This is a genomic window from Flintibacter sp. (assembly GCF_046973065.1).
In genome coordinates this window covers 54862-108624 of record NZ_JBKVXZ010000005.1, presented here as the reverse complement: position 1 = coordinate 108624, position 53763 = coordinate 54862, and the positions used below count along the sequence as shown (strand labels likewise).

Sequence of the window (53763 nt, the reverse complement as noted above, 5' to 3'; positions counted from 1 at the left end):
GCAGCAGGATCAGTGCCGCAGTCACCGCCAGCACCAGCTTGCTCTGAAGGCAGTAGGCCCGCAGGTGCCACTTGTGCTCCCGCACGTCTCCCCAGGTGAGGAATCCGATGCCGCCCAGGACAATCAGCCCCATCACGGTGAAATTCACCAGTGGGTCCCCCGCATAGCCGGTCAGGGAGACGAAGGGCGTGCCCGCCGCCCCCATCAGGTCGAACCCGGCGTTGCAGAAGGAGGACACCGCATGAAACACCGCGTACCAGAGTCCCCGGAACAGCCCCATCTCCGGGCAGAACCGCAGAGCCAGCAGCAACGTCCCCGTCCCCTCCAGGACCAGCGTCACCGCCAGAATGAAGCGGGTCCGGCGAACGATGCCCCCCACCTGGGGTGCGGAGATGGACTCCTGCATCACCCACCGCTCCTTCAGCCCGATCCGCCGCCCGGCCAGCATGGAGATGGCCGCCGCCGCAGTCACCACACCCATGCCGCCAATCTGAATCAGCATGAGGATCACCGCCTGGCCGAAGCCGGACCAGTACAGCGCCGTGTCCTGGACCACCAGTCCTGTCACGCAGGTGGCGGAGGTGGCGGTGAACAGCGCGTCGAAAAAGGCGGCGCCCTGCCCGTCCCGGGTGGAGATGGGCAGGGTCAGCAGTAGTGCTCCCGCCAAAATCAGCAGCGCAAAGCCGATCAGGATGATCCGCGCCGGCGCCATGTGGTTTTTTCTGCGCATGAACACAGCGATCCCTCTTTCCGTTTTATCAGAAGCCGCCCGTGGACAGCAGGACCATGATAACACGGATGGGCCCGCCGGTCTGTAAAAAGGCGGCCCCTGCCGTTTGGTTCCCGTTAAAGTTTTCCCAAAAAGGGACTTTGCAGCATGCCCATTGTAGCACAGTGCCTCCCGCCCGTCCACCGCTTTTTTCCCGGCTGCCGTTGCATTTTCTGCAGTCCGTGATATAATGGTTAGATAGAACAAACAAGGACGTTTCGTCCGCTGCAGAAAGGAAGCGCATACAATGCTGAACGAAAAAGTATCCCAGCTGTTGAACGATCAGGTGAACAAGGAATTCTACTCTGCGTATCTGTATCTCCAGTTCTCCAATTTCTATGTGGAGCAGGGCCTTGCCGGTTTTGCCAACTGGTACAAGGTCCAGGCCCAGGAGGAGCGGGACCACGCCATGCTGATGCTCCAGTATCTCCAGAACAACGACGTGCCCGTAACGCTGGAGGCCGTCGCCAAACCGGATGCGGAGCTGAAAGCCAACATGGACCCCCTGAAGGCCGGTCTCGCCCACGAGCAGTATGTCACCTCCCTGATCCACGCCATCTATGAAGCCGCGTACGAGGCCAGGGATTTCCGCACCATGCAGTTTTTGGACTGGTTCGTGAAGGAGCAGGGTGAGGAGGAGACCAACGCCACCGATCTCATCAAGAAGATGGAGCTGTTCGGCTCGGACCCCAAGGGGCTCTATATGCTGGACCAGGAACTGGCGGCCCGGACCTATGCCGCCCCCTCCCTGACCCTGTGACCCGCGATCCCGCGACCCACGCACGGCGGTCTGTCCGCCGTGCGTTTCTTCTGCCCGCTCTGGACGGCGGCGGCCGCCCGTGGTATACTGGGCGCAGTTTGATCCCAAGGAGGTTCCCCGATGAAAGACCTGCTGATCGTGGAGGATGACCCGACTCTGGGCGAGGGTATCCGCCTGGCCCTCCAGGCGCCGGAGCTCCGCCCCCAGCTCTGCCGGTCCCTGGCGGATGCCGGGGAGCTGCTCTCCCGCCGGAGCTTCGACCTGCTGATCCTGGACATCAACCTGCCTGACGGCAATGGACTGGACCTCCTCCGTGCCCTCCGGCGGGAGAGTGAGGTTCCCGTAATCCTGTTGACTGCCAATGACCTGGAGACAGACATCGTGGCAGGTCTGGAGCTGGGGGCGGATGACTATATCACCAAGCCCTTCTCTCTGGCGGTGCTGCGGGCCAGGGTGAATACTCAGCTGCGCCGGACCGCCGCCCCCCAGGCGGAACGGGTGCAGCTGGACGGCTTCACCTTCGATTTCGGCCGGATGGAGTTCTCCCGGAACGGCGTTCCGGTGGAGCTCAGCAAGACGGAACAGAAGCTGCTGCGGCTGCTGGTGGAGCACCGGGGCCAAACCCTTACCCGGGCCGCCCTGGTGGACCGGATCTGGACGGACGGGGCGGAGTATGTGGACGAAAACGCCCTCTCCGTCACAGTGAAGCGGCTGCGGGACAAGCTGGAAGACATGCCGTCCAAGCCCCGCTATATCAAGACCGTGTACGGCCTGGGCTACACATGGGCGGTGAACTGACATGACAGTGGAATACACCCTGCTGGCCCTGGCGGTTCCGGCCCTGCTGGCAGCGGCAGGATTCGCCGTCTGGACCCGCCTGCGGACCCGCCGGATGCTGGACACTCTGGGCAAGATGCTGGATGACGCCATCCGGGGCGAGTTCCGGGAGTCCCTCTATGACGAGAGCCGCCTCTCCGCCCTGGAGACCCGGATGGCCCACTATCTCTCCGCATCCGCCGTATCGGCCAAAAATCTGGCGGAGGAGAAGGACTCCATCAAGACCCTGATCGGGGACATCTCCCACCAGACCAAGACTCCCATCGCCAACCTCCTGCTGTATGCCCAGCTGCTGGGGGAGCAGGACCTGCCGCCGGAGAGCCGGGAGTATGCCTCCGCTCTGGAGCATCAGGCGGAGAAGCTGCGGTTCCTCATCGACGCGCTGGTCAAAACCTCCCGGCTGGAGAGCGGCGTCCTTGCCATGACGCCCAAGCGTCATGGCATCCAACAGCTGTTGGATGCCGCCTCGGCCCAGGCCGCTCCCGGAGCGGAGGCCAAAGCGATCACCCTGACGGTAGAGCCCACGGACCTGACCGCCCGGTTCGACCCCAAGTGGACGGCGGAGGCCCTGTATAATCTGGTGGACAACGCGGTGAAATACACCCCGGCAGGCGGCGCCGTCACTCTCCGGGCCGTGGGGTATGAGCTGTTCTGCCGCGTAGACGTGGCGGACACCGGCCCCGGCATCCCGGAGTCCGAGCAGGCCAGGATCTTCCAGCGGTTCTACCGCTCCCCCTCCGCCAGCGAGGCGGAGGGCGTGGGAATCGGCTTGTATCTGGCCCGCCAGATCGCCGCCGGTCAGGGCGGATACCTGAAGGTCAGCAGCCGCCCCGGGGAGGGGAGCACCTTCTCCCTGTTCCTGCCGAGGGCGGAGGAGAGGACGTAGAAGGCGGCGCGTTCCGGCCTGAATATCCCAAATCTTTCAGAACTGTTAGATTTCAGAAAGAATGTGGAAAGATTTCTTTGGTACAGTCTGTATTGTCGAAAGGCAATACAGACTTTTCCTTGGAGGAATGAACAATGACGATCTTGGAAACAAAGGATCTGCGGAAGGTATATGGCTCCGGCGATACGGAGGTCCGGGCCCTGGACGGGGTCGATCTGACCGTGGAAAAGGGCGAATTCGTGGCGGTGGTGGGCACCTCCGGCTCCGGCAAGTCCACCCTGCTCCACATGCTGGGCGGGCTGGACCGCCCCACCGGCGGCACCGTCACGGTGGACGGCAAAGAACTCTCTGCCATGCGCGATGAGGAACTGACCATCTTCCGGCGGCGGAAGATCGGCTTTGTGTTCCAGAACTACAACCTGGTGCCGGTGCTGAACGTGTATGAGAACATCGTCCTGCCCATCCAGCTGGACGGCAACGCGCCGGACAAAGCCTATGTGGAACGGATCATTGAGACGCTGGGGCTGGAGGCAAAGCTCCAAAACCTGCCCAACAACCTCTCCGGCGGCCAGCAGCAGCGGGTGGCCATCGCCCGGGCTCTGGCGGCCAAGCCCGCCATCATCCTGGCGGATGAGCCCACCGGCAACCTGGACTCCGCCACCAGCCTGGACGTGATGGGACTTCTGAAGGTCACTGCCCAGAAGTTCAGCCAGACCATCGTCATGATCACCCACAACGAGGAGCTGGCCCAGATGGCGGACCGGATCATCCGCATCGAGGACGGGCGGATCGTGGTGCGGGGGTGAGCGCCATGATGAAGGTATCCAACGGCAAGACCATCCGCCGTCTGGGCTGGCGGTCCATGAAGGCGGCCAGGACCCGCAACCTCATCGCCGTTCTCGCCATCGCCCTGACCACGGTGCTGTTCACGTCCCTCTTCACCATCGCCATGTCCATCAACGACGGGTTCCAGCAGTCCAACTTCCGTCAGGTGGGCGGCTTCTCCCACGGCGGCTTCAAGTACCTGACGGAGGAACAGTTTAACGATCTGAAGGATGACCCCCTCATCGACCAGTGGGGAATGCGGCGGTTTATCGGAATGCCCACGGAGGTGCCGTTCAACAAATCCCACGTGGAGGTCAGCTACGCCGACGCCAATGAAGCCCACTGGATGTACTGCGACCCGGTGGAGGGCCGTCTGCCCCAGGAGGGCACCGACGAGGCCGCTACCGACACCCACGTGCTGGAGCTGTTGGGGGTGGAGCCGGAGATCGGCGCCAGGTTCACCATCTCCTTTGACGTGGACGGCCATACCACCACCCAGACCTTTACCCTCTGCGGCTGGTGGGAGTATGACGAGGCAATTGTGGCCAACCACATCCTGATTCCGGAGAGCCGGGCGGACGCCATTCTGGACGAGGTGGGAACCGTCCCGCCCGGAGAGGATGGCATGACCGGTTCCTTAAACCTGGATGTGATGCTGAAAAGCGGTTCCCGCCACATTGCGAACGATATCGCTCAAATTCTGGAAAGTCACGGCTATCAGGATCAGAGCGCCGGAGCGCCGGATTATATCCACACCGGCGTCAACTGGGGCTATACCGGCGCCCAGCTCAGCGACAATCTGGACCCCTCTGTGGTGATTGCTGTGGCCGCCATGCTGCTGCTCATCATCTTCACCGGCTATCTCATCATCTACAACGTGTTCCAGATCTCCGTCACCAACGATATCCGGTTCTATGGCCTGCTGAAGACCATCGGCACCACGCCCCGGCAGCTGCGGCGGATCATCCGCCAGCAGGCGCTGACGTTGTCCCTGGCGGGCATCCCCCTGGGGCTGGTGCTGGGTTGGTTGATCGGCGGCCAGCTGACGCCGGCCATTGTGTCACAGCTGAACGGCGTGGTGCCCATGACCTCCGCGAGCCCGGTGATCTTCATCGGCGCGGCGCTGTTCTCTCTGGTGACGGTGCTGCTCTCCTGCCGGAAGCCCGGCCGCATCGCCGGCAAGGTCTCTCCCATCGAGGCGGTGCGCTACACCGAAGGCGGCGGCATCAAGCGCAAGACGAAAAAAGGCCGCAGGGGCGTGTCCCTGCTGTCCATGGCCTGGGCCAACCTGGGCCGCAGCCGGGGCAAGACCGCCGTCACCGTCACGTCCCTGTCTCTGGCGGTGGTACTGCTGACAGTGACGGTGAACTTCACCAACGGCTTCGACATGGACAAGTACGTGTCTCATTTCGCATCCAGCGACTTCATCGTGGCGGACGCCGGCCAGTTCCAGACCGGCGGGGACATCTTCAACACGGATATGGGCATCCCTCAGTCCGTCATTGACGAGATCAATGCCCAGGGCGGCATTACCGACGGCGGCGTGATCTACGGCAAGACGTTCGGTGCCCTGGAGTACGTTACCGAGGACTGGTTCCGGCAGAACAAGGAGCACTTCTATACTCAGGAGCAGATGGACAATCTGATCCGCCTGACCGGGCGGAACGAAGAGGGCCTGCTGGCCGACCGGATCCAGCTCTCCGGCATGAGCGATTTTGCATTGGACCACCTGACGGTACTGGAGGGAGACCTGTCCAAGCTCTATGAGGACGGCGGGCGGTATGTGGCCGCTGTGTACAGCGATGATGATTACGGCAATCCGGAGATGGACTCCCACTGGGCCCGGCTGGGGGACATCGTCACCGTCCGGTACGTGGAGGAGACGGAGTATGTAGATCCGGACACCGGCATCGCCTACGCCAGCCCGGAGGACGTGCCCGCCAGTGCCAACTATGTGGCGCAGCCGGTGAAATACCGGGATGTGGAATACGAAGTAGCCGCCCTGGTTGCCGTGCCCATCTCTCTCAGCTACCGCTACTACGGCGCGGACGAGTTCATCCTGAATGACCAGACCTTCATGCAGGACAGCGGCACAGACAGCGTGATGTACTACGCCTTTGATACCACCGACGAGGCCAACGGCGCCATGGAGAAGTTCCTGGCAGACTACACGGAGAACGTGAATCCCCAGTTCGACTATGAGAGCAAGGCGCTCTACGCATCGGAGTTCGAGGGGATGCGCTCCATGTTCCAGCTGTGCGGCGGGGCCCTCAGTTTCATCGTGGGGCTGGTGGGCGTGCTGAACTTCTTCAACGCCATCCTCACCGGCATCATCGCCCGCAAGCGGGAGTTCGCCGTGCTCCAGTCCATCGGCATGACCGGCAAGCAGCTCAAGACCATGCTGGTGTATGAAGGGCTGCTCTATGCCCTGGGGGCGGCGGGGATCTCCCTGGTGCTGACCCTGATTTTCGGCCCGGTGGCCTTCAAGGCGGTGGGGAGCATGTTCTGGTTCTTCACCTACCGCCTGACGCTGACCCCGTTCCTGATCGTGGCCCCGGTGTTCGCCCTGCTGGGCGTCCTGGTTCCCCTGGCGGTGTACCGCTCCGTCTCCAAGGCCACCATCGTGGAACGGCTGCGGGAGGTGGACTGATCCCCAGGGACCACTTTCCCGCAAAACAGCGGCACGGCTCTCAAGAGCCGTGCCGCTGTTCAAGTTCTTTGGCAGTATCCAGCTTTCAAGGCAGGTCCCGCTTGTATTTTTGGGGGGATTAGACTATACTGTAAAATTGAAAACCCCAGAGAGAAGGTGCTATATGGAATCTGTTAAAATCGGCTCTGTCGGCCTGGGCCGTCTGGGCTACGAACATGCAAAAAACTTAGCGGAAATGTCAATAGTAAATGCGAAAAAAATATAAAAATTTATTTTTAGGACATCAGGCGAGGGCGGCGATCTGCTCCCGGAAGCAGATTTCAGCCGTTTTCCATCCCAATATTTCACGCGGATAATTGTTCATCCACGCTTCCGCCGCCTCGATCTCCGCCGTGGACACTTTTCCGAAATCAGTTCCTTTCGGAAACTTCCGGCGAATCATTTTGTTCTGGCACTCATTTGACCCGCGTTCATACGATGAATACGGGTGACAGTAGTAAGCCGCTGTCCTCTGCTTTCCCTTTCGCACCGCGGACCGTTCCAGCCGCTTCACGTCGGAGAACTCGCCCCCGTTGTCGAATGTGATTGTCTTGAATGCCTTTGCGAAAAGGTCCGCGCCGAATTTCCGTTCTATGCGGTCCATTGCCTTTACAACGCTTGCCGCCGTCCGGTCTTTAATTCTTGTAATGATTTCCCATCGGGTCAAACGCTCTGTCAGCACAAACAGGGCTTTTGACCCGTCTTTTTTACTGTAAACCGTGTCGCCCTCCCAATGTCCGAAAGTGCTTCTCTGGTCCACTTCGTCCGGGCGTTTTTCAATATTTTTCCCATACGACGCACGCTTTCCGGTCTTTTCAACTTTCTTGTACTCCCGCTTCCGCTTCGATTTCTCCGGCAAATTGTTATTGGTAAGGGACAGGAAAACGCCCTTTGTAATGTAACTGTAAAGCGTGCTTACGCAAATCGAGGTTTTGAACGTCCGTCCCTCCAACTTGATTTCGGCAAGGGCCGCGGCGGGCGAACGATCTTCCTCGATAATCTTTTGTTCTATGTATTCCGCAAGTTCAAAGTCTTTCCCAATTTTCAGCGGCGCGCCTTTTGCGGCGAGGTTTTCGCGGTATCGCTTTTCCGCCCCGTCCGGGTTATAGCGATCTTCTGTAATCCATGTATCACCGTCCAAATACTGCCAGCGGGCGCGCTTGATCTCCCGGTAAATCGTGCTTACATGCACATGTAATTCGTCCGCGATTTCCTGCTTTGAAATCCCCTTGTTCAGCAACGCTTCGATTTTATATCGGTCCATCTTTGACAGGTGACTGAATACGTGTCCCATGCGATACCCTCCGTAAAGCAAAGGACCCGCCCCAGCCGGGCGGGTCCTTTTGTTCTCCCTTGTTCCTGCGGGGTTTCCTCCGCCGCTGTGGGATATTATAACATGCGCTTCATACTCACGCAAGTAATTATTTTTCGTCCTGCTCTGTAAGCCATTCCAAAGACACGTTCAGGACCCTTGCGAGAACGACAAGTTCATAATCAGTCACGAACCGCGTTCCGATTTCTATTCTGCTCACGCTGTCCCGCTCCATCGTGATTCCCTCCACCTGCAACCGTGCGGCAAGGTCCTCTTGTGTGATTTTCAGCCGGGCGCGTGCCTCTTTTACGCGGTTTCCGCAAAGATTCTTCCGCCCCTTGTAGTCATAAATCTTCATCAGTGTTTCCCTCCGTGTGTTAAAGTTTCGCATTTTTCTTGACTTTAACACGCGCCCCATTGATAATTGTGTTAAAGGTCAGAATCCAAAAAATTCAACGGATTCAGCCGTAAAACACGAACCGCCCGGCACTCCGGGCGGCGGAATGGAGGACCACACATGAAAAGATTGATTTCCCTGCTTCTCGCCGTCTGCCTTGCGCTGTCCCTCTCCGGCTGTCTTGCGGACTACGACACACCCAAGCACGCCGAATTGTCCGAACAGTACGACTTTTACGCCGATTCGCAAGGCGCGCTTTCTTCCGGTATGGCGATCACGCCGGAACAGGCCGATGAAGTATTCATCGTCCTTGTGTCCTGCGGCATGGAAGCAAAAGTAACAAATGTCACCAGAAAGGCGGGCGACGACGGGCATTGTCAGGTTTCCGCCGGGCTTTACGTGTACGATGTCTATTACACCGACGGCGTGGTTGACCGCGTGGAATACAACGGGGAGGAACTTTACCCGAACCCCGCCCCGGCTCCCGTAGAACCCGCGCCCACGGATGACCCCGCCGCGCCGGAAACTCCGGCCACGCTGGAACAGGCAGTTGACGACGCGATCACCGCGGCCAATGCCGAAAAAGAAGATGTCAGTATTTACGACGCGGCCAGCGTCGGGGAAAGTTCGGACGGCTCCTTTGTGGACATCTATCTTTCCGGGAAAGATAATTTAACCTCGAATATGGTTCGGAAAGGAATGCTGTTGCAGGCCGCCGACATTCTGGAATCCCTGCAATCCCGCGACGACATCGGGCGCGTAACGCTTTTCTGGTCTTTCCCGCTCGTGGACGCTTACGGAAACACGTCCACCGAAACCGTGATGAAAGCGACGTTCTACAAAGACACCATCGGCAAGATCAACTTCGACAACTTCGATTACAACAACATTCCCGTGATCTGCGACGACTTTTACCAGCACGCGGCGTTGAACGGGTAAGAAAAAACGGCGGGCATGATTCAACGCCCGCCGTTTTCTATGCTCATTCATCTTTCTTTTTTTGCTTTCTCCGCCGCGGCCTGCACTTCCGCCGCGTATTGCTCTGTGGTCAGCCCCAAAACCTCCGCCGCGATTCTGTCCGTCGCCGTCTCGATCAGGTCGTTCAGGCTTTCAAATCCGCCAGCTTCTACCGCTTTTTGGTAGACCGCCTTTTTCCCGATCTTCACATAGGGGTAAAGGCGGTCGTAATTTTCGGCGTTCCACTTGTTCTTCGCCCGCGTGTTGCACGCATACTTTTTCTTTTCCATGTGTTCCGCCTCCTTTCTGCGTTGATTATATCATTTTTCAAATACTCACGCAAGTATGAAAATCTATACAATCTCACGTGAGTATTTTTGTGCAACTTCCCATCTTGCTTTTTCATACTCACGTGAGTATAATAAGAGACAGAAAGAGGGAAGCGCAAGCCGCCCACCCGCCGGGGCGTAAAGAATACGGCGGGGGCCAACCTTACGGGCCGACACGAAAAGGGGGCCGACACGGTAACGACAACACTTCAACTTCTGGTTTCATATATGGGAGGTAATCACATGAACAAGTTTGAGATTGGCAAGGAATACTTCACGCGTAGCATTTGTGACAGCGAGTGCGTTTTCTCCATCAAGATCACCGGGCGGACCGCAAAAACCGTTTCTTATGAGTATATGGGCGAATCCCGCCGTTCCAAGATTCGCTTCGATGATTCCGGCGAATATATCCAGCCGGACCGCTATTCTATGGCTCCCACGTTCCGCGCTGAACGCGAGGTTCAGGTGGAAGAGGCCCCCGCCGTGGAAAAGCCTGCCGCCCCAGCTCCGGTAGCGGACGCGGCCCCCGCCAACGTGATCACCATTTCCCAGCCCGCCGACAACGGAACTGTGATTGTGATGATCGGCCAGCGCGTCGAATGCGTCTGCGGTTCCTGCTATCCCGTGGAGGGCGGAACGGTGATCGGCTTCGAGGATGTCCCCGACGGTCGTTTCTTCCGCGGCGGCGTGTTTGCCCTGATTCGCTGGGACAGCCGCCCGGACCGTCCCGAACGGGTCCTCCTCTCCGACATTCACCGCCGCGGGTGGCGGTCTGCGGGTGGCTCTCCGCTGGGCGTGTTCGTGGCCGGATAAACCAACAAGGGGCGGCGCAAACCGCCGCCCCTTGTTCCGAAATCAAAATCTAATCTATGGAGGTTTCCCGATGAACGATTCTGTTTGTTATGCCGCTGTTGCTTTCGATTCTGCGGGCCACATTTCCGCGGTGACAAGCGCAGATTATGACCTCGCCGTTAAAACGGCCCGGTATTATCGGAACGTCTGCAAATATCCATCTGCCCGCGTCGTCACCTGTGAACAGCTTGACGCGCTTCTTGATGAAGAGGGGAGGCGGCGTCTCTGTGGCGAATAAGCCCCACCGCATGACCCGGACGGCCCGCACCCGCTCCCGCAAGTTCTCCGGGCATTGTGAATCCTGTGGAAAGCCCCTTTGCAGTTGCCGGGCGTATCAGTACACCGACGAAAGCAACGGGGCGATCACCGCAAACGCGCCTTACCTCTGCCGCGACTGCTACGAAACCCGCTACGGCGTAAAGATACCGACGGAGGTTGACGCGTACAAGGCGCGCTTGCTTGGTGTGCTGGGCCGTTATGCTGATAGCGTGGAGGGCGCGCCCGCCCGTGATCTCGCCTTGCGTGTGATGCGCCTGATTGAAAATACCGATTGACCCCGCGCCGCCGAACCTCCCACGGCGGCGTAATTTTTTTGAATTTTTTTCGTTTTCCTCTTGACATTTCATACTCACGTGAGTATAATAATAAACAGAAAGGGGGTGAAACGGTGAAGAAGAAAAAGAAAAAGCCCACGAAATCGCGGGTCGATGTTCGCACCATCGTAATAACCGCAATCGTGGACTTTCTGGTAGGGCTTGCGTTACTCCTGATTGATAAGCACACGTAAGCCGAAACCCCGTATTCTATGGGCGGGTTCACCGCCCACCCATAGAATACACTTTTTCTTCTGAACTGTCAACCATGCTTGCAAAACTCGGAATCTTCCTGATCGTCGTTGCCATTGTGAAACTGATTATCGCCGCCGCGGTCTATTGCCGCCGCAAGAAAGGGGAATGAACATGAAAAGAACTGCAAACAAGTTCCAGCGGGCCTATATGGTCGCCAAAGCCTGCGTGCAGGAAGTCGAATCCCGACAAGAGGCCATCGAAAAGAAATTCATTGCCGACAACGGCATTGTCAATCCCGACGGCTCCGTTCCCGAATTCCTTTACTGCATGGAGGATGACGCGGCCTTTGAAAAGGCAAACGCCGAATGCGCCGCGCTCATTGCTTCCGCCGGGCTTGAAGAAGAACTGAACGCCGCCCGCGCCGCGCTGAAAGCGGTGGAAGATCGCCTGATTGCCTACGGCCTGTCTCTCGCTCCCGCTGGGGTTCGTGCCACGTTGGAAGATGCCGTTCAGCGCAACGCCGCAACCCGCGCAAAGGTCCTTGACCTCGCGTTCCGGCTTGACGTGTCCACGGTCAGCGCATAAAAAAAGCCCGCCGGGGGTCATTCCCCGGCGGGCTTCGTGTTGTCCGAATCGGACAATTTTAGTTGTTGTTTTCCGGCGCGCCCTGTTCCTCCACCGCGTCCGGGTCAATCCCCAGCGCAAGCAGGTTTTCCACAATGGGCGAGGTTTCCACGTACTCTTTCAAATTCTCGTTGGTCCCCCACGCCTTTTTCGCTTCCTCCAACACGGCTTCGATCATGTCCGCAATATCCTTTTCCGTGAACAGCAGTTTCAGCACCGCCGGGATTCTCTGGTAAATCCAGTCCGCGACGGCGGCGAACTTCATTGACCCCGTTCCGCCGCCGAACTGCTTTTCCGCCTGCGTGACAAGGTTGAAGAGAATCTTTTTCAGAATCTTTGTTTGTCCGCGCTTGATCAGCACGACAACCAGCACAAGGAACGCGAGGACCACAAGAACGCTGTCCCAATTCGCGGCCAGAAATTGAATGATGCTCATTGTTGTTTCTCCTTTCTCACATTACACGGACCCGCCCAGCGCGCAAAGAAGAGTTCCAAGGCTCTGCAACTTTCCGTAATTCTGCAACCAATAGTCCGGTGAGTTGATGACCCCGGCTTTTGCCAGCGCGTCAACGCCCGCTTGCGGCGTTGCGCACCGCGTCCCGGCCTTTTTGATGTACTCCGCCGCGCCGATAAAGAGAAGATCGAGGTATTGCACCGTTCCGGCGGCAACGGCGTTCTTCCAGTAGTCCGGGGAGTTGATGACCCCCAGCCCCGCCAGCTTGTCAATGGCCGCGTCCGCCTCGCTCTGAACGTCCGCCGCGTTGACCCAGCCGTAAACCGTGGACCCGCCGCCGCTCTCTTTGACAAGGTGGTACGGGTGTTTTGCGCCCTTTGAAATCATGGTGACTTTCGCCTTGCCCGGCTTGCACGCTTTCCCGCTGGCCGCGCTTGCGTTGGTGTAATGCACGTTGCCCGTAAAGCGCACCACGTCGCCCACGGCGAACGCCAGCGCGCCGGAGGTATCGGAGGTCCCGCCAGGCTTCTGCGCCGTTCCTGCGCCGCCTGTGGCCGCGCCCGCGGTGTCGTAGGTGATATACGGCAATTTACCGTGTTTGGTCCACCTGCGCCCGTTCATGCCGGAGATTGCGCCGATGTTCAGGCACGCCGTCACCTGTACGCAGTTCTTGAACGCCGGGGAACACTCGATCACCTTTCCGCCGCCGATGTAAACGCCGATATGACCCGAAAGCCAGACAGCCTCCCCCGGAACAATCTTGCTGAAATCGGTGGAAACGCCGGAACACTTCGTAATCATGGTGTCGGCTCCGATGTCCGGCACGCCCCCGGATGCGTAGGACGCGCCGCCGTAGGTTTTGGACGCGTCGCCGTTCCAGCCCCACAAAACGCCCTTGATCATGCACACGCAGTCAAAGCCGAAAACGGGCGGGTTCTGATTCGCCGCGGCCTTGATCATGGCCGTGCGCGCCGCCTGCTTGTTGTAGCTGTGGTTCTGGCAGTACCGGGACACGTTGCCCCCGGTCAGGGGCGCGCCGAAACAGCCCATGACGTACAGTGTCTTGTAATGGTCCACGATGTCTTGCAGTTTCTTGATGAATTCAGACGCTTTCATTTTGCCCTCTCCTTTCGCGTCTGCGGGGCGTTCCGCCCCAGCCGTGATATTTGACCCGCCGCCCGCTCCGGCCTGTCCTGCGCCGTCGTAGGCCGTCAGGCCGTATGATTCGATAATCTGAATCAGCTTGTCCGTGTAGTTCGGGTCCGTGGCGTAGCCCGCCGCCTTGATCGCCCGGCAAGCGGTCTTATAGTCCCGCTCCCCGACAACGGCTTTGTACCGGGCCGCGCCCGTCAGCAACGCCGAATGGTCCTCCACGCTCTCTTCCCAACTGTCGTATGCCCGGAAAAGGGCCGTCACGGTGGTAAAGTTCACGCCGTCGTAACACTCTTGCGTTTTCGTGCTGTAAACCCGGCCTTTCCAGCTTGTCCCCGCCTTGATGCCGAACAGGGCGTTTGCCTTGACGGTCAGGCCGGATTTTCCCCAGCCGCTTTCCAAAATCGCCTGCGCGATTGTCAGCGAGGCAAGCACGCCGCTTTTTTGCATATCCGCCGCGGCCAGCGCGCCCACCCGCTCAATAAATGCTTTCTGTTCCTGTGTCATTTGTGTTCCTCCGCTATGGCTGAATGTTGTTCAGGTCTACGGGCATTCCCTCCGTCGCCGTCGGGTTTGCCTGCTTGATCTTCACCACGTTTTCCGCCTTTGCTTTCCAACTGTAAAAGCCGATTGCCGTTGCCGCCGGGGTTCCCACATAGGCGAGGAAAACGCCAAGTTGCGACGGGTCAAGGGCCACGGCCCGCGCGCCGATGACAAACCCCGCAAAATAGGTTAAAAGGACCGCCGAAAGAACCAGCTTTGAAAACTCGATCTTTCGGCGGTCGCTCTTGCTGTCTGTCCGGCGGCGGCTCCGCCGTCTGCCGAACAGCAGAACGGCGGCAATCCCGCCCGCCAGCCCTGCGGCAATGCTGATCAGGTATTGCATATTCCGCGCCGCCTTTCACAAAAAGTCGTGTTTGACCAACCTGTCATCATACACGCGTTTGATGTTTGCGACGGCGTGCGTCGCCCGGTTGTTCTTGTAGTCCGGGTGTTCCTCGCAGTATCGTTCGTAACTGTCAATCTCGCTCAATGCTTCGATGAACTCTTCCCGCGTGTGCGGAATATCCCGCAACAGTTCGTTGTTGAACCGCAGGATTGCGGCCCGGTGCATATCTGCATTTCGCGCGTCGTCTGTCCTGATATGGTCATCAAGGGTTTTTCTGGTTTCGTCCAGCTTTTCGATCACGTCGCCGTTGACGCACTTCCCGATTGCCTTTCCGATTTTTGACCACGGGTTGATCTTAATGGGGGCAATCTCGATCAGGGTCAAAGCGACAAGCAGAACGCCGACGGCACCACCCCCGGAAAATAAGTCGTTCAATGTCACGTCTGTTTCCCTCCGTGTAGAAGATCGCCCCCGGCGCGGATTGCGCGCCGGGGGCCTTTCCGCCTCCCTTAAAGGGTGATTTCAAGGGCGGTCAGCAGATCTTCCACCTCGGCTTTCAGCCGTGCGGGGACCTGCTCCAAGGTCTTTTTGCCCTTGACGATCAGGGTTGCATAAACAACAGCCATCGTTTCCACCTCCTTTCGGCAAAAGATGTATGCAAAAAGCAGGAACAGCGCGTTACTCATTGCCGCCCCCGCTTTCAGCCGTTTTCAGCAGTTCGCGCACCTTGTCGCGCAACCGCTCCGGGACATCATCAATCGTTTTCAGCCCCTTTTGAATCAGATCGGCATAGACCCGCTCCATGTTCACCCCTCCTTTACTCCGCGCCGTACACGGTCGCTTCGATCATTTCGTAAACGTCGCAAAGGGCAAGTTGCAGGTCTGTGACCTGCCCCGAAAGGCTCTCGTTTTTCTCCCGCAACTGCTCGTTTTCGCGGGTCAGTTCTTCAACCGATTTCGGCTTGTTCTTGATACTGGTCGCCTTGTGCTGTACGCTCATTCAAAATTACCTCCCACGGAAGAAATGAAGCAATCCCCGCTTGCGCTGTTCCGCTTCACCTTGATTCGGAAATTGAATCCCCATTCCGCCGCCGTCTTGCTGTCGTTGGAAAGGAAAAACTTGCTCCCGCTGGTGACGGCCTGCGTAACGTCCTCCCACGTGGGGGAATCGTCGTTGCCGTTGTTGCACGCCTCCACGGTGAATTCTGCGCCCGCCGGAATCTGCCGGGTAATGGACATGATCGCCTTTGTCACCATGTCGTCGGCTTCAAGGGGCGTTGCAAGGGTCAGTTCAATTTCGGTTTCGTTCTTGCTGAATGTGTAAGTCCGCGTCGCGGTTCCGCCGTAATTGTCCGTCGCCGTCACCGTCAGCGTGTGGGACCCGTTCAACAGCTTCCGCCATTCATCCGCGGTCACGCTGAACGTGTATTCCTGCCCGCTGGTCGCGGCGTAGGACCGCTTTTGCGCCCCGTCGATCTTCTCAACGACGGTGATCGTCTGGCCGCTGTCCGGGTCTGTGACGGTGTATTTCTGGTCGAACGCTCCGGTCTTTGCCCCAAGGTCCGTATCTGTCCCGCTGATCGTGGGCGGCGTGTTGTTGATGACCGTCCGCGTCGCGCTGGTCTTGTACGCCGATTCCGCGCCCGCGCTGTCGTATGCTTTGACCCGGTACGCCACATTCTCCCATCCCTTTGTGATCTGGTCGGTGTGCGTCCGGTTGATTCCCTTGTAGACCTGCGCCCATCCGCCGCCGTTGTACTGCCGTTCGAGGACGTACCCCGAAAGGTTGTTGTCCGGGTCGGTGGACGTTCCCCAATTCACAATCAGGCTTTCGCCGCCCCGAACGTCGCTCGGAACGTCGATGGAATCCGGGACCGACGGGGCGCGGTTCCATACGATGCTGTATGCGCCGTCCGAATCCGGGCTGTCAGATACCAAGATTTCAGATTTTAGATTACAAAGCGGGCGAACGCCCCGGTCGCCGTCGCACGCGCCGTTCCAGCTCATCGCGCCGGAGGAATTGACGTAGCGGACGTCGTACGAATCCGACGCGTAAGCGTCCGCAAGCCACCAGTACCAGAACGAATTTGCGTTCAAACTGCTTGTCTGGTACTCGCTCTTGCTTACCGCCTCCGCCGTCGGCTTTGCCTGCCGGGAAGCGTCGTCGCTGAACAGCGCAAGTTTGCTTCCGGCCACCACGTCGCCCGACAAGCCGACTTCCGTTGACGTGGCAAAGAAGATTTTGTCGGTGCATGTCTCCGTCCCGCCGCCGTCCACCTGCGCTTTGCCGACGGTCCGGTTCGTGGTCAGCAGGGCGGCAATAAAGTTCGCGGAGAATCCCGCCAGAAAGCCCGCTTCCGCCTCGTACTCGTTGTAGTTGCTCCACACGTTCGCGTTGTTCGGCGGCGCGTCCTGCCCGTGCTGGGCCGCGTACCACGCGCCCGCCCCCGCTTGACTGTTCAGCCATCGGCGGATATTTGACCAAATCCAGCGGTTGTTTCCGTAGGAACGGCGGTTTCCGTCGCTGTTGCTCTGCTCAATAGCGTCAAAGCATTTCAGCGAGATAATGCGCTCCGTGATCAGCGTGACGGAATTCGCCGGAAACCCGGCGTGGTTCTTGTCCGCGATCTTCCAAATGATCGGTTTCCCGTTGTAAAGCGTTCCGGTGTCTTTCACCAGCGCGCCAACGGCGAGGGTGCTTAATGCTTTCGGCATTTCGCTTCACGCTCCTTTTGTGTACTTACTGTTCGGAAAGCGTTTCCCGCGGGTCAGCGATAAAACCGCAGAAATAGCTTTCCTTTTCCGGCCTTTTGTTCTTTCTGCATAGCAATTTGCTTTCCGGGAACAGGCGGTTGAACTTCCTGTCGGTTTCCCTGATCAGGTGGTGACAGTTGCCCTTTTCGGCGTGGCTCCGCCAGCTTCCGTAAGACTGTTCGATTGCCGCAAGGGTGATTTTCCCCTTGTCCAGCAAGCCCCGCTGTTTCTTCAACTTCCGTTGCTCGTTACATTTGCTGTTCCTCCTTACCTTGCGCACGATCTTCCCCGTGTCGGTCATATAGGTTCGGAATCCAAGAAAATCAATTCCGTTCCGTAGCGGGAAAATATTTGTCTTGTTGTTCAGCTTCAATCCCAGCCCGGCCACGTACTTTTCAATCTCCCGGCGGCAATACTGCAAATACGCCTTGTCCTCGTGAATCAAGTAAAAGTCGTCCATATACCGCCCATAGTAGCGGATTCCCAATTTCTCTTTTATGAAATGGTCAAGCCCCGAAAGGTACATGACCGCGAACCATTGTGAAGTCTGGTTGCCGATCGGAATTCCGGGGTCGTCCGTGCTGTCAATGATCATATCGACAAGCCATAGAACGTCCGGGTCCCGGATGAAGCGGCGCACCATTGCTTTCAATGGTTCATGCGGAATCGAGTAGAAATATTTTGATATGTCGCATTTCAGGACCCAGCCGTCCGCATAGCGGGCGGCGCGCGGGTCGGGCCGCGGCAACCCCTCCTCCCGGCACCGTTGTTCTTCCCGCGCTTTCCGCTCGAAATAGTAGGACCGCATAAACGCTTCCAGCCGATACAGGCCGTCATGCGTCCCGCGCCCCTTTTGCGACGCGTAGTTGTCGCGGATAAAGGCGCGGGAAAATGCAGGCTCCAACACATTGTCACATAAAGAATGCTGAACCACCTTGTCTTTGAACGCGTTGGTCATAACGATGCGTTCTTTTGGCTCGTAGACCCGGAACACGAAATAGTCCGACGGGCGGTAGGTCTTGTTCTTCAGCATTTCCGAAAGCAGGCAAAGGGCTTCCAGCAGGTTTGCTTCAAATTTTGCGACGCTCGCTTTGCCCCGTTTGCCCCGGCGGGCCTTTAAGAACCCCGCGTATAGGTTCCCGAAATCGTGGACCCGCTCGAAATCTGTTTGTTGCATAATAAAAAATGCTCCTTGCCGTGTATAGAATCCGCCTTGCGGGGGCGGCAAGCGGTCCTCCGCCTGCCGTCGCAATGCTTCATCATCGGACCCCGCCGCGCGCCCGTGGCGGGGCGGAAGCTGGTTCCCGTGGGCCTTGCTTCACCAATCTTGTATTTACCGTCGCGCTGTCACCGCGGCGGAGGGATGCGGCTTCCTTTGATGATGGTCCTCTGCTTTCAGCCGTCCGGCTTACTCGTTCCCGGTGTTCCATCAAAGCGGGCGAACGCCCCTGTTGCCGTTGTACGCGTTGTTCCAGTTCATCGCGCCGGAGGAATTGACGTTGCGGACGTTGTACGAATTCGACGCTACAAGCCGCACCCCAAGAAAAACGCCCCGGCGATCACCGCCGCGGCGCGTTTCCCCGTTGTCCGGATTCCGTGAATCGTTCGAGGTCCTTTTTCCTCCAACTGGCCGTCATCCGTTTTACTTCCACGGCGTACTTTGTCCACGCCGCGCATTGCGCCGTTGAAATCAGGTTCTTTCGCTCGGCCAGTTCGATCAAAAACAGCATGTCTTTACAGCGTGAAAGGGCCTGTTTCTGTTCATACCGCCGTTCCCGGAATTCTCCCGCGTCCTGAACGTCAAGTTCGTTCGCGTCCTGAATATGAATCACGATTTCCCGTGCAAATTCCATCAGGTCTACGGCAAGTTTCCCGTGCCGCTTTGGAAAGCGGCGGGCGGTGGTCATGTCGTAGGTGTGAAAGGCTAAATCTTTCGCTTTCGTGATGATGATAAATTCCTTTTCATCCGCCACGCCGTAAGCACCTCTTTCCCCGGATTTCTTCGATCTCCGACGGGTCCCCGTCGAACAGGAATCCCCATTCCGTGACAGTTAGAACCGCCTGCGCCCCGGTATGGGTCCGCCCGCTGATCGTCAGTTCGTCAGCGTCGGAAGCGCACGCGGCGCAAGGCGGGTCCAGCTCCGCAAACAGATTCCCGATGATGCAGGACAGTTCCCGCCGCGTGCAGGCGTATTCCCTCAACATTCGATTCTGTTTCTGGCCGCGTTCCAAATGCCCTTTGTCATAACCACCCCGTCAAGGGAATCAAATTGCACAAGAAACGGGTTTCCGGTGATGTTGTTGAACAGGCCATCTTCCACGCGGGAAACGCGGCTTTCCAGCCCCGCAATCGCGGACAGGGCTTCCGCCGCGTCCGCCTCCGCCTGCCCTGCGGCCTCCGCGCCTGCGTCCCACGCGGCCCGCTCACCCGGCTGAACGTGAACTTCCGTGTCCTCCGTGTGGTCGATCAGTCCGGCAATGGCCGTGTCATAGTTCCCCATCGTCGTGGGGTTCACGTGAATATCGCTGTTGTTCGCGTGGGCGTTCAGGGCGGTAACGTCTGCCTTTTTCTCAAACTCCGCGGCGTGCGCCGTCTGCGACGTGTTGTGGTCTGCAAGGTCCTTTTTTGTGGCCGTGACCACGTTCGGGTCAATGACAAAAGAGATCGCGCCCGTGTTGGAAATTTCGATGTGCATGGTCAGTTCAATTTCCCCGGCGGCTCCGCTGGTGATAATGACCTTTTCCGTGTCCGGCGTATTGCAGACGGCGATCATGTTCGGCTCTTCCGCGTCGTCGAACACGCCCATTTCCCGGATAGTCCAGCCGCCCACGTCGGAGGGGACCACCGCCACCACGTCGATCATGTTCGGTGATTTCTCATTGACCTCCACGCGGTTTACCTTTCCGCGCCATTGCTCCCCCTTTAGGGCCGTCATCGTGGAATTCGGCTTGTAGTAGCTTCCTCCGCCGTCGCCCACGGCGAGGGTCGTAATATTGACTTTCTGGCCCTCCATGACCGCTTGTGTGATAAGCTGAACGCCTACGTCGGTCACAATGCTTCCGTATGTGTTTTCGATTTCTGCCATTGTTACGCCTCCGTTCTGTTCTGCGGGAAGATTTCAAGTTTCCCGGTTTGCTGAATATAAGCGGCGCATACCGCGTTCCAGTCCGTCCCCATCTTCCGGTAAACATGCGGGTAAATGTCCACGCGCACGCCGACGGTGTGGCCCGCTCCGGCCTTGATTCGCGCCGTTTCCTCGATGTCCTCCGCAAGATAGGGGTAAACTTCCAGCCGCACGCCGACGGCATGGACCGCCGCCGTGAATACGGTCGCTTTCTTCTCGATCTGGTAACTGATTGCTTCCAAATGGGACCGGAGGTTTTTATAAAAGCGCACCCGCTCCAAAACCGCCGCTTGCCGGTCCGCCGACACCCCCGATTCCGTCGCGCCGATGATGACTTTGAACATGTACGGTTCCCCGCCGTACTCGAACCACTCTTGCACCCGCGTTCCGGGGAATACCGCCCCCAGCGCGGTTTCGACGGCGTATTTTGTCCCCAACCTCCGGTGAACGCGCACGCTGTCCCGGATGGTCTGCCGCTTGACTTCGATCGGATAGGAATAGTCGTACCAATCCACATGCAGGTCATAGGCCAGCACGTCAAGCGTCTGTTCGTCCAGTTCATCAATCCGGGCGTATATGATGTTCTTCCCGGTCTGTCGGACCGTCCCTTGCAACTGCTCCGCAATGACCCGCGCAAGGGCCGTCATGGTCGGGTCGCTTTTCAGGGGAGGGGGGAGGGACCGCGTATAATCCGCCGTATGCAGTTCGTTGTCATTCACTTTCCGCACCCCCGTTCGTAACGGTGGTCGTTCCGATTTTCGCAACCTGATTGTCTTTCACCGTCGCAAAGGCCGGGGCGCGGACCTCCACCCGCTTTACCCCGGCTTGCATAAGCAGTTGAATCAAATAGGACGGGTTCACGTCCCGCCCCATCTTCTCCGCCTGCCATTTCTTGAACGCGCCCACCGCCGCGTTTACGTTCTCCGAAATCACGTCGTCGCTGATTGCGCCGCCCTCCTGTGTGTAGTAGGTCACGTCGATGTTGTACGCCACGGTTTCCGGGGCCTTGACGGTCACATGGTCGGTCAGCGGGCGCACCGTGTCCGCGTTCAGGATTTCCGAAACCTCTTTCAAGATTTCTTCCTCCGGCAGTTCTCCGCCTGCCAGCAGGACCCGCACGTCCACTTCTCCCGGCTCCGGCGACGTGGCCTTTACGTCCGCGATCAGGGCCGACGCGGATTTTGCGAAATACTCATATCCGCCCATCGGCCCCGCTGTGGAGTATGTTTCCACGCTCTCCCGTAGCCGTTCATAAAACGCCGCGTCGCTCTCTTCATCCGCGCCGCCCGCGCTCTCCGTTGTGTTCGACACGCTTTGAAAGTAGGGGAACACGTCAACCGCCTGTTTGATTTGCCCCGGAACAAAGCCGTTCCCGATTTCTCCCGCCTGCGTGCATTCCGCCGCCACGTCGCCGGACAACTGGCCCGCCGGAATGGTCAGGTCTTGAAGCGTGGCAAACACAACGTCGCCGTCCGGTGTTGCGCGGGTCCCCGCCGGGATGACGGTTGCGGTGTCAAGTTTGATGGACAGCGTATAGCGCAAGGTTGTTTTCGCCTTTTCCGGCTCCAATCGGTACGTGTCCTTGAACAGTTCCGCGAGGGAATCCAGATATTCACCCTCCGCGTATCGCGGCACGTTCTGTTTTGCCGAAAAGTCGATGTTCACCCGCTCTTGAACGATGATGTCCGCCACCCACAAAATGAAAAGCCGCGCCGGGTCCGCCGGGTACAGCGTGCGCCCGGTGAACTTCTCGTATGACTGAATCAGCGCGTTCACGATTGTTTCCGTGTCGGTTTCCACAAAGGAAATGTCCGGGTAACTCCTATTCGTCGCCGCCAATGATCTTCACCTCCACAATGGGAATCAGGGTCCCCGGCCTGTCCCCCAATTCAAAGGTCACGTTTTCCACCTCCGCCCGCGGCTCGAATTCCTCGATCGCTTCGAGTACCTCCGAAATCAAGATTGACTGCGCCGCCGGAATCGGTTTGTCAAGAAACCGTTGCGCCAGCCCCAAGCCCCGCTCCAACGGAACGGAAAATTTCGGTGTGGAAAGGATGACCGCCACGTTCTGCAATACCTCTTCCGTGGTGTCCTCCGGCGCGAGGTTGATTTTTTCAAGGGCGTATGCCTTTACGGTGTAAGCCATCGTCCGCCCTCCTATCTGCTCGAATATGATTGCATGGTGACATTGACCGACGCGGCCAGCAGGTTCCCGCCCCGGTCGTATCGTTGCAGGGAATTTGACAGTTTGGTGATGACCCACTTGTTTGTCCCATACGCTTTCGGGCCGATGATCAGGTAATGGGCCTCGCCCCGCCGCATGGTTTGAAGCAGGTTCGCAACCTCCGCAATGGGGTTCACGCCCAAAAACACGGAAAAGAACATGGTGAAAGACATGCTTTCCACGTCCTGCCCGGTAAACTCCAAAAGCGGCTCTTTCAAATGCCGCTCGTGCGTGGCGTACTTCACCGAACTTTCCCATTTCAGGTCGTCAAACGTCTTGATGGATGACCGGGAAACGTAAAAGGTGAACGTCCCCCAGCTTCCGATTTCCGCCATCGTCAAATCCCCCCAATCACGAACCCGTCCCCGTCCTCTGTCGGGAGGTAGATGCAAAGCACGTAATCCCCCGGCGACGGTAGCCACGGGCTGATCTTGACGGCGTGGCTGTGGCCCGCAAAGGCCGCGTCGCCGCTTCCGCCGCTCTCGGTTTCTGTCCGTTGCGGCGCGTTCTGCGCCGGGATGAACGGCGCGTTTTTCAGAACTTTCAGTTCTCCCGAAACAATCGGGCTTTCTCCCTTGTCCGAAAATGTCACGCGGGCCGTCCGATTCCCTGCGTTGACGGAAGAGACAATGCCCGTTCGGACCATATTTTTCAAAACGGATAATTCGCTCATTTAGTAGCCCTCCAGCACGCGGCGCAAGGTCAGATCAGTTTTATACCCGCTCCGGGATATGGAATGCGCCGCCGTTTCGATGATGTACTTTCCGTCGAACGCCCCGTACCCGGCCACCTGAACCGTCACGCCCGCCACAAGGCGCGCGTCCCCGGCCAGCTTGAACGATGCCTTGAATTCTCCTTTGTTCTTTTCCCGTAACCGCTTCATTGCCAGTTGCCGGGCCTCTTCACGGCTTGATACCTTTTCGTTGATTTCCAGCGTTTGGCCGCTCTTGTCCGCGTCCCGCGGGGTGTAGGTGTATTCGATCGTCGTCCCCGTGGCCGGGTCCGTGTAGGACACGTGGCATTTGCTGTACGCGGTGTCGTGCAGGCTCGTGGAAAAAGAATAGCTTCCCACGTCCGCTTTTCCCCGCTGGATGGTCCGCACCGCGTCTTTCTGCTCATACGCCGCCGCGTCAAACAGGACGATGATCTTTGCCGTGACTTTCAGGGAGATTCCAGCCGCTTTGCAAAGCCGCTGTAAAAAGGTGATGTCGGATTCCTGCATTTGCTCTTTCCGCTGATAAAATGGGTCGGACGCGGATTCAAACATGCAGGTAAACCCGTTCGCCCCCGCAATCTCCTTTGCAATGCCGGAAAGCGTGTATTTCTCCCACGCTTTCGTCTTTTTCTGTGTCCGAATGGTGGAGGCGTAGGGGATAGACCCGGCCTTGATGGTCGCTTTCGCGGGCGGGCCGCTCCCGTCCACCGTGTCCACGGCGAACACGCCGCAGTCAAGAACCCGGTCTTTCCCGTCCGATTCCCAATTCTTTTGCACGATTACGGCGGAGATTTCCGCCCCCTTTGACGCGGAGGGCGTATTCAGCCAGCTTCCCAGCCATACGCCCTCCTTGTCGTCAAGGGATAGTTGCAGGTCGTCCGTCTTGTCCTCTTCGTTGTCCGTGTAGGTCAGCGAAAGAAGATGCTTGTTGATGTCCGCCGAAATATCCACCCCCGAAAAGGTCAGGCGGATAACCGCTCTTCTCGCGTTCATGCCGTCCCCCTTTTCCACGGCGGCAACCCCGCCGCAACCTGCGATTCAGGCTCCGGGATGGTCAGCGCGATTCCCGCGGGGAACACGAAAAGGCGGCGGTATTCCGGGTTCAGCTTCATAATTCTGTCCGTGTACGCTTCGTCGCCCAGCGTTTTATAGGCGATTGCGTCCCACATGTCCCCGGCTATGGTGGTGTATTTAGTCATAGTTCCGCCGCCTTTCGTCGTCCTCCTGTTGCCGCTTCCGCTCTTCGATTTCGTCCAGCAGTTCTTCATCGTGCCTGCGTAGCAGTTCTTCGATGTCCTCCGCCTGCGCCTCGCTCCCAACATGGAAAACGGGCGCGCTGTGAATGACGATCGACGCTTGCCGTGCGCCGGACGCGATAGACGGTGCCGACACGCTGGGGGCCTCCGCGCCTGCATAAGCCAGTTGCAGGGCCGGAACGCCAACCCCCGCCCGAATGGTGTTGACGGTGTTTGCGAGATTGCGGAAGATCGCCCCGGTTTCCGCCGCGTTGAAAACGGTCCGGTTCTTTGCATTCGTGACAAGTTCCGCGCCCGCCTCGCCCGCTATGAACGTGTCAGGCGTGCTTTTCGTGCCTTTTGCAAAAGTCGGAATCAACGGAATGTTGATGCCCTTTCCGCCGATGCCGGGGACCCAATCAGGAATTTTCAGTTTGTTCAGCCCGGAAATTACGCCGTTGATCAGGCCGATAATTCCGTTCAGAACGCCGCTTGCAATGCTTTTCAGGGAATTCCAAACGCCGCTGAATATCCCTTTCACGCCCTCCCACACACGGGACCAATCCCCCGTGAAGATGCCCGCGAACACGTCCACAATGCCTTTAATCGCCGTCAGCGCGCCGGACACAACCCCTTGAATGGTCGTCAGCGCAACGCTGATAATATTTTGAATCGTCGGCATAAGAAACTGAATCACGGACATAATGGCCGTTGCGATCGTCGAAACGACGGTTGCCAGCCCTTGCAGGATGGATGCGATTGTCGGTGCCCAATCCGCGAACGCCTGCGCGATCTGCGGAAGCACCGTTTGAACGATGAATGTAAAAATCTGTTCCACGATCGGGCGGACGTAGGTATTCACGAACTCGATAAAGCCGGAAAGGATATTCCACACAGTTTGCAAAACCGTGATCGCGCCGTCGATAACGCCCGTCGCTTCCTCTCCGAACAGGTTGATCAGGAAGTCCCGCGCTCCGCCCAAGTTCCCGTCTGTGAAGATGCTCTGGATTGTGCTTCCGATATTCGAGATCGCGGACACGATTTTGTCGAACACTTCAACGCCCGCGTCACCGAACACGTTTCGGATGACCTCGCGCACCTTATCCAGATTGTCCCGTAGGATTTGCACCGCCGAAATAATCAGGGTGATTACACCCACGACGGGAAGCACTTTCCCAAGAATGCCGCTGAACGGTCCCAAGATCGCGCCGCCCAGCTTTTGAAGCGGGCCGAACAGGGTTGACAGCTTCCCGAACCCCTTTGCAACCACGCTTCCGATTTTTCCAAGCGGACCCGCCGCAACTGCGGCCCCGGCCCGCCCCAATATTCCGGTAATGGTTCCCGCTACTCCGGTAAACGCCCGCGTAGCAACGCCGCCCACGCTGGAAAACACGCGGGTAAACACGCCGCCCACGGCTCCGCCGATACCGGAAAACAGGTTTCCGATTTTCGTTCCGGCGAACATCTGCCCGAACGCGCGGCCTACGCCGCCCGCCGCGCTTCCGATTCCGCCGAAATACCCTGTGACGCTTTTTGCAACGCCCTTGACTTTAGACGCAAAGCCCACGGCTTCCACGCCCGCAAGGGCGAATTTGCCTTTGAACAGGGCCATGACCTTTTGAATGGTCAGAACCCCGCCTTTCAGGTCAAGGAACGCCAGCTTTGCCACCAACCCCGCCGCCTTGAACGCGAGAAGTCCGGTGACAACCTTTGTAATCGTGCGCACCAATTCCGGGTTTGCGTTGATAAACTCGGTCAGTTTGGAGATCAGTTCCGCGGCTTTTTCCGCACCCTCGGTAAACGTCGGTAACAGCGCGTCGCCCAGCGCAATTTGCAGGCCCTCAACCGCGGATTGCAACAGCGTTACTTTTCCTTGAAAGTTGTCCAGTTTGATTTGTGCCATTCGCTCCGCCGCGCCTGCGGAATTGTTGACCGAATCGGACAATTTTTGAAAATCCGCCTCGCTTGCATTGACGATCGCCAGCATACCCGCAAAGGATTCCTTGCCGAAAATGGCCGTTGCCGCCGCCACCTGCTCCGTTTCAGACAGCCCGCCAAGACTGCTTCGCAGGTTGTCCACCACTTCGCGGAATGACTTCATGCTTCCGTCTGCGTTCGTCAGGCTGATTCCGTACTTGTCCATGTACTCTTTCATCTGCTTTGTCGGCTTCGCCATGTTCGCAAGGGCGGTTTTCAGCGAGGTTCCGGCCACTTCCGATTTTATGGACGCATTCGCCATCAAGCCGATTGCAAGGGAAACGTCCTCGACGGAATATCCCAGCGCACCCGCGACGGGGGCCACTTTTTGGAAAGTCGCGCCCATCATTGCCACGTTGGTATTTGAATTGCTCGACGCTTGCGCCAGCACGTCCGCAAAGCGGCCCGCCTGATCTGCCGTCATGTTAAATGCGGTCAGCGCGTCCGTCACAATGTCGGAAACCTGCCCCAAGTCCTCGCCGGATGCCGCCGCAAGGTTCATAATTCCCGGCAAGCCGCCCAACATCTGGTCTGTTTTCCATCCGGCCATTGCCATGTATTCGAGGGCTTTTCCGGCTTCCACGGCGGTAAACTGCGTCGTCGCGCCCATTCTCTTTGCTTCATCCGACAAACGCTTCATTTCATCCGCGGTCGCGCCGGAAATGGCTTCTACGGTGGACATCTGCGCTTCAAACTCCGCGGCCTTTCTCACTGGCCCGGCGTAAATCGCCGTCCCAAGTGCCGCAAGGGTTCCGACGGTCCCCGCAAGTTGCGTTTTGGTCTTTGAAATCGCCGCGTTGTTCTGTTCCAACGCGGCGTTTACCTTTGCCAATTCCTCTTGACTTTTTTTGACCCGCTCGTAACTTTTGGATAATCGTTCGTTTTCCTCGGTCAGACGGGAGGTGTTCACCCCTGCGTCGGACAGTTCTCCGCCCAATTCGTTCAGCCGCGCTTCCTGTTGCTCGATTCTCGATGTGGTCGCCGCGATCTGTCGTTCGTTCTGCGCCATCTTTGCCCGCAGTTCTTCCGTCGGCTCTCCGGTTTCGCTGATCTCCCGTTGCAGTCGTTCATGCTCCGCGGTCAGTCGTTCCAGCTTTTGACGGTTCGATTCAAGGGCGGCTTCCTGCTTTTTGTAAGCGTCGATCTTTCCGGTGATAGAATTTAGCTTTTGCAGGCTGTTTTGCATTTGCCGCGTGGTATTCAGCGCGCTACTGAATGCCGCATTGAAGTTTCCGCCCAATGCGGCGGTCAGTTTGAAGAGAAGTTCATATTCCTTTCTTCCTGCCAAATTCTTCACCTCGCTTTCTGGTTCTTCTGCTCCGCTGTGGCGGCGTTGATGTCCTCAATCCATGCCGTGATCTCCGTTACGGTCATGTCAAGCCAGAATGGGACGGGCGTAAAGGTCGCCTGTGCCAGTTTGAAGCATTCCCGCCGCCACCAGCGGGCCGGGCTTCTTAAAAGCCCGTGTCGATTAAAAAACTTCTGGCCGCGTTGGTGATCTTGTTGAAGTCTTTCAGGGGCATTGCTTCCAGCACGTCGCTTCCGATGCCCGCGGCCTTTGCCGCCATCTTCCCTTGAAAACTCCGGGAAATTTCCGGCGCAATGGCGTATTCGTTGTTCATCTGCATTTCGGTTTCAATGGAAACCATGTCGCGCCCGGAAAGCCGCTCGAAATTGAACGTCAGTTCGGTGTAGGTCTTTCCCTCATACTCGAAAGGCTTCTTGAACACGTGCGTATAAACGCCCGTGTTGCCCTCTGCGGGCTTCTCTGCGGCTTCCTGTGCTGGTTCATGGGTGACGGCTTCCGCCGCGCCTGCGGGCCGCTCTGCGCCCTCTGCGGCGGTTCTTTTCTCGGTGTCGTTCATGGTCAATTCCTCCATTCAGATTTTCATAGGTTCAAATACAGAAAAAGGGCAAAGGAAAGCCCAGCGGGGAGGACCCCCGCCGGGCTTATGCCTTGCCAAGTGCCTTTCTAACGTCGGCCAGATAGTCGGTTCCGTTGATGTAGTAAATGAAATTGATAATATCAATTTCGAGGACCTTTTTCCCGTCGATGTAGGTTGCGAAATAGGTCGCCGCATACTCCCCGGACGCTTCCGCGGAGGCGGCGGGGGCCAGCTTTCCGGGCGCGAACTTCGTCGGCGTTACCATCAGCACGTGTTTTACCGACTGTTGAATGAACTTGCCCGCGCTGTTGTCCCAATACTGTTGTGCCGCGCGCAAGTCAAGCTGGTGGTTGCGCGGCTCTGCCAGCTTGATTGCGTCGGCGGTCACGGAACGGAAATTCAGGGTCAGCGTCATTGCCTCGATATGCCCGACGAACGCGCCGTTGAACGCGCCCGCGATTCCCGCGCCCTTGACTTCCTCCGTGATCTGCGAGATTTCAGGAAGCGTAGCTTCCGCCATTCCGTAAAACTCCGTCGCGTCCTCATACACGGCAAAGTTGGTTGTGCCGTTGTCAACTTTCATGTTGTCTTTCCCTCCTTATGCCGCCAAAGCCGACGAAACATAGTCCGCGTCGTACTCCAACACGAATTCGCATTCTTTCATCGGGCTGGGCGGGGTCATGTAGATGTGGAAAACCGCTTTGCCAGCCATAAGCGCGGTTTCGCTGTTTTCCTCTTCCAGAAATTCCACGCGCCCGCCCAGCAGCTTTTCCTCGTTGACAAGGCCGTTCAGCCAGATATTAACGGAATTCACGATGCTGTCGATCAGGCGGCGCGTCATCTTCTTGTCCAACTTGCTCCAATAGGACAGGACAAGCGAATTCGCAACCCATCCGAACATGCGCGACACGGGAATGAAGTAATTCTTCACGTCCGTATCGGCGGGGAAACAGGCGGTTTCGTTGCCCCAAAGGACATAACCGCCGATGAAGTTCAGCGCGGTTACAATGCCGTTGCTGTTCAGGTAGTTTGCTTGATTCAGGTCGAGAAGAACGGTGGTTCCGTCGGCAAGGCACGCCCGGTCGATCTGCAAAGACTTGTTGGAGGGGCTTTCCGCCGGGCAACCGCCGTTGTCCGAATCGGTCGCCGTCATCCGCGCCGCGGTGTGGACAGACGCATGAAACACGTAATCGCCCAGCCCGAACAGGGGCCAGCAAAGGATTTCCGCCTTGTCGTTGATGTTCTGCGTTTTCTTCCACGCGGGCGCGTCTGCGTAATGCGTGACTTCCGTTGTGTCAATGTCGATCAGGGCTTTTGCGCCGTGGAAAACGCCGTTGATGGTTTCCGCCTTTGCCCGCATTGCCGCCGCGACGGTGGACTTGTGGGACCACCCCGGCGCAAGAATCATGTCGCACACGATTCCGTATTTCGGGAAAACCTTGTCGATCAGTTCCAGCCCGGAATACTTCTTTGTGCTTACCTCAAAGCCGCCGATAATGTCTTTCTCCGCGATTTTGGAGGGGTCCACCGCGTCAAACGCAATGGTCAGTTCTCCCGTCCGCGCTGGAATGCTCCCGCCCTCGATCACTTCGAGAATCAGGTTTTCGCCCTCGTAGAACAGGTCGAAATCCTCGCCCACGGTATAGTCTGTGACGTTCACCGTGTCTTTCAGGGCTTCCAGCGGCAAAAGAACCTTTCCGTCCGTGACGGGGTAATTCTGCTCCGAAACGCTCTTCTTGTGCTTTGCGGGGTCCAGAATGTTCACGAATACGACGGGCGATACGCCGTACAGCTTGAACTGTGCGTAGATCGCTTCGCAGATCGGATAGTTTTCCCAGTTGTCGCTGTACCCCATAGCGGCCACGGCCTCTGCGTAACTCTGGCACATGATCGGGTCGTTCACGCTTCCGCCGACGGTGTGCGCCGGGGCCGCGCCCACAACGAACGCAATCCCGGAATCTGCCGTAACAGGGGTCGAAACCGACGTGTCAACCTGCCGCGTCGAAACCCCGTGGAAATACTCTGCCATTTGTTATACCTCCTTGTTTCCCCGCATTGTCGAAACAATGTCGTTGTAATACTTGTGCGCAAGGTTTCCGGGCGTTTTCACCTTGACGTGAAACGCGGAAAGCCGCTCAACGGGGACGATCATCCGCGCTACAAGGGGATAGTCCGCGATCACGTCCGCAAGGTACGCTTTCACGTCCTCGAACGTCCCGTTGAACACGGCGTTTTCTTTCAGTCTCCCGCGGGGGAGGGACGGCCCGGCATAGACAAACAGGTTGTACCCCTCCGGGGCTTCCTGCGCGTCCTCTGTGGGCGTTTCCTGCCCGGCGGTGTCCTCGGTTCCCTCTCTGTCCCCGGCCTGTCCTGCGCCGCCCTGTGCGGCCTGTTGGCCGTCTGCGGCGGTTTCCTCCGGGCTGGTGTTCGGTTCCGCCCCGTCGGGCGCGCGGCTGTTTGCGCCGTCCAGCGCGGCAAGAATCGCCGTTTTTGTCATGCCGTCGTCGGCCTGCACGCCGTTTTCGGCGGCGATTTCCAGCAATTCCGCTTTCGTCATGCTGGGTTTATAGTTCATTGCCATACTTTTTGAACCTCACTTTCTACAACGGGCATTTCCCATTCCGTCATCATTTCCCCCAAATAGTAGGGGGCTGTCGTTCCGTCCGGGTACACAATCATTTCAAGGGGCGGTTTCAGCATGTACCGCTCTCCAATCACGCCGTCTTTCAACAGGGCAACCCGGATTCGGGTCAGCAGGTTCAGGACGCATGTTGCGCCCTCGCTTTCGTCCTCCGAATACGTCGCGGCGACGATGCGCACCGTACAGACGCTTTCCGGTTCCTGTCCCGGCTCCTGTGTGTCTGTGCTTTTGATGTACTGCAACAGCAGATAGGGGACGCGCTCGGTCTGCGCCTTTTTGGTCGGCAACCGCATTTTGTAAATTTCTGCGGGCCGCTCTTTCGGCTCTCCGCTCCGGCGGTCTACGCGGACAGGTAAAAGCATGTCCTTTGTTTCGCGCCGCACGAACTCTTCCAGCACGTCCAAAAGGTCTAAAGGTGTCATGGCTTATCCTCCGTAGCCGTTCAGAATCCGGGTGATTTCATGCTCAATCCGCTTGTTTATGACTTCCTGCGCCTTTTCCTCCACCTGCTCCACAACCACGCTGTTCGCCGCCATCTGTGCGGCGGACGGTCCCATGAACTCGGTGATCGGAAGTCTGCCTGTTCCGTCCCGCTCGAACATGCCCGTATGACCGCTTTTCATTTTTGCGATAAATGCGTGTGCAAACGGGGTTCGCCCGCTCTCCGCCAGCACCGCCGCCGAAACGGTCGCGCGCTGGACGGGGAGGGTCGGGGAGACATTGAAGCGGTAAAGGGGGATTTTGTACCCGGCAAACGATACCGTTCCCACAACCCCGCCGTCTGCTTTCTGCGTCCGCACTTTGATTGTGGTGTCTGCCCGGACATTCTGCCGGGTGATTGCGTAAACGCTCGTGATGCCCTTTAGGGCCTCTGATCTCACGGTGTTGTTGGCTCGGCGGATGACGCTTGCCATTGCCTTTTCCGCGCCTTTTGGAACGCCGGAAAGAATCAGGTTCACCCGCTCGATCTGGTCGGCTGTAATCTGAATCATTCGGTCAACGCCTCCATGTAAAGCACGATTTCCCCGGCTTCCGGGTGAACCTTTGTGATTCGGTACAGGCAGTCCCCGATTTCCACGTTCAGGTCCTTTTGCGGGATGGTTTTCAGCAGGGACAGCGGAACATACATGACAAGATCGACAAGAACCAAGCCGTCCACGTGATCCGTGGACGGCTTCTTCCGGTCCTGCGCCCCGCCGTCGTCGATAATGACCGGGCCTTTGTAGCGGATTCCGTCAATCCAGAATTCCATAACGTCGGCGTGTTCCCGGCTGTTGTGGAATACGGCGGTCAAATCCCGCTCCACCTGATCTTTGAAATTCATGGTTAAAGCACCTGCGCCACGTACCAGCTGTTGACCTCATGGGGGACGGTCAGCGGCTTGCTGTTGATTTGCAGGAAGCGGCGGTCCGGGCGGCGTTCAATCCATGTCTGCGGCACCTTGTCGCCCTCCACGGTGACAAATCCCTTGCCCTCTTCGGGAATCATGGTGATTGCGCCGTAGTAGATGGAGTAATCCGCCTCCGTGGACAGCAAGGCAATATGCTTGTCCGGTACAAGGGGCTTGTTTTCCGGTTCGTCCGGCTCCGTCCAGTCGTCCAAGTACCACTCGTTGTACTGGTAGATGTCCAGCCCCAGTTTGTGGACCGTTCCGACATAGGTTGTTCCGTTCGGGAGTTGGCGGGGCTTGATGACCGCGAGGTCATAGGCTTTCACGTCCAGCACTTCTTTGACCTTTGCGTGGTTTACGAAAGCCGTTGCCACGTCCTCCGCCATGATGCAGATATTGCAGTTCACGAACCCCTCTTTCTGTACGGCCTTGTGCCACCGTTCAAGGTCTGCCAGCGGGTCGCTCTGCGCGTTGTCCCACTTCTTTTCCGTGGACACGATGGTTTCTTTGTTGGTGAAGTCAAAGTCGATGACCTCATTCACGCCCTCGCCAACAATCGGAATCTGCCCCGTAAAGATCGCCGTCGCCGCCATCCACTCTTCCCGGCGCACGATCATTTCGTTCAGTTCCTGCAAATCCTCCGCCAGCTTTTCCACGGCGCGTTCCGCGGGCTTTCTGCCGCTGTAAGGGTCCTCGCCCGCGGCCCGCTCCAACAGGTCGTCAACGGTGGTAATCTTGTTCGGGGCCAGCAGAACGGGGGTGTAACTCTTCGTCTGATAGCCCGTGTTCAGGATGGTTTTCCCGCCCACTTTCGGATGAACAAAGGGAGCAAGGGCGCGGGACCCCTTTTTGAAGTCCACGTCAACGCTCTTCGTGTTGAACGTCCGGCGGTTCTTGAAAAAAGTATCGCGGAAGAACGTATGCACCGGAGGCATACGCCGAACCAGCTTCCCCAGCGTACGGGGGGTATAGATGGTAGTTTCGATTCCCATTTTGTTTCCTCTCCTTTACTTCAAAAAGATTCCGATATTTCGGAATGCGGTTGTCAGGGTTTCCGCGGTCACACTGGCCGGGAGATTGATTGCGTCCGCGAAAAATTCGCCCGTCAGGTAAACGACGACATCTTCTCCGGCTCCCGCGTCTCCCGCCGCAATGCCATAGATTCCCGCCGTGGTGTTCTCGTACTCCGTTTTCGCCGGAATTGTGCTTCCGCTGTTCGCCGCGCTCGCCTCCACCTTGACGACGGGTTCCACCTTTCCGTCAACCAGCTTCACGGGGTCGTATTTCTTGACGCTCTTCCCGCTCGAAACCTCGCGGACCGCCGTTGCAACTGGATAATCGCCCGCAAAAAAGTTCACCGGGCTTGTCTGGTCTTTCTGAATCTCGTACATGCTTCTTTCCTCCTTACTTCACGTCGGGGAACAGCTTGTCAATGGCCGCGTCCACTTCGTCGGGGCCGTCGCCGCCTGCTCCCTCTCGCTGTCCGCCGGTTCCAACGTCGCCCGCTCCGCTCGCGTGCGCGTCGTCGTCGCGGTCCTGAATGTACTTGCCGCCCTGCTTCTTCTGCTCCGCAAGAATCGCTTTCGCAACGTCGCCCGCGGCAATGGGGGTCTTGAACTTTGCGTCCGCCACGATGGTTTCATAGCCCGCAATCGCCACGTCCTCGATGTCCTGAATGCGCTTGCGCTCCGCGTCGGTCGCCGCTTCCTCGATCTGCTTTGTCAGGTCGGGGAAAGCCGCTTTCAGGTCGGCCACGGTCTTAATGTCTTTGATTCCGTCCATGTTCTCTTCGCTCCTTTTCGGTTCATTTATGGTTGGTTTATTTGAAAAACCGCCGTGCGCGCGGGCCGTCGTGCGGTTTAACAACGAAATCGGCATATTCGGATAACGGTTCAGGTCCAGCGAAACGCTGTTGACAACGATTTTCGCGGCGTTTTCAATGGTGGTTTCCGCGTCCTCAAACATCAGCTTGTCGCAAAAGCCAGCGTCAACCGCCTGTTTCCCGTCAAACCAGCTTTCCGTCGCCATAATCGCGGCAACCTCCGCCGCGTCTTTTCCGGTTTTCAGGACATAGGCGTTCACAATAGACTGTTTGACCACTTTTAATTCCTCGGTCATCTTTGCAAGGTCCGCTTCGTTGAAGTAGCCCAGCAAGCCCAAGGACGGGTCATGCACCATGAAAACGCCGTTCCCCGGAATCTCGATCACGTCGCCCGCCATTGCAACGATCGTCGCCGCGGACGCGGCCCATCCGTCGATTTTTACGGTGATCTTTGCCGCGTTGTCCTTTAGGCGGGTGTAAATCGCATTCGCGGCGAACACGTCGCCGCCGCCGCTGTTGATGCGCACAACGATTTCAGGGACCGCCCCCAGCGCGTCCAATTCCTCCGTAAACTGCCGGGGGGTCACTTCGTCGCCCCACCACGTTTCGGAAGCAATGTCGCCGTATAAAATCAGTTCCGGGGCGGCGTTATCTCCCGCCGCGGCCCGGAACGTCCAGAAATGCTTATTCTTTACCTGTTTTTGCTGAGCCTGCGCCCGGCTCTGTTCCTGTGCCATCTGCTTTCGCCTCCCTTAACATTTTTTCTTCCCGTTTGATCTGCGCGGCGTTCCGGTAGAAATCGGACCCGTTCATTTCCATTGCTTCCCGGTCGCGGGTGGAAAATCCGTTCTGCACCCGCTTTTCCGCCGCGGTCACTTCCTGCACCGGGTTCAAAAGCCCCTGCGCCGGGCCGTTCCATTCTGCGCCCGTGTACGCCTTGCGAATGATAGGGTCGCCAAAAAATCCGGGCGCAGGGATTCGTCCCTTTGCCACGGCCTCCGCGAACCATTCTTCGTAGATCGGTTGGCAGAAGTCGTTTGCAAGCCATGTCCGGTACATTCGGAACATTTTCCACGCTTCCAGCAACGCCCCGCGGGACGCGCTGTAAGACGCGTTGAAGTTCTTTACCAATAGTTCATAGGGGATTTCGAGGGCCGCGCCGATCTGCCTGCAAATCGCAACCACGAACCCGTCAAACGCCGTGTTTGGCCTGCCGGGGTTCATGTCGTGCGCTTTTTCTCCCTCGTTCAAGTCCACGATTGCGCCTGGCGCAAGTTCAATCGTGCTGTCGTCGCCCGCGTCCACCTGCGCTTCCTCCGGGATGATCTCGCCAAATGTTCCGTCGCTGGACGCGGATTCCTTTTCGATGAACACCGTGAACATGCCGGAAACTACGGCGGCGACAAGTTCCGCGTCGGTATATCGGCCCAACTGCTTCAACGCTTCAATGACAGGGGCCAGAAACGGCACGCCGCGCCGTTGTCCGATGCGCTCCCGGTTCATAATGTGAAGCACGTTCCGCCGTCCGGTCTTTGCGCCCCATGCTTCAACCCGCGTCCACCCGTATTCGCTTGCATCGTAGGACAACGGATGGTGCTTGCTGATATGGTACGCGATCACCTCGCCCGCGTCGTTGGTTTCCACGCCTCCGACGAAATGCGGGTCAACCGTTCCGTTCGGGTTGCTCAATCGGTCCGCTTCAATCAGACATATTCGCAGGTCATACGGGCAGTTCACCCGCTTTGTCACTGGCAACGTGGCGATCACGTCGCCGCTCATAAGCCAGTTCAGAAAAGCCAGTTGTTGCAGTTCATAGAAATTGTCCAGCCGTTCAAGGTCGCAGGCCGGGGAATCAGCCCACAAGGAAAATTCCCGCTCGATCTTGCGTTCAAGGTCGCGGGCGGTTTCTTCATCCATCCCCAACGCCTCATAGTCAATTTGACTTTTCAGCCGCAACCCCGCGCCGACAACATTTGTCCGGCATGTTTTCAGCGCGCCCGTTGCCAGCGGTACGCCCATGTAAAGATCGCGGCACCGTTGCCGGAGGACGGAAAGGTTCTCTTGTATATCCTCTTTTGCGGACCCGCCGCCATACAACCAGCCCAGCATTGATTTTTTTGTCTGTGACGCGCCGTAGTTGCTGTACCCGCTGTCCAGTATTTCCAGCTTCCGGCGGGCGGCGGCGCGCTTCACGGCCCGTTGCGGCGATACTGCGGCAATCATTCGGTCAAGCGTGTTCAACCCGCTTCGCCTCCTTTGTCATGGTCTTAAAGGTCCCGCGGGACCACACGGAAAACGCGGTTTCGCCCGCCGCGCTTTTCGATGTTTTCCAGCCGCGCAACCTCGTTTTTCCAAAATTCGATTTGTTGCCGGATGTCCGCAAGGTCCGCTTTTGTCAGGCTCCGCGAACCGATGGTGTAGCTTTGGTGTGTCGTAACCTCCAATTCCGCTTCCAGCCATGCGGAAAGGTGCTTTCTTGCGATTTCAAGGCTGATTCCCGCCATTTACAAAATACCTCCGTTGGTTCTTGATCGTCTGCCCCGCCGCTTCTGCGCGGGGGCGGCTGTGGCCGCGTCCCGCTCCGTCCGTTTCAAAACCGGGTTTGCAATTTCCAAAGCGACGGTCGCATAGTTCCGAATATCAAGCGGTTCATTCCGCTTGTACCCGCCGTCTTTCAGCGTCCAGACGTATTGCGCTTTTCCGCGCTTATAGGTGATCACCATTTTTTCGGCGGTCAGGCCGCGGAAATACTCTTGCGTGTACCCCCGGTCCTTTTCACGCGGAAAATGGCAATAATTCGGCCCCTCTTCCTGCACCGCCAGTCGTTGATATAAAAGGGCCTTGCCCGTGTCAACTCCGACAGTGAAAAGAGGGGCTTTGATATTGTTCGCCGTTGACGGCCTATTGAAGTACGGCACTTCCGCGCCGCCTTTTCCCTTGATTGCGAACACACGCCGGGCCGTCCGCTCTTTGCAGAATCGGTAAACCTGTGTCGTGAAGTGTCCGCCGGAATCCACGCAGGCGCAAATAATTTTCAGCCGCCGCCCGTCTGCGGTGGTGAACGTCTGCGAAAGAAACTTGTCCAGTTCATCCCACACGGGCTTCAACTTCAAGTCGCCGTAGATCGCCTGATACTTGATTCCCCAGCTTTCCTTGTCCACGCCCCAGCCGACAACCTCCACTTCAAATCGGTCGTCCTGCACGTCCACGCCCGCGGTCAGCACCAGCACTTCTTCCGGGACCTCGCAATTATAGCGTTCGCGGCGTTTGAAGAGGTCGTCCGTTTCGATTTGTTCGCCCTCTTCCTCCCACGTTTCGCCCATTTCGGTATTTGTCCATACTTTTAGAAGTTCGATGTTTCCTTTTTTCTTCTCTTCGTTTGCGGTCAGAAACTTTTCGACGATTTCCCGCCATTCCACAAAGAGGGAGGCAAGGGCGTTCAAATGGAATCCGCGCACCTTTCGTTCCGGGTGTGCCGCGACGAATTTACCCTTTCCGAACTGCTCTTTCCACTCCGTTTCGCTGGAAACCACGCCGCACGCCGGGCAAGCGCACCCGATTTCGTCCAGCTTGTCCCGGTCGAAAATGATGTTCGCCCACAAAAGCGGCGTGTACGCCCCGCACGCCGGGCAAGGTACGTTCCATTCCTCTTGCGTGCTGTGTTCAAATTCAACGGCGATTCTGGACGTTTCCTTGTTGGTCGGCGTACTCACGCACACTTCTTTCTTGTTCCAAAAGGTCGCAAGCCGCTTCCCGGCCAGCAACAGGGGGTCGCCCTCATTGCCAGCCGTGGCCGGGTATCGGTCGATTTCGTCCGCAAGCAGAATCCGAATCGGGCGGGAGGCGAGGGAGGACGGCGAATTTGCGCCAACCATCGTCACATGACCGCCGGGGAAAATTTTCTGCAAGATCGTGTTCCCGCTGTTCCGGCTCTTGTCGTTCACGCGGTCCCGTAAAGCGGGGGTGTCCCGCAACATCGGGGAAAGGCGGTCTTTGGAGAATGTTTCCGCCATTTGAATGGTCGGTTGCATGACCATGATCGGGGACGGGTCGTAGTGCATATAGTAGCCGATCGGGTTCAGAATCAGCGCGTCCGTTTTCCCGATCTGCGCCGCCGACATGATGACCACTTTTTGAATCCGCATGTCGCAAACTGCGTCCATAATCTCCCGCTGGTATGGGGCCTTTGATGTGCGCCATCGGCCCGGCTCCGCCGACGATTCGGAGGACAAGCGGCGGTATTTGTCCGCCCATTGCGATATGGTCATATTCGGGGGAGGGGCCAGCACCGCAAAAATCCGGGTGAACAGGTCAACCGTCGCTTTTTTCATTGCTGTTCCCCCTTTCCCCGAATGTAGTTTTGAAATCGGAAAGTTCCATCAAGGCTTCGTCGATATGATCTTTCAGCAGGGCGAATATCTCTGCCTTGTCCGTTTTCTTGCAAAGGACCGGGGCCAGCTTTGACGGAATCGCCATCAGGCGGGATTTGAAGTTTACCAGCATATCCGTCATAACGGCTTCGATGTCCGCCGCGGCGTGAAGCGTGTTTTCTTTCAACTGCAATTCGTATTCTTCATTCTTCCGCTTTGCCCGAACCAGCTTCGCCCGCTCGGTGTTGTAATCTATCGTCTCTTCGCTCTCCGGGTTCCTCTTTCGGAGATAATTTATATAGCGGTGGTTCGTGTCGATCAGGTCGTACAAACCGGGGCGAACTTCTGCGATCACCTTTTCGTCGCGTAACTGCCGCACCCGCCGTTCCGACACGTCGAGGAATCGGGCAACCGCTTTCGCGTCGTAAAGTTTCACCGTTTTTCCACCCCTCCCGCGCTTTTTTGGCATACCCCCTTAAAAATTTTCCCGGCCCCGGAAGCGTTCAAAAAAATTTCGTATCTAAAAAAACGCCGGGGCTCGCTGGACCCGCAGGCCGCGCGGCCCGCCGAAAGAACCTATTTCATATTTCCAATTCGTCCGGCTCTTCCGCTTCGTCGTTGATCTCTCCCGTTTCAGGGTCGATGTCGTATGCTCCCGAAAGTTTCTGCTTTGCAAGATTATATTTCCGCTCTTCAAGCCGCAGGCGGCGGCTCTCCATCTCATATCCCTTGATGGAATCAAGCAGTTTGATAATGCGCCCGTGTATTCTGTTCAGTTCGGCTTCTAACTTCATAGCCCGGTCGAATGCGCTTGCCTTTATGACAGTCTGCATTGTCACCGTGTAGCCCTCGCGTTCAAGGGCGCGTTCCTTGTCGCCTGTGGTGTCCTGCAATGCGGCAATCTCCCGTTGCAGGGCTTCCAGCTTCTTTTCCTGCTGTCTGGTTGGTTTCTTTCCGTCGCTCCCGTCCATATCCCAAATCAGGGAATCTTCTTCCCGTTGCAGGGCTTCCAACTTCTCCCGCTGTTGTTCTAATCGTTTTGTCCCTTTTGGGGCGCGCATTTCAACAACGCGGTCAATATAAAGCGCGGCTGGGTCGCCATGTTCCAGCGCGGCAATCTTGTTTTGCAGGTCAGCTTCCTTTGCAACCAGTGTTTGCAGTTCTGCAAGCATATTTGTTTCCGTGTCCAGCGTGATTCCCTCGATATACTCCCGCTGTTCCTGCGGTAGATCGCATAGGCGGACCGTGGAATATGCCCCGTGCGTTTCGGCATTTTTATTCCCTACGGGCGCGCCCGCGCCCACGGCATTTTTATTGCCCGGCTGTCCGCCGCGTTTCCGCTTCGGTTTCTGTGCGTCAAGGTCTGCTTGCCAATTATCAAGGCTTTTCCATTTTCGGACCTGTTCAGCCCTTACGCCGAATTGTTCCGCAAGCTGTTTCGCCGTCATGGTTCCGCCGGATTCAAGCCATGCCCGGCGCACTTTGTCCCGCTCCGGGCTTCTCGCTTTTGCCATTGTCTACGCACCCCCTTTCGTTTGTTTCCTATTTTTCGCCCCGCATACTTCCGCGGAAGCGCGTAAAAAACGGGCCATGTTCAAAACATGGTCCGTTTTCTGCACTCGAACGGCGCGGAGGAATACGCCGCCCGAATCGTTGTGTTCATTTTCCACAATACCAATTTTACCACGGAAAACGGGCAATGGGTGGCAATCTTATTTTTCCGGGAAGCGATAGCGCGAAATGATTTTGTTTGCGCTGAAATTCCTTGCCAGACAGTCCAGCGCGGCGGCGCGGATATTCCGACATTGCCGCGGGCTGTAATTTACTCGCGCCGAAAGACGTTCCCATTGTTCGCCCTCTATGTAAAACCCCTGAATCAATGCTTTTTCGGTGTAATTCAGGCATTTCAATTCTTCCGCAATCTCTGCTTTTATTTTCCCGATTTCCTCTATCTCGCGCCGCAATCGGTCAATGGTCTGTGTGACAGATCGGGGGATATTCAGCACCACACGTTCAACGGGATTTGAAGTCGTGCCTTTCCCGTGCGGCATACCGTCGGAATTGACCGCCCCCAACGTCGAATAATACTGATCTTCGAGGTTCTTAATAACCCGCTCGTTCATTTTGATTGCTTTGTCTGCGTCCCTGTAATAACGCAGGATCACAATAACTTTTTCCCTGTTCACGTCCGCTTCCTCCGCTCTGCTTTAGGGCGGCTTATATATCCGCCGATAAATTCGTGTATTTTCCGCCCGCCGGATTTCCGCCCGGTATCGCTTTTCGATCATCTTTGCCCGCTCCCGTTCCTGCTTCCTCCGCCGGGCGCGCGATTCAATGTCTATCGGCTTCAACTCTTCCGCCAGTTCACGAAATACCGCTGTCAGTTTGTCAAATGCTTCCCGAATCGCACCCGAAATGAAATTTAGTGCGTCCAAAATCTTTTCGGTTGCCTCTTCCGTGGTAATCATTGTTCTTTCCGCGTATTTTCTCGCGGCTTCTCTTATGATTTCGGCCTGCTCCGCAGTAAAACCGGCCAATTCGATTTCGTCCATCTGCGCGCCCTCACGATTCCACCGGGGAACAGCAATAGGAAACCGTACACCGGATTTCGATTTTCCCGCCGCACTTCGGGCATGTCACAGGCTCCCGCCCCTCCGTTCCTCGAATGCTGTATTCGATTGACCGCGCCGCGTCAAACGGTTTTCCGCAGTAAGGGCAAATCCCAAGCCCCGCACTCTGCGTCGCTTGCGGCTTTCGCGTCTGCGCTGGTTTTGCGACGGTTTCTCTGTTGGCCGTGTCTTTTCCCGCCCCGCTCGCTTCCGGCGCGTCCTGCGCGTCCTGTGGGCTTTCCTCCGGCATTTCCCGCCCCGTTTCCTCGTTCCAGTCGATTCCCGGTTGTGGTACGGTGGACGGTATGCAATGCGCCGGGGGCGGTGGTGTCTGCTCCCGCTCCCGGACGGGTTCGGCGGGCGGGGTGTTTTTCTCTTCGTCCTGCGGCGTGGGAGGGGACGGAGCCGCTTGCGGCTTCCGCTCCCGTGCGGCCTTGATGGAAATTTCCCCGGTTCTCTGGTATTCCTCGAACGCGGCCCGCTGGTCCTCTTCCGGCAATCCCGCCAGTTCATAGGCGGTCGAAAGGTTTATGCGGTCTGCTTTCAGTTCTTCTTTGAATTCCGGGGACAGGTGGCGAATGATGGTGTCATACCGCCCGATCTGCGCCGGGCTTGTGTGAAGCACTTTTGCGATAAAATCGCGGGTTCCGTCTGCCTGAACCTCGCTGTCCCCGAACACGGTTGCGACAATTCTTTGCAGGACGGCCACGAACCGCGGGCGGGTCTTTGCCTTTTGTCGCACATTTTCGCCGCCTCACTTCCTGCGCCGCTTCCTGCGCTTCTTTTTGGGTGTCCGGGGCTGGGGTGTGTCCGTCTGCGGCTCCGGCATGATCTCTTCGCAAAGAACTTCGATTTCCTCCACGTCCTCCGGCTGAAAACATAGTGTCGCGCCGGGGTCGTAGGTCCCCGCTGTCCAATCCGCCTTGAACTGTTCAAGGGCGTTTTTGTATCGGGGGAACGGATGGACCTGCTCGGAATGATAAATTGCCATCATCATTCGTTCGTCGTCCTCCGGGTTCCAGTTATGCAGGTGATAGGCTTCGTGGTTGTCATAGTCCCAAAGGGACAGCAGGACCACCAGCCCGTCGAACTCTTCATTCGCCCGCTGAATGCTCTCGAAATCCCGGTATGTCATGCCCTGTCCGGCGTACCTCTCCCGGATTTCCTGAACGGTCTTGCCGCCCGTATGGAGGCGGCACCGAATGACTTTCGGTTGATAGGTCATGTATTTTCACCGTCGCTTTCCGTTGTAGATGACCACCATCGACGGGAACGGGGCGGGGGCGTATGCGTTGCCCTCTTCATCGGTGAAGCGTAGCCGCCCGCGCACGAACCGGATTTCCGCTTTCCCGTATATGTAGTCGTGAAAGTATGCTGTGTCTGTTCTGGCCGGAATCAGAAGAACAACCGTTTTCCCGCTCCGGGCTTCTTCATAGGCTTTACGAACCCATTTCCCGGTTTCCCGTCCGTATGGAGGGTTACACCAAACAGCCCCCCCCGCAAGATTCCAAGGACTATTCAAACCATCGGTTTCCGGCGTGTAGTACGCCGGGCATTTTGCGCTTTTGGCCGTCGCCGCCGCGTCCAGCACAAACCCGAATTCATCATTCAGGCGGTCGAAAAAGTCCTGCGGCGTGCAATAGTCCATTTTCTTACTGCTCAATAATGCCGCGTTCATTCCGCGTCCTCCGTGTCCCGCTCCTTTGCGGCTTTAACCGCCGCCGGAATATCCCCTCGGCCTGCGCCCTCAACCTCCACGCGCACAACGTCGCCCGTTCGATATACTGCAATCTTCCGGGCCGGTCGAATGGCCTTGACGATCTCCACAACAGCACCACCCGCCGCGGCAATCAGCACAACGAATCCCAGCCAAACCCAAAAAGACGAAAAGATAAATCGCAAAAACTCCATGTCATTTCCTCCGTTCCAGCCTGTCGGCTATGTTCAAAATGCCCTCCATTGCGTCACGAATGTTCGCGTCGGCTCCCGCCTCGATAGACAAAACCCGCGCAATGTCCCGCAACTCTTCCGCGGCTTCGACGATCTCCGCCGCCGCGCCGGATTCTTTCATGCAGGCCGGACAAAGCGGCAAGCCCTCCGCCGTCGGCGCGCCGCACTTTTCGCACTTTCGGTTTTTCACCGCCTGCACCCCTATTCCGCGTCCTCACGCTCTACGGCCCATGCGCATTCCGCGCAATCTTCCAGTTCTCCCGTTTCCAGCGGGCAAGGCTCCATTTCGGCCCACTCCGGCTTCCCGCAATCATATTTCATCGGTCGTTCTCCTTTCCTCCGGTATGCCCGCGCAAGGCAAGCATTTTTTCACGAACCAGCTTGTCAACCACTCTTCCCGGCGTTTTTAACCCGCTCATGGTAACAAGGCGGTCAAGGTTGTATGCTGTCTGCGGCGTGACGCGGACCGTCACTTTCTGTCGGTGCTGTTTCCCTTTTTTCATTTCCGGTTTCCCTCCATTTCTCCATGTTGCAGTCCGCCCCGCGAATCCACCGCCCTTCGATCTGGTGGGTGTAGTCCAGAAACAGGACCGCACCATTGAACCGGATTCGGAATGATTCAAGGTCCGCCGCGGTTACGTACTTTCTTCCGAAACATTGCTTCATGTCCCGCCAAATGAACCACGGAACGAAAAAGAAGTCGTTTCCGATTCCAGCGCACACAGCGGCAAGCGCGCCCCGCCGGGAATGGTGTTCCAGCGCGTCTTGCTGGGGCTTTGTTAAAACTTCCTGTTTCATGCGGTCCCCGGTGGTGTACTTCGCTTCAAAGACAATGGACCGCCCGCCGTCCAGCGTCCCTTGAAAGTCCGGTTGCGCTCTGGCCGTGAACCGTCCCTTGAAAATCCCGTCCCGGCTCTTTTCGAGGACCCGGAACGGCTCCGGGGTCTTGTCCACGTCCGCCCGGCCCCGCTCCGAATACAGGGCGCACGCGGCTTTTATGGCCCGCTCGAAAAACTGCCCCTGCGCGTTGTTGACCTTGTTTTGGTAGCGCAAGGCCGCGCGCTGGTGATCTATCATCGTTTATCCCTCCGTTTTCTCCCGCTCCCGTTCGTCATGGTCTGGACAGGGGAACGGCTCTGTCCGGTAGCACTCTTCGCAACATTCGTCGCACACAGCTTCCCCGCGGCGGCGGTAGTATTCGCAAGGGCGGACCCGCTCGACGGGTTTTCCGCATATCGCGCAATTCACGGTTCCACCCCGCTTTCCAGCGCGGCCCGCCGGGTGTGGCGGTCCATTCCCATCATCAGGGATTCAAGTTTCATGGCTTCTTCCCGGCTGATTTCCCGCGGCGGCGGCAATTCATCCTGTTCTTTTCCCTCCGGCGGGAAAATCCCGTTTTTATCAGGAACGCAGAAAAGAACCTGTCCATTTCCTCTTCCAATGCTTCGCGGAAAAAATCATAGTCGAATTGAATTTCCAGCCGTTCCGCCGCGGTGCATTCAATCCCGACTCGCTTTCGCTTTCGCCCCGTGTATTTCCCTACGCAACCATAAGCCGCGCGCCCGGTCACGGAATAGATCACCTGCAAAAGCAACTTCCGTTCAATGGGTGTCTTGTACCTGAACCACTCCATTTCCCGGCGTTCTTCTTCCAGTTCCGCTTCCGTGATTCCGTATTGCTTCATCAGGCGGTCAAGGGTTGCCGCGGCGGATTCCTGTTCCCCGGCAACGCCCCGTTCGGCCAACGCCTGAACCCGCTTGATCTTCTGCAAAATCCGTTCCCGCTCCTGTGTCATGGCTCTACGTCCCCCCATGTGTACGGCTCCCCGCCGCAATTATCGCGGAACAGGCACTTTCGGCAAGCGTCGTCCGCCGTCCTGCCGTCGCAATATTCTTTGATAACGGCAACTGCGGCGTTCAATGCCTGCGCCTGTTCTATCAGGTTGTCCCGCTCCATTCGTGCAACCTCCGTTCACAACTCCACAATTCCGCCGATGTTGTCCGCGTCTGCCCGCGTGACGCTCCGGCGTTTCAGAATTCCCGCAATCACGGTCCCGTACTTTTCCCAGCGCGCCGACACAAGGACGAAATACCGCAATTCCGGGTTCATCGTTGCCCGAACTTTCAAGGCTCCCAAAATCCGGTCGTCAATCTCCATTTTCAGGGGATAGACGGCAATTCTTCCCGTGTCCTTGTCAATTTCGCGGCAAATCGCCATAAGGCGCATAGGCTTCCGCGGCTCTTGCTCCGGGCGGCGCGGCTCCCGCTCGGTCCGTCTGCAATCGCAAAGTTCGCCCGCGTCCAAATGCGCCCCACAATTCGGGCATTCCCGGTAAGGCGTTCCCATGTTGACCACTCCTTTCTATGTGAAATCAAAAAAGCTGATCTGATTTTCTTCTAACTCGAAATTTCTTTCAATGTCCTGCAACCCCTCGAAAACTCGAAATTTTCCCGGCCTCACCGTTTCCGGGTCCATCTGAATCTTCATCATTTCGGCCCATAGTTCCGGGTGGTGCTTTCGCAGGTGCCGCAACTCTCCGTCGCTGGCATTCGGGCAAAAGAAGCACCCCCCCCGCTTTGTAAATTTGTAGATCGGGGACAGCAAACCCCGTTCTTTGCATAGGTTCCGCGCCATTTCCTGCGTATAACCGTATTTGACAAGCAGATAGCGGCCTTGCGCCAATTTTTCTTCTTTGATTCTGTTCTGTTCGTCAACGCAAATTCCCTCGTAGTAAATGGCTCCGGGGTGTTCTTTCTGGAATTTGTTCAGCGGCGGCAATTTACAGTCCCGCTTTATACTGCACCAACCTTGACGGCCCGAAAGCGGGAAACCGTGTTTCTTCCCGGTTCGTGGCCCTTTTATTACCCGCGATTCCATCCACTCGCGCGCCGTCTTTTCCGATCGCAACACGATTGTTTTTACTCCGTGTTGCTCAAAATAAGGAATTGCGGTGTTGTATATGAAATCCCGATGTTCTGGAACTTCCGCCGATCTCCCTTTGTCAAACATGATTTCGCAATAAACAAGTGCCGAAAGCGGTTCTCCCTTTTCGATTGCAAGAATCGCCGTCGCCGTGCTGTCTGCCCCGAATGAACAGGACACGAAATATTCGCTTTTCATCGTCCTGCCCCTATTCTTTCTTCCTCAATTTCAGGTATATTGACCAACCCGTGAAGTCGTTGTATTTGTACTCAATCCCGTAATCTTCGTCCGTCAGGGTCCAGCCGGGATATTTCTTTTCCCAAAACTCCCGCCCCGGACGCTCCCGCGCCCACTTCTCGATCTGCCGCCGATTGTACTTCCCGTCATTCGTCCGACTGGTGGGGCGTTCAAGGTTCTGCGAGGAAGTCCACCGCTTCTTCCCGCCGTTCTGCTTCACAAGGTAGACACAAAGGGCCGCTATGCCGTTTTCATCGGCTTGCAGGCGGTCAGCGTTGCAAAAGCCGATTCGATCACCTTTCTTCTGGCCCTTGCGCTTCCGCTTCCTCCACAACTCTTCCACCGTGTCGCGGTCTAACCCGCCGTTCATAACGATATGGTGATGAATGCGAACGGGGGTGTCGCTGTTTCGTTTGGTGGTGTATGACGTGATCAGCAGGTATTTCAGCGGCGGCAATCCCTCTTTCTCCCTGCGGTATGAAATCCGGCGGAGGTAATTTGTCGCCTCCCGCTCCGCGTCCTCCACCGTGGCAGGAAGATATTTCGGGCTGTATGTAGCCGATACATGAAGCGCGTCCGGGTCGTCCCCGAAATTCAGGTTTCCAAGCTGGATAAAATACCGCCGGGCGTTTATGTCGTTCAGGTTCTTTTGCTTTGGCTCCGATTCTCGCACTTTCTTCGAGCGGGTCCGCCTTGTGGCTCTGTACTGTGCGTCTGTGTACTGGAATATGTCAACTTCCCGGTAACTCTTTCCGCAATAGATTTTCTTTTCTCTGATAAATGTTCGCACTTTGCTTCACCCTCTTTCTGTGGATGATGAAGCGGGCGTGTCCTGTCTTTCCGGTCTGCTCCCTGTCAGGGCGCAAAGGGGGAAGAGGGTTCCTATCCTGCGCCCCCTCCCTCTTCCCCCTTTGCAATCCCCCTTTACCCTCGGCGGCGCAAAAAGAGAAAGTGAAGAGGGAAGAGGACGTGGAGCGGGACCGCTGAACCCGTGCTTTCTTCCTGTCTGCGTAACAAGGCTTCGTCGGAATGATAATACCCATTACAAGCCCGCTACGCCGCATAAAAACGGCGTTGTTTGTTGACTTTTCCGCCGTTTTTTGCTATACTTCTAACAGGTTGATAGATGATTTTTCATCGGCGGAATCCGCTTCGCGTTGCTTTGCAGAACAGCGCGGGGCGGTTTTCTTTATTCGGTTTTCGCGGCGGCGGGGAGGGGGTCAACCCTCCACCGCCTTTTTGTCTGCCTCTTCCTGCGCGATCTCTTCCGCGTCCTGCTTTGACCGGAACAGGGCGGCAACCGCCGCGCCCAGCGCGTCGCCCCACAAATAGGGCGGATAATCGTTCAGCGCGGACATGATCGCGTCCACGGCTTCCAGCTTCATTTCTTCGCGGCGTGCGGCCTGCTCCGCTTCGTCGTTCTCTCCGGGGATAGATACCGAAATTTCAGATTTCAGATAGCAAAGCGGGCGAACGCCCCTGTAGCCGTCGTACGCGTCGCTCCAGTCCATCGCGCCGGAGGAAGAGACGCCGCGGACGTCGTACGAATATTCAGGGTCACACGTCCACGGGGTCAGGTTCCAGCACCATTCGTCCACGGGCGGGGTGATCTCCCGATACTTGCGGCAAAGCACGTCGGACCGCAAAGCGATCTTGTCCACGGCGGTTCCGTAATCGGTCATTCCGTCGTCGGCGGTCAAGTCGCTTTCCCAATCGAGGAACGCGGCTCGGTCCGCACCCTCCGCAACCAGCGCGTCAAGGAACGCCCCGTTCAGTTCCCGGCGCAAAGAGGATTTTCGCCAGTCGTTGCAGTTCTCTTCATCGAACGCCCGGTGAAAAACAGGCTCCGCCGCCAGACAAAGCGTTCCCGCGCCGATGTCCTCGAATTTGACCCACTCAATGCCGCCATACAGAAAGCGATCGCCCGGTTTCAGTTCAGCAAGTTTTTTCATGGTCCTTTTCCTCCCGAAAAATAGATTTGATTTCCTTGATATAGTCCCGCACCGTTTCGGAAATTGTGTAGTAGAACACGGGGAGGAAGAGGGCGAAAACCTCGCCGCCGATCGCCTTATATCCCCGTTCTGTCATGGCGTAGGCCGCACCCGCTCGAAACAGCAGGACCCCGGCCACGGTCAGGGCCGCATATTTCGCCACGGTCCAGCCGCTCAGCCGAACGCGCCGCCGGGTGTGCTTCTGGCTCCGCCGCCGCGGGTGGGCTTGTCCCGCTCCAATGGTGATTGTTCTGATTTCCTGCGTCATGGTGTCGCCTCCACAAAATTGATTCGGTCCGCCGCCGCGATTGCAACGGCGCGCCCGTTCCGGTCCAGCAGTTCGCCTTGCACGTGAAGTCCTTTCCCGTCCGTGGTCTTTCGGTAAATCACCGCCGTTATTTTCTGATAGGTGATACCGCCGAACGCAACCGGGCGTTCATCCAGAAAAGCCCGCTTCAATTCATTCACTGTCACGGCGCGCACCGCCTTTCCGGGAAATCTCGTATTCCGCCCCGTAGCGGCGGCGTTTGCACCGCCAGCAGGTAATTTTCATATTGACCCCGCCGCCCACGCGCTTTATATCGTGCTTCCCGGCCTTTTTCAGTTCGAGGAAGCAGGGCAAGCAGAACTGACGCTTCACAGCTTCACCCCCTCTTTGATTTTCAAATAGAATTCCTCCGGGGTCATATCCGCCGGAACGGTCAAACTGATTGTGTGAAACTGCTTACGGCATTTCGTACATTCCCGCCGCTCGATTGCCCCCACGGTCCAGATATTCACGCTTCCGCCGTGGCCGTGGAAAAGTCCGATTTCTCCGCAATGTGGGCAGACAACACGCAACCCGTTCTTCACGATCTCGCCGGATTCTCCGTAGATCACGCCGTTTGTGGCCTCTTGCTCTACGTTCTTCATTTCGGTTCCCTCTCGATCACTTCACAATCCGCGGCGCGGATTCCCAAATAGTTCCCGCCGTGGTGGATGAAATAGACTGTTTCGCCGTCCCCGGTCGTCGATACTCCTTGCACGTAGAAAACCCGGCCTTTCTCAACAAGTGGAATTTTTGTATCGCGGGTGATTCGGATTTTCACGCCGTCACCCTCTTTCCCAAATCCGCTTGACTTCCTCGCAACAGTAGTCCGCCCCGTTGGTTAGCACCCAATCTTTCAGATCGTCCCGCTGGGCGCGCTTGCAATGCCGTTCCAGCGCGTCGAAATCGTCTTGCAGGGTTTCGGGGTTCAGGTATTTCACACTCGTTCCCGTGGCGCAGGCCAGTTCAGCAGAAACCACAATGCACCCCGTCCCGTCGTAGGTGTCCGGGTGAATGCGGACAAGCAGACTTCCCAATCTCATTTTGAAGTAGCCGGGCATTGCGACTTCTTCTTTTTCAAGGCCCTTTGCGGTCCCGAATTCCTGCATTGCCACGGCGCGGGCTTTTGTGGCCGTCAGCTTCACGCCGCCGGGGTAGTCTTTTTTCTTCACTTTGCCGCCCCTCTTTCTACGGTCAGAATTTCCGCGAGTTGTGCGCCTCTGATATGTCGGAAATCGAACAACCCGAACAGCTTTTCCCACGCGGCTTTCGGCCCATCTGCATTGATGACGGCCCCCGTGGTTTCCCCGCTATACCACGTGACGATTACGGAATATTTCATCATTGCGCCTCCCGCTCGAATCGAATCTTCATTTGTGCGGGGTAAAGGTCAACCGTTGGCCGTCGTCTCCCGGTCCACCGCAACCCCCCGGCTTGTCCTACGCATTTCCAGCCTGCGAATCGTCGGGTCCTGAATGAGTTCCGATAGATGTTTGATGAACCAGCGCGCTTCCTCCGGCTCCGAAAATGTGATTACATTTCCGCCGTCCATCGCCCCGATCTCAATTGCTCCCGTTTCATGGTCTTTCCCCATGAAATAGCGGAACATGGGCCGCAAACGTTCTGTTTCCGCTTCCTGCTCCGTGGTTATCAGCTTTTCGGCTTCCGCAGGGTCAATTTCGATCACGTTCGGTTCCGTCTGTTCCGTGGTTTTGTCGCTCGTGTGCGTCCCCTGTTCGCATTGCTCCGCTTCAAGGGTCAGCCACCAACTGGGGTTATTCCTGAACCGCTGGTATCGGCAAATCGGGTCGCACGTCACTTGTCCGCACCCGGCGCAGAAATTACGTTGAAATTCTGTGTCCCACGGTCCCTCCAAGTACGGAAGAGAGGCAAGGAACGCGCCCAGCACTTCCGGGCTTTTGGTGATCTCTTCAAAATTAGTTGCCAACTCGCACGCCTCCTTTAGCGTTCGCCGCGGCGGGCTTCCCGCGCCGCTTGAAATTCTCCTGAACCCTCTGTTGCGCAAGAACGGGGTTGTACTCCCTCCGCTGGTTGCGGTCAAGCCCTCCCGTTTCTCCGCGCTTCAACTCGCGGTAGACCGTCGCCGTTGTCACGCCAAGCCCTGCGGCAATGTCGGCCACGCGGTCCCCGTTCAGGTATCGGACGGCAATCTGCTCCCGGTCCCGAAAGTCTATGTATCTGTACTGCCGCACCACATTTCACCCCCGTTCTGTTTCTGCTTCCCGTGGGCGCGGTTGTGGTACACCGCGCCCACGGCCTTTCATTCGTAAACTTGATAAATCTCGCCGTTTTTCATCAGCCACGCCCGCCCCGAACAGTTAAAGCGGATGAAGTTCCAGTCCGTCGCGTCATAGTACGGGGTCCCGATGATTTTTACCCTGCTTGCCTCGAACCCGAATTCCTCGCAAACTTCAATCCGCGCGGCCTCTTCGGTGATCTCTTCGGAACAGTTATTGACCTCCCATTTCTCGCGGCCCACTTGATACGCAATAACCGCTTCCGGTCTATTCACGCACCATCTGTAATGCGCGTACTGCATAACGTCGCCCGCAGTCAGCCGCCCCGCGTTCACGTGTTCCATGACCGTCTCGTAAAGCCCCGACGCGTCAACCAGTTTCCCGCGGCTCATAACCTCCGCCGCAAACTCTTCTTCTGTCAGGGTGATTCCGTGTTGTGCTTTCCACGCCCGGTCATAGCCATCTTTTAGCGCGTCGCTCGAATCGTACAAATATCCGTTATCCAGCACGAATTTTTCAAACGGTTTCAGATTTGCGAAATCCGCCGTTTCCCTGATTTTCTCGGCCAGCAAGTCACCATATCCTGGAACTGCCCCCACATTCTCCGGGAGGTCCGCCCGCTCGCTTTCATCGTAAATCCGGCTATCCGGGTGCTTGTCGCTCCAAAACTCGATGCGCCCGCCGTCGTTCACCTCGTAGAACGTCCCGTTCTCTTCCGTCGTGTAGGTCTTTCGGATTACGTTCCCCTCCAATGTGGATTTTTCTTTGTAATGAACTCCACCGATGATTTCCGCTTTCGCGGCCTCGTACTCTTCAAAAGAAACGTGCGTCATGTCGGTTCCTCCCTTGTATTTCCGGCTCTGTTATGGTAAAAAAATAAATGCGATAGAACTTGCACCCGTCATTCGACGTGGTGTTTGTTCTTTCGCATTTAATATTACAAGGCGCGATGCAAAAAACTTAGCCGCATCCATTCCCGGCTGCGTCCTCCACGCCATCTGTAACGTGGATACCTCCCGTCTCCGGGCGGTGGCAGAGGAATTGGGCGTTTCTCATACTTACACCGATTTTGCCGCCATGTGCGCCGATCCGGAGTTGGACGGCATCGTCATCGTCTCCCCCTCTTTTCTTCATGTGGAGCAGATCAAAATTGCCATGGAGCACGGCAAGCACGTTTTCTGTGAAAAGCCTCTGGGCACCAATGTGGCTCAGTGCAAGGAAGCTGAAAAGGTTGTTGAGGCCCATCCGGAACTGGTGTTCCAACTGGGCTTCATGCGCCGGTTTGACCCCTCCTATGCTGAGGCCAAGCGCCGTGTGGACGCCGGTGAAATCGGCAAGGTGGTGCTGGTCCGCTCCTGCACCCAGGATCCCCGCAGCACCATTGAATCCACACTGAAATTCCTCCCCCACTCTGGCGGCCAGTTCCTGGACATGTGCGTCCACGATCTGGATCTGATCCGCTGGTTCACCGGCTCTAACATCCGTAACGTCTGGGCCATCGGTGGTGTCTTTGAGTTCGACCTCTGTCGGGAACTGCATGACACAGACAATGCCGCCGCCATGGTCCAGTGCGAAAACGGCGCCATGGGCTTTCTCTTTGCCAACCGCACCCATGCAGCAGGCTGCAATGTAGAGACGGAAATCGTCGGAACCCACGGCACGCTGCGCATCGCCCCCGTGGGCGCCCGGAACCTGCTGCAGGTCGTGGATGAGCATGGTGCGCGGCAGGAGTACTATCCGGACTTCATGTCCCGCTGGCACACCGCTTTTCTGGCTGAGATGCAGGCGTTTACGGACCACATCCGTACCGGCACACACCCTGCGGACCTGACGGTCTACGACGGCACCGCCGTATCCGAGGCGGCCTATCGCTGCAAGGAATCCTTTGAGACCGGCAAAATGCTCCCCATCCGCTGAGCCGCACTGCAAAAGTAATACTTCTTCCAACGCAAAAGCAGGAGGATCTTCCCGGAACTCCGGGGGATCCTCCTGCTTTTCAAATGGCATACAGGCCCCGTTATATCTGTCTCTTACCGGCGCCCGCCGCGGAAAGAGCCTCCGCGTCTCCCCCCGCCGCTGCGGAAGGAGCCTCCGCCAAAGCCGCCGCGACGGCCGCCGCTTCCCCGGAAGGTCCCTCCGCCGAGGCTGCCCCGGGACCCTCTGGCACTCCCGAAGGAGCCTCCGCCGAACATGCCTCCCCGGCTGCCGCCGAAGCCGACCCCGCCGAATGTTCCGCCGGAGGGCGGCCGGCGCGGTGGCTTTGGCGGTCTTGGAGGACGGGGTGGCCTGGGCCGCTGGGGCCGTCCCCAGAAGATGGGGTAGTACAGCACCGTGGGCCGTCCCATACCGGGCCGCAGATACCGCCGGCGGTAGCGGGAGTACCGCATTCCGTCCAGGATCACCCACAGCACCAGCAGCACCACTAGCAGCACCACAACGCCGCTCACCAAGGACCCAAAGGCCGGCGCCACATAGCCGTGGGTCTCCGTATAGTAGTACCCGCTGCCGCTGGAATAGGTCTCCCGGACGGCAGGGATATACCCCTCCCGGATCGTGACGCCGTAGAAGTCGGCAAACCAGGCGATGAAGGCATCAAAAGTCGCCTTCACACCGGCGTCGTACTCCCCGGCAGCGAAATCATTCTCCAGGTAATAGGACTGCAGACTCATGAAATCGTCCGCGTGGCTCTCCAGCCCGGTCCCCACCACCACGCAGTAGTCGCCCATCAGGCCGCTTTGGGAGATGTTGTCCAGCGCCAGCAGCATCACCACGCCGTTGTTCCGCTCTGCGGAGCCTACGCCATAGCTGTTCCCCAGATCCGAGGCATAGT

73 protein-coding genes (2 of these 73 cut by a window edge) are annotated in these 53763 nt (G+C 57.4%); 11 read left to right on the top strand and 62 right to left on the bottom strand.

Annotated elements, in window-relative coordinates:
- Window positions 1-730: the 5' portion of a TrkH family potassium uptake protein gene (locus tag ACLTXB_RS03875; protein WP_021749274.1), read on the bottom strand. Its footprint begins 614 nt before the window's first position; 730 of the gene's 1344 nt are visible here — the first part of the coding sequence; the start codon lies at window positions 728-730; its stop codon lies beyond the left edge, outside the window.
- A gap of 286 nt (window positions 731-1016) precedes the next feature.
- Between ACLTXB_RS03875 and ACLTXB_RS03870 the strand changes: the two genes are divergently transcribed.
- The 5 genes from ACLTXB_RS03870 (at window position 1017) to ACLTXB_RS03850 (ending at window position 6727) form a co-directional block, all read left to right on the top strand.
- Window positions 1017-1529, top strand: a complete 513-nt coding sequence (locus tag ACLTXB_RS03870; protein WP_021749276.1) for a ferritin — start codon at window positions 1017-1019, stop codon at window positions 1527-1529.
- A 120-nt stretch (window positions 1530-1649) separates the two neighbouring features.
- Window positions 1650-2327: a response regulator transcription factor gene (locus tag ACLTXB_RS03865; RefSeq protein WP_025544799.1), complete on the top strand. Its 678-nt coding sequence runs from the start codon at window positions 1650-1652 to the stop codon at window positions 2325-2327.
- A 1-nt stretch (window position 2328) separates the two neighbouring features.
- The gene (locus ACLTXB_RS03860) at window positions 2329-3252 is read left to right on the top strand and encodes a sensor histidine kinase (protein ID WP_412260607.1); all 924 of its coding nucleotides are present in this window, start codon (window positions 2329-2331) and stop codon (window positions 3250-3252) included.
- A gap of 134 nt (window positions 3253-3386) precedes the next feature.
- Entirely contained in the window at window positions 3387-4058 is a 672-nt protein-coding gene (locus ACLTXB_RS03855; protein ID WP_021749279.1) for an ABC transporter ATP-binding protein, read from the top strand.
- A 5-nt stretch (window positions 4059-4063) separates the two neighbouring features.
- The gene (locus ACLTXB_RS03850; RefSeq protein WP_412260604.1) at window positions 4064-6727 is read left to right on the top strand and encodes an ABC transporter permease; all 2664 of its coding nucleotides are present in this window, start codon (window positions 4064-4066) and stop codon (window positions 6725-6727) included.
- 283 nt (window positions 6728-7010) lie between these two features.
- Here ACLTXB_RS03850 and ACLTXB_RS03845 read toward each other — a convergent pair whose 3' ends face one another.
- Window positions 7011-8060 (bottom strand): IS30 family transposase, encoded by a 1050-nt coding sequence (locus ACLTXB_RS03845; RefSeq protein WP_412260601.1) that lies wholly within the window; start codon window positions 8058-8060, stop codon window positions 7011-7013.
- Between the two features lie 127 nt (window positions 8061-8187).
- Window positions 8188-8436: a helix-turn-helix domain-containing protein gene (locus ACLTXB_RS03840; protein WP_412260599.1), complete on the bottom strand. Its 249-nt coding sequence runs from the start codon at window positions 8434-8436 to the stop codon at window positions 8188-8190.
- Between the two features lie 159 nt (window positions 8437-8595).
- On the opposite strand from ACLTXB_RS03840, the gene ACLTXB_RS03835 reads away from it, so the two are divergent.
- A complete protein-coding gene (locus ACLTXB_RS03835; protein WP_412260596.1) occupies window positions 8596-9414 on the top strand; it encodes an LptM family lipoprotein in 819 nt (272 codons plus the stop codon).
- A 47-nt stretch (window positions 9415-9461) separates the two neighbouring features.
- Here ACLTXB_RS03835 and ACLTXB_RS03830 read toward each other — a convergent pair whose 3' ends face one another.
- A complete protein-coding gene (locus ACLTXB_RS03830) occupies window positions 9462-9722 on the bottom strand; it encodes a hypothetical protein (RefSeq protein WP_412260593.1) in 261 nt (86 codons plus the stop codon).
- 282 nt (window positions 9723-10004) lie between these two features.
- Between ACLTXB_RS03830 and ACLTXB_RS03825 the strand changes: the two genes are divergently transcribed.
- From ACLTXB_RS03825 to ACLTXB_RS03810, 4 genes are all read left to right on the top strand, one after another.
- On the top strand, window positions 10005-10574 hold the full coding sequence (locus tag ACLTXB_RS03825) for a hypothetical protein (RefSeq protein WP_412260590.1): 570 nt from the start codon (window positions 10005-10007) through the stop codon (window positions 10572-10574).
- 70 nt (window positions 10575-10644) lie between these two features.
- The gene (locus ACLTXB_RS03820; protein WP_412260587.1) at window positions 10645-10851 is read left to right on the top strand and encodes a hypothetical protein; all 207 of its coding nucleotides are present in this window, start codon (window positions 10645-10647) and stop codon (window positions 10849-10851) included.
- Entirely contained in the window at window positions 10841-11167 is a 327-nt protein-coding gene (locus ACLTXB_RS03815) for a hypothetical protein (RefSeq protein ID WP_412260584.1), read from the top strand. Before ACLTXB_RS03820 ends, ACLTXB_RS03815 begins: the two co-directional genes overlap by 11 nt.
- A gap of 405 nt (window positions 11168-11572) precedes the next feature.
- A complete protein-coding gene (locus ACLTXB_RS03810) occupies window positions 11573-11986 on the top strand; it encodes a hypothetical protein (protein ID WP_412260582.1) in 414 nt (137 codons plus the stop codon).
- Window positions 11987-12044: 58 nt separating this feature from the next.
- On the opposite strand, the gene ACLTXB_RS03805 is transcribed toward ACLTXB_RS03810, so the two are convergent.
- From ACLTXB_RS03805 to ACLTXB_RS03525, 57 genes are all read right to left on the bottom strand, one after another.
- On the bottom strand, window positions 12045-12461 hold the full coding sequence (locus ACLTXB_RS03805; RefSeq protein ID WP_412260579.1) for a hypothetical protein: 417 nt from the start codon (window positions 12459-12461) through the stop codon (window positions 12045-12047).
- A 21-nt stretch (window positions 12462-12482) separates the two neighbouring features.
- Window positions 12483-14138, bottom strand: a complete 1656-nt coding sequence (locus tag ACLTXB_RS03800) for a glycoside hydrolase family 73 protein (RefSeq protein WP_412260576.1) — start codon at window positions 14136-14138, stop codon at window positions 12483-12485.
- A gap of 13 nt (window positions 14139-14151) precedes the next feature.
- Entirely contained in the window at window positions 14152-14517 is a 366-nt protein-coding gene (locus ACLTXB_RS03795) for a hypothetical protein (RefSeq protein WP_412260573.1), read from the bottom strand.
- Window positions 14518-14532: 15 nt separating this feature from the next.
- Entirely contained in the window at window positions 14533-14961 is a 429-nt protein-coding gene (locus ACLTXB_RS03790; protein ID WP_148337703.1) for a hypothetical protein, read from the bottom strand.
- 68 nt (window positions 14962-15029) lie between these two features.
- Entirely contained in the window at window positions 15030-15146 is a 117-nt protein-coding gene (locus tag ACLTXB_RS03785; RefSeq protein ID WP_195325141.1) for a CD1375 family protein, read from the bottom strand.
- A gap of 52 nt (window positions 15147-15198) precedes the next feature.
- The gene (locus ACLTXB_RS03780) at window positions 15199-15324 is read right to left on the bottom strand and encodes a CD1375 family protein (RefSeq protein WP_256176008.1); all 126 of its coding nucleotides are present in this window, start codon (window positions 15322-15324) and stop codon (window positions 15199-15201) included.
- A 13-nt stretch (window positions 15325-15337) separates the two neighbouring features.
- Window positions 15338-15520 carry a hypothetical protein gene (locus ACLTXB_RS03775; protein WP_148337705.1) on the bottom strand — a complete coding sequence of 61 codons (183 nt, stop codon included), beginning with the start codon at window positions 15518-15520 and terminating at the stop codon, window positions 15338-15340.
- Window positions 15517-17235 (bottom strand): DUF6273 domain-containing protein, encoded by a 1719-nt coding sequence (locus ACLTXB_RS03770; RefSeq protein ID WP_412260568.1) that lies wholly within the window; start codon window positions 17233-17235, stop codon window positions 15517-15519. Before ACLTXB_RS03770 ends, ACLTXB_RS03775 begins: the two co-directional genes overlap by 4 nt.
- A gap of 25 nt (window positions 17236-17260) precedes the next feature.
- Entirely contained in the window at window positions 17261-18451 is a 1191-nt protein-coding gene (locus ACLTXB_RS03765) for an RNA-directed DNA polymerase (protein ID WP_412260565.1), read from the bottom strand.
- Between the two features lie 382 nt (window positions 18452-18833).
- A complete protein-coding gene (locus tag ACLTXB_RS03760) occupies window positions 18834-19247 on the bottom strand; it encodes a hypothetical protein (RefSeq protein ID WP_412260562.1) in 414 nt (137 codons plus the stop codon).
- Window positions 19248-19472: 225 nt separating this feature from the next.
- Window positions 19473-20360, bottom strand: a complete 888-nt coding sequence (locus tag ACLTXB_RS03755) for a phage tail protein (RefSeq protein ID WP_412260556.1) — start codon at window positions 20358-20360, stop codon at window positions 19473-19475.
- Window positions 20361-20362: 2 nt separating this feature from the next.
- The gene (locus ACLTXB_RS03750; protein WP_412260554.1) at window positions 20363-21118 is read right to left on the bottom strand and encodes a phage tail protein I; all 756 of its coding nucleotides are present in this window, start codon (window positions 21116-21118) and stop codon (window positions 20363-20365) included.
- Window positions 21111-22238 carry a baseplate assembly protein gene (locus tag ACLTXB_RS03745; protein ID WP_412260551.1) on the bottom strand — a complete coding sequence of 376 codons (1128 nt, stop codon included), beginning with the start codon at window positions 22236-22238 and terminating at the stop codon, window positions 21111-21113. The genes ACLTXB_RS03750 and ACLTXB_RS03745 overlap by 8 nt, the downstream gene beginning before the upstream one ends.
- The gene (locus tag ACLTXB_RS03740) at window positions 22222-22545 is read right to left on the bottom strand and encodes a hypothetical protein (protein ID WP_195457252.1); all 324 of its coding nucleotides are present in this window, start codon (window positions 22543-22545) and stop codon (window positions 22222-22224) included. The genes ACLTXB_RS03745 and ACLTXB_RS03740 overlap by 17 nt, the downstream gene beginning before the upstream one ends.
- 11 nt (window positions 22546-22556) lie before the next feature.
- Entirely contained in the window at window positions 22557-22958 is a 402-nt protein-coding gene (locus ACLTXB_RS03735) for a phage tail protein (RefSeq protein WP_148337719.1), read from the bottom strand.
- Window positions 22959-22960: 2 nt separating this feature from the next.
- Window positions 22961-23296: a hypothetical protein gene (locus ACLTXB_RS03730; RefSeq protein WP_148337721.1), complete on the bottom strand. Its 336-nt coding sequence runs from the start codon at window positions 23294-23296 to the stop codon at window positions 22961-22963.
- Complete coding sequence (locus ACLTXB_RS03725; RefSeq protein WP_417050682.1) at window positions 23297-24331, bottom strand: phage late control D family protein; 1035 nt, start codon at window positions 24329-24331, stop codon at window positions 23297-23299.
- Window positions 24328-24537 carry a tail protein X gene (locus ACLTXB_RS03720; RefSeq protein ID WP_412260543.1) on the bottom strand — a complete coding sequence of 70 codons (210 nt, stop codon included), beginning with the start codon at window positions 24535-24537 and terminating at the stop codon, window positions 24328-24330. Before ACLTXB_RS03720 ends, ACLTXB_RS03725 begins: the two co-directional genes overlap by 4 nt.
- Window positions 24530-27847: a phage tail tape measure protein gene (locus ACLTXB_RS03715; protein WP_428226110.1), complete on the bottom strand. Its 3318-nt coding sequence runs from the start codon at window positions 27845-27847 to the stop codon at window positions 24530-24532. Before ACLTXB_RS03715 ends, ACLTXB_RS03720 begins: the two co-directional genes overlap by 8 nt.
- Window positions 27848-28004: 157 nt before the next feature.
- Window positions 28005-28415 (bottom strand): phage tail assembly protein, encoded by a 411-nt coding sequence (locus tag ACLTXB_RS03710; protein ID WP_412260539.1) that lies wholly within the window; start codon window positions 28413-28415, stop codon window positions 28005-28007.
- A gap of 85 nt (window positions 28416-28500) precedes the next feature.
- Window positions 28501-29019, bottom strand: a complete 519-nt coding sequence (locus ACLTXB_RS03705; RefSeq protein ID WP_412260537.1) for a phage major tail tube protein — start codon at window positions 29017-29019, stop codon at window positions 28501-28503.
- Between the two features lie 15 nt (window positions 29020-29034).
- Window positions 29035-30465, bottom strand: a complete 1431-nt coding sequence (locus ACLTXB_RS03700; protein ID WP_412260534.1) for a phage tail sheath family protein — start codon at window positions 30463-30465, stop codon at window positions 29035-29037.
- A 3-nt stretch (window positions 30466-30468) separates the two neighbouring features.
- Window positions 30469-31017: a hypothetical protein gene (locus ACLTXB_RS03695; protein WP_412260532.1), complete on the bottom strand. Its 549-nt coding sequence runs from the start codon at window positions 31015-31017 to the stop codon at window positions 30469-30471.
- Window positions 31008-31499, bottom strand: coding sequence for a hypothetical protein (locus ACLTXB_RS03690; RefSeq protein ID WP_148337734.1), 492 nt, complete (start codon window positions 31497-31499; stop codon window positions 31008-31010). The genes ACLTXB_RS03695 and ACLTXB_RS03690 overlap by 10 nt, the downstream gene beginning before the upstream one ends.
- A gap of 3 nt (window positions 31500-31502) precedes the next feature.
- Window positions 31503-32069, bottom strand: a complete 567-nt coding sequence (locus ACLTXB_RS03685) for a phage tail protein (RefSeq protein ID WP_390125648.1) — start codon at window positions 32067-32069, stop codon at window positions 31503-31505.
- Window positions 32066-32401, bottom strand: coding sequence for a hypothetical protein (locus ACLTXB_RS03680; RefSeq protein ID WP_412260528.1), 336 nt, complete (start codon window positions 32399-32401; stop codon window positions 32066-32068). Before ACLTXB_RS03680 ends, ACLTXB_RS03685 begins: the two co-directional genes overlap by 4 nt.
- Before the next feature lie 2 nt (window positions 32402-32403).
- Window positions 32404-33459 (bottom strand): major capsid protein, encoded by a 1056-nt coding sequence (locus ACLTXB_RS03675; protein ID WP_412260525.1) that lies wholly within the window; start codon window positions 33457-33459, stop codon window positions 32404-32406.
- Window positions 33460-33474: 15 nt separating this feature from the next.
- Window positions 33475-33858 (bottom strand): hypothetical protein, encoded by a 384-nt coding sequence (locus ACLTXB_RS03670; RefSeq protein ID WP_412260523.1) that lies wholly within the window; start codon window positions 33856-33858, stop codon window positions 33475-33477.
- A gap of 13 nt (window positions 33859-33871) precedes the next feature.
- A complete protein-coding gene (locus ACLTXB_RS03665; RefSeq protein ID WP_412260520.1) occupies window positions 33872-35026 on the bottom strand; it encodes a head maturation protease, ClpP-related in 1155 nt (384 codons plus the stop codon).
- Window positions 34974-36530 carry a phage portal protein gene (locus ACLTXB_RS03660; protein WP_412260517.1) on the bottom strand — a complete coding sequence of 519 codons (1557 nt, stop codon included), beginning with the start codon at window positions 36528-36530 and terminating at the stop codon, window positions 34974-34976. Before ACLTXB_RS03660 ends, ACLTXB_RS03665 begins: the two co-directional genes overlap by 53 nt.
- A 26-nt stretch (window positions 36531-36556) precedes the next feature.
- On the bottom strand, window positions 36557-36793 hold the full coding sequence (locus tag ACLTXB_RS03655; protein WP_195278206.1) for a DUF6148 family protein: 237 nt from the start codon (window positions 36791-36793) through the stop codon (window positions 36557-36559).
- Entirely contained in the window at window positions 36794-38620 is a 1827-nt protein-coding gene (locus tag ACLTXB_RS03650) for a phage terminase large subunit family protein (protein ID WP_412260514.1), read from the bottom strand.
- The gene (locus ACLTXB_RS03645) at window positions 38601-39095 is read right to left on the bottom strand and encodes a hypothetical protein (protein ID WP_148337749.1); all 495 of its coding nucleotides are present in this window, start codon (window positions 39093-39095) and stop codon (window positions 38601-38603) included. The genes ACLTXB_RS03650 and ACLTXB_RS03645 overlap by 20 nt, the downstream gene beginning before the upstream one ends.
- 145 nt (window positions 39096-39240) lie before the next feature.
- On the bottom strand, window positions 39241-40173 hold the full coding sequence (terS, locus tag ACLTXB_RS03640; protein ID WP_412260511.1) for a phage terminase small subunit: 933 nt from the start codon (window positions 40171-40173) through the stop codon (window positions 39241-39243).
- A 198-nt stretch (window positions 40174-40371) separates the two neighbouring features.
- A complete protein-coding gene (locus ACLTXB_RS03635; protein ID WP_412260508.1) occupies window positions 40372-40845 on the bottom strand; it encodes a hypothetical protein in 474 nt (157 codons plus the stop codon).
- Window positions 40846-40866: 21 nt separating this feature from the next.
- A complete protein-coding gene (locus ACLTXB_RS03630; protein ID WP_412260506.1) occupies window positions 40867-41211 on the bottom strand; it encodes a hypothetical protein in 345 nt (114 codons plus the stop codon).
- A 10-nt stretch (window positions 41212-41221) separates the two neighbouring features.
- Window positions 41222-41977 carry a hypothetical protein gene (locus ACLTXB_RS03625; protein ID WP_428226109.1) on the bottom strand — a complete coding sequence of 252 codons (756 nt, stop codon included), beginning with the start codon at window positions 41975-41977 and terminating at the stop codon, window positions 41222-41224.
- Between the two features lie 45 nt (window positions 41978-42022).
- A complete protein-coding gene (locus ACLTXB_RS03620; protein ID WP_412260500.1) occupies window positions 42023-42493 on the bottom strand; it encodes a hypothetical protein in 471 nt (156 codons plus the stop codon).
- 6 nt (window positions 42494-42499) lie between these two features.
- On the bottom strand, window positions 42500-42946 hold the full coding sequence (locus ACLTXB_RS03615; RefSeq protein ID WP_289026639.1) for a DNA N-6-adenine-methyltransferase: 447 nt from the start codon (window positions 42944-42946) through the stop codon (window positions 42500-42502).
- Entirely contained in the window at window positions 42943-43179 is a 237-nt protein-coding gene (locus ACLTXB_RS03610; protein WP_412260497.1) for a hypothetical protein, read from the bottom strand. The genes ACLTXB_RS03615 and ACLTXB_RS03610 overlap by 4 nt, the downstream gene beginning before the upstream one ends.
- 1 nt (window position 43180) lies before the next feature.
- Window positions 43181-43408: a hypothetical protein gene (locus ACLTXB_RS03605; protein WP_412260494.1), complete on the bottom strand. Its 228-nt coding sequence runs from the start codon at window positions 43406-43408 to the stop codon at window positions 43181-43183.
- Window positions 43409-43650: 242 nt separating this feature from the next.
- Window positions 43651-44295 (bottom strand): Holliday junction resolvase RecU, encoded by a 645-nt coding sequence (locus tag ACLTXB_RS03600; protein ID WP_412260492.1) that lies wholly within the window; start codon window positions 44293-44295, stop codon window positions 43651-43653.
- A 241-nt stretch (window positions 44296-44536) separates the two neighbouring features.
- Window positions 44537-45013: a DUF2786 domain-containing protein gene (locus ACLTXB_RS03595; RefSeq protein WP_412260489.1), complete on the bottom strand. Its 477-nt coding sequence runs from the start codon at window positions 45011-45013 to the stop codon at window positions 44537-44539.
- A 176-nt stretch (window positions 45014-45189) separates the two neighbouring features.
- Window positions 45190-45435: a hypothetical protein gene (locus tag ACLTXB_RS03590; RefSeq protein ID WP_428226108.1), complete on the bottom strand. Its 246-nt coding sequence runs from the start codon at window positions 45433-45435 to the stop codon at window positions 45190-45192.
- A 144-nt stretch (window positions 45436-45579) separates the two neighbouring features.
- Window positions 45580-46338 (bottom strand): phosphoadenosine phosphosulfate reductase, encoded by a 759-nt coding sequence (locus ACLTXB_RS03585; RefSeq protein WP_412260484.1) that lies wholly within the window; start codon window positions 46336-46338, stop codon window positions 45580-45582.
- A 10-nt stretch (window positions 46339-46348) separates the two neighbouring features.
- Window positions 46349-47167, bottom strand: coding sequence for a hypothetical protein (locus tag ACLTXB_RS03580; protein ID WP_412260482.1), 819 nt, complete (start codon window positions 47165-47167; stop codon window positions 46349-46351).
- A 430-nt stretch (window positions 47168-47597) separates the two neighbouring features.
- Window positions 47598-48329 (bottom strand): mucin-5AC, encoded by a 732-nt coding sequence (locus tag ACLTXB_RS03575; protein ID WP_412260479.1) that lies wholly within the window; start codon window positions 48327-48329, stop codon window positions 47598-47600.
- A complete protein-coding gene (locus ACLTXB_RS03570; RefSeq protein ID WP_412260477.1) occupies window positions 48313-48636 on the bottom strand; it encodes a hypothetical protein in 324 nt (107 codons plus the stop codon). Before ACLTXB_RS03570 ends, ACLTXB_RS03575 begins: the two co-directional genes overlap by 17 nt.
- Window positions 48633-48836 (bottom strand): hypothetical protein, encoded by a 204-nt coding sequence (locus ACLTXB_RS03565; protein ID WP_428226107.1) that lies wholly within the window; start codon window positions 48834-48836, stop codon window positions 48633-48635. The genes ACLTXB_RS03570 and ACLTXB_RS03565 overlap by 4 nt, the downstream gene beginning before the upstream one ends.
- Window positions 48829-49008 (bottom strand): hypothetical protein, encoded by a 180-nt coding sequence (locus tag ACLTXB_RS03560; RefSeq protein WP_412260471.1) that lies wholly within the window; start codon window positions 49006-49008, stop codon window positions 48829-48831. Before ACLTXB_RS03560 ends, ACLTXB_RS03565 begins: the two co-directional genes overlap by 8 nt.
- Entirely contained in the window at window positions 49005-49280 is a 276-nt protein-coding gene (locus tag ACLTXB_RS03555) for a hypothetical protein (protein ID WP_412260468.1), read from the bottom strand. Before ACLTXB_RS03555 ends, ACLTXB_RS03560 begins: the two co-directional genes overlap by 4 nt.
- A complete protein-coding gene (locus ACLTXB_RS03550) occupies window positions 49277-49456 on the bottom strand; it encodes a hypothetical protein (protein ID WP_412260466.1) in 180 nt (59 codons plus the stop codon). The genes ACLTXB_RS03555 and ACLTXB_RS03550 overlap by 4 nt, the downstream gene beginning before the upstream one ends.
- A 4-nt stretch (window positions 49457-49460) precedes the next feature.
- Window positions 49461-49847: a hypothetical protein gene (locus tag ACLTXB_RS03545; RefSeq protein WP_412260463.1), complete on the bottom strand. Its 387-nt coding sequence runs from the start codon at window positions 49845-49847 to the stop codon at window positions 49461-49463.
- Entirely contained in the window at window positions 49844-50017 is a 174-nt protein-coding gene (locus ACLTXB_RS03540) for a hypothetical protein (RefSeq protein ID WP_412260461.1), read from the bottom strand. Before ACLTXB_RS03540 ends, ACLTXB_RS03545 begins: the two co-directional genes overlap by 4 nt.
- 48 nt (window positions 50018-50065) lie before the next feature.
- Window positions 50066-50623 carry a hypothetical protein gene (locus ACLTXB_RS03535; RefSeq protein ID WP_412260458.1) on the bottom strand — a complete coding sequence of 186 codons (558 nt, stop codon included), beginning with the start codon at window positions 50621-50623 and terminating at the stop codon, window positions 50066-50068.
- Window positions 50613-50891 carry a helix-turn-helix domain-containing protein gene (locus ACLTXB_RS03530; protein ID WP_428226106.1) on the bottom strand — a complete coding sequence of 93 codons (279 nt, stop codon included), beginning with the start codon at window positions 50889-50891 and terminating at the stop codon, window positions 50613-50615. Before ACLTXB_RS03530 ends, ACLTXB_RS03535 begins: the two co-directional genes overlap by 11 nt.
- 65 nt (window positions 50892-50956) lie before the next feature.
- On the bottom strand, window positions 50957-51766 hold the full coding sequence (locus ACLTXB_RS03525; protein ID WP_412260452.1) for a hypothetical protein: 810 nt from the start codon (window positions 51764-51766) through the stop codon (window positions 50957-50959).
- Between ACLTXB_RS03525 and ACLTXB_RS03520 the strand changes: the two genes are divergently transcribed.
- Window positions 51717-52850, top strand: a complete 1134-nt coding sequence (locus ACLTXB_RS03520) for a Gfo/Idh/MocA family protein (protein ID WP_412260449.1) — start codon at window positions 51717-51719, stop codon at window positions 52848-52850. The two genes, ACLTXB_RS03525 and ACLTXB_RS03520, sit on opposite strands and share 50 nt — an antisense overlap.
- Before the next feature lie 113 nt (window positions 52851-52963).
- On the opposite strand, the gene ACLTXB_RS03515 is transcribed toward ACLTXB_RS03520, so the two are convergent.
- On the bottom strand, window positions 52964-53763 hold the 3' portion of the coding sequence (locus ACLTXB_RS03515; RefSeq protein ID WP_412260446.1) for a TPM domain-containing protein. It continues 274 nt past the right edge of the window; the window shows 800 of its 1074 coding nt (coding positions 275-1074); its start codon lies off the right edge, out of view; it ends in the stop codon at window positions 52964-52966.

Coding starts and splice junctions, on each gene's coding strand:
- ACLTXB_RS03825 (WP_412260590.1), top strand. CDS start 10,005: ATGAACAAGTTTGAGATTGGCAAGGAATACTTCACGCGTAGCATTTGT.
- ACLTXB_RS03755 (WP_412260556.1), bottom strand. CDS start 20,360: ATGGCAGAAATCGAAAACACATACGGAAGCATTGTGACCGACGTAGGC.
- ACLTXB_RS03860 (WP_412260607.1), top strand. CDS start 2,329: ATGACAGTGGAATACACCCTGCTGGCCCTGGCGGTTCCGGCCCTGCTG.
- ACLTXB_RS03840 (WP_412260599.1), bottom strand. CDS start 8,436: ATGAAGATTTATGACTACAAGGGGCGGAAGAATCTTTGCGGAAACCGC.
- ACLTXB_RS03765 (WP_412260565.1), bottom strand. CDS start 18,451: ATGCAACAAACAGATTTCGAGCGGGTCCACGATTTCGGGAACCTATAC.
- ACLTXB_RS03675 (WP_412260525.1), bottom strand. CDS start 33,459: ATGGGAATCGAAACTACCATCTATACCCCCCGTACGCTGGGGAAGCTG.
- ACLTXB_RS03525 (WP_412260452.1), bottom strand. CDS start 51,766: ATGACGCACGTTTCTTTTGAAGAGTACGAGGCCGCGAAAGCGGAAATC.
- ACLTXB_RS03705 (WP_412260537.1), bottom strand. CDS start 29,019: ATGAAAGTTGACAACGGCACAACCAACTTTGCCGTGTATGAGGACGCG.
- ACLTXB_RS03700 (WP_412260534.1), bottom strand. CDS start 30,465: ATGGCAGAGTATTTCCACGGGGTTTCGACGCGGCAGGTTGACACGTCG.
- ACLTXB_RS03780 (WP_256176008.1), bottom strand. CDS start 15,324: ATGGAGCGGGTCTATGCCGATCTGATTCAAAAGGGGCTGAAAACGATT.
- ACLTXB_RS03695 (WP_412260532.1), bottom strand. CDS start 31,017: ATGGCAATGAACTATAAACCCAGCATGACGAAAGCGGAATTGCTGGAA.
- ACLTXB_RS03805 (WP_412260579.1), bottom strand. CDS start 12,461: ATGAGCATCATTCAATTTCTGGCCGCGAATTGGGACAGCGTTCTTGTG.
- ACLTXB_RS03555 (WP_412260468.1), bottom strand. CDS start 49,280: ATGAAGAACGTAGAGCAAGAGGCCACAAACGGCGTGATCTACGGAGAA.
- ACLTXB_RS03735 (WP_148337719.1), bottom strand. CDS start 22,958: ATGGCGGAAATCGGAAGCTGGGGGACGTTCACCTTTTACGTTTCCCGG.
- ACLTXB_RS03770 (WP_412260568.1), bottom strand. CDS start 17,235: ATGCCGAAAGCATTAAGCACCCTCGCCGTTGGCGCGCTGGTGAAAGAC.
- ACLTXB_RS03540 (WP_412260461.1), bottom strand. CDS start 50,017: ATGAAATATTCCGTAATCGTCACGTGGTATAGCGGGGAAACCACGGGG.
- ACLTXB_RS03835 (WP_412260596.1), top strand. CDS start 8,596: ATGAAAAGATTGATTTCCCTGCTTCTCGCCGTCTGCCTTGCGCTGTCC.
- ACLTXB_RS03730 (WP_148337721.1), bottom strand. CDS start 23,296: ATGAGCGAATTATCCGTTTTGAAAAATATGGTCCGAACGGGCATTGTC.
- ACLTXB_RS03740 (WP_195457252.1), bottom strand. CDS start 22,545: ATGGCTTACACCGTAAAGGCATACGCCCTTGAAAAAATCAACCTCGCG.
- ACLTXB_RS03820 (WP_412260587.1), top strand. CDS start 10,645: ATGAACGATTCTGTTTGTTATGCCGCTGTTGCTTTCGATTCTGCGGGC.
- ACLTXB_RS03570 (WP_412260477.1), bottom strand. CDS start 48,636: ATGACGCAGGAAATCAGAACAATCACCATTGGAGCGGGACAAGCCCAC.
- ACLTXB_RS03850 (WP_412260604.1), top strand. CDS start 4,064: ATGATGAAGGTATCCAACGGCAAGACCATCCGCCGTCTGGGCTGGCGG.
- ACLTXB_RS03670 (WP_412260523.1), bottom strand. CDS start 33,858: ATGTACGAGATTCAGAAAGACCAGACAAGCCCGGTGAACTTTTTTGCG.
- ACLTXB_RS03795 (WP_412260573.1), bottom strand. CDS start 14,517: ATGCAATACCTGATCAGCATTGCCGCAGGGCTGGCGGGCGGGATTGCC.
- ACLTXB_RS03845 (WP_412260601.1), bottom strand. CDS start 8,060: ATGGGACACGTATTCAGTCACCTGTCAAAGATGGACCGATATAAAATC.
- ACLTXB_RS03655 (WP_195278206.1), bottom strand. CDS start 36,793: ATGGCGGGAATCAGCCTTGAAATCGCAAGAAAGCACCTTTCCGCATGG.
- ACLTXB_RS03615 (WP_289026639.1), bottom strand. CDS start 42,946: ATGAACGCGGCATTATTGAGCAGTAAGAAAATGGACTATTGCACGCCG.
- ACLTXB_RS03595 (WP_412260489.1), bottom strand. CDS start 45,013: ATGACACAGGAGCGGGAACGGATTTTGCAGAAGATCAAGCGGGTTCAG.
- ACLTXB_RS03870 (WP_021749276.1), top strand. CDS start 1,017: ATGCTGAACGAAAAAGTATCCCAGCTGTTGAACGATCAGGTGAACAAG.
- ACLTXB_RS03710 (WP_412260539.1), bottom strand. CDS start 28,415: ATGAACGACACCGAGAAAAGAACCGCCGCAGAGGGCGCAGAGCGGCCC.
- ACLTXB_RS03600 (WP_412260492.1), bottom strand. CDS start 44,295: ATGATAGATCACCAGCGCGCGGCCTTGCGCTACCAAAACAAGGTCAAC.
- ACLTXB_RS03590 (WP_428226108.1), bottom strand. CDS start 45,435: ATGGCGATTTGCCGCGAAATTGACAAGGACACGGGAAGAATTGCCGTC.
- ACLTXB_RS03725 (WP_417050682.1), bottom strand. CDS start 24,331: ATGAACGCGAGAAGAGCGGTTATCCGCCTGACCTTTTCGGGGGTGGAT.
- terS (WP_412260511.1), bottom strand. CDS start 40,173: ATGGCAAAAGCGAGAAGCCCGGAGCGGGACAAAGTGCGCCGGGCATGG.
- ACLTXB_RS03830 (WP_412260593.1), bottom strand. CDS start 9,722: ATGGAAAAGAAAAAGTATGCGTGCAACACGCGGGCGAAGAACAAGTGG.
- ACLTXB_RS03785 (WP_195325141.1), bottom strand. CDS start 15,146: ATGGCTGTTGTTTATGCAACCCTGATCGTCAAGGGCAAAAAGACCTTG.
- ACLTXB_RS03665 (WP_412260520.1), bottom strand. CDS start 35,026: ATGGCACAGGAACAGAGCCGGGCGCAGGCTCAGCAAAAACAGGTAAAG.
- ACLTXB_RS03690 (WP_148337734.1), bottom strand. CDS start 31,499: ATGACACCTTTAGACCTTTTGGACGTGCTGGAAGAGTTCGTGCGGCGC.
- ACLTXB_RS03685 (WP_390125648.1), bottom strand. CDS start 32,069: ATGATTCAGATTACAGCCGACCAGATCGAGCGGGTGAACCTGATTCTT.
- ACLTXB_RS03585 (WP_412260484.1), bottom strand. CDS start 46,338: ATGAAAAGCGAATATTTCGTGTCCTGTTCATTCGGGGCAGACAGCACG.
- ACLTXB_RS03775 (WP_148337705.1), bottom strand. CDS start 15,520: ATGAGCGTACAGCACAAGGCGACCAGTATCAAGAACAAGCCGAAATCG.
- ACLTXB_RS03575 (WP_412260479.1), bottom strand. CDS start 48,329: ATGAAAAAACTTGCTGAACTGAAACCGGGCGATCGCTTTCTGTATGGC.
- ACLTXB_RS03630 (WP_412260506.1), bottom strand. CDS start 41,211: ATGGACGAAATCGAATTGGCCGGTTTTACTGCGGAGCAGGCCGAAATC.
- ACLTXB_RS03650 (WP_412260514.1), bottom strand. CDS start 38,620: ATGAAAAAAGCGACGGTTGACCTGTTCACCCGGATTTTTGCGGTGCTG.
- ACLTXB_RS03865 (WP_025544799.1), top strand. CDS start 1,650: ATGAAAGACCTGCTGATCGTGGAGGATGACCCGACTCTGGGCGAGGGT.
- ACLTXB_RS03810 (WP_412260582.1), top strand. CDS start 11,573: ATGAAAAGAACTGCAAACAAGTTCCAGCGGGCCTATATGGTCGCCAAA.
- ACLTXB_RS03800 (WP_412260576.1), bottom strand. CDS start 14,138: ATGACACAGGAACAGAAAGCATTTATTGAGCGGGTGGGCGCGCTGGCC.
- ACLTXB_RS03720 (WP_412260543.1), bottom strand. CDS start 24,537: ATGACTAAATACACCACCATAGCCGGGGACATGTGGGACGCAATCGCC.
- ACLTXB_RS03610 (WP_412260497.1), bottom strand. CDS start 43,179: ATGGAGTTTTTGCGATTTATCTTTTCGTCTTTTTGGGTTTGGCTGGGA.
- ACLTXB_RS03855 (WP_021749279.1), top strand. CDS start 3,387: ATGACGATCTTGGAAACAAAGGATCTGCGGAAGGTATATGGCTCCGGC.
- ACLTXB_RS03680 (WP_412260528.1), bottom strand. CDS start 32,401: ATGAATTTCAAAGATCAGGTGGAGCGGGATTTGACCGCCGTATTCCAC.
- ACLTXB_RS03520 (WP_412260449.1), top strand. CDS start 51,717: ATGATTTCCGCTTTCGCGGCCTCGTACTCTTCAAAAGAAACGTGCGTC.
- ACLTXB_RS03620 (WP_412260500.1), bottom strand. CDS start 42,493: ATGACCTATCAACCGAAAGTCATTCGGTGCCGCCTCCATACGGGCGGC.